At 45.4% G+C, this 44,382-nt stretch carries 45 protein-coding genes (1 of these 45 cut by a window edge); 25 read left to right on the forward strand and 20 right to left on the reverse strand.

All coding sequences use genetic code 11. The annotated features are described in order from the left end of the window. Window positions 1–908 carry the 5' portion of an NAD(P)/FAD-dependent oxidoreductase gene (locus ACXAGP_RS17395; protein WP_475262826.1) on the reverse strand. 364 nt of this gene lie to the left of the window's left edge, so 908 of the gene's 1,272 nt are visible here — the first part of the coding sequence; its start codon is at window positions 906–908; its stop codon lies off the left edge, out of view. A 194-nt stretch (window positions 909–1,102) separates the two neighbouring features. Here ACXAGP_RS17395 and ACXAGP_RS17400 point away from each other — a divergent pair, with 194 nt between their 5' ends. Both ACXAGP_RS17400 and ACXAGP_RS17405 read left to right on the forward strand, forming a co-directional pair. Beyond that, window positions 1,103–2,401 carry a sigma-54 interaction domain-containing protein gene (locus ACXAGP_RS17400; RefSeq protein ID WP_475262827.1) on the forward strand — a complete coding sequence of 433 codons (1,299 nt, stop codon included), beginning with the start codon at window positions 1,103–1,105 and terminating at the stop codon, window positions 2,399–2,401. Window positions 2,402–2,626: 225 nt separating this feature from the next. Beyond that, entirely contained in the window at window positions 2,627–2,794 is a 168-nt protein-coding gene (locus ACXAGP_RS17405; protein ID WP_475262874.1) for a carboxymuconolactone decarboxylase family protein, read from the forward strand. Between the two features lie 69 nt (window positions 2,795–2,863). Here ACXAGP_RS17405 and ACXAGP_RS17410 read toward each other — a convergent pair whose 3' ends face one another. The 5 genes from ACXAGP_RS17410 to ACXAGP_RS17430 form a co-directional block, all read right to left on the reverse strand. Further along, window positions 2,864–3,082: a YgaP family membrane protein gene (locus ACXAGP_RS17410; RefSeq protein WP_475262828.1), complete on the reverse strand. Its 219-nt coding sequence runs from the start codon at window positions 3,080–3,082 to the stop codon at window positions 2,864–2,866. Between the two features lie 9 nt (window positions 3,083–3,091). After that, on the reverse strand, window positions 3,092–4,429 hold the full coding sequence (locus tag ACXAGP_RS17415) for a DUF1302 domain-containing protein (RefSeq protein WP_475262829.1): 1,338 nt from the start codon (window positions 4,427–4,429) through the stop codon (window positions 3,092–3,094). Further along, window positions 4,417–5,229, reverse strand: a complete 813-nt coding sequence (locus tag ACXAGP_RS17420; RefSeq protein WP_475262830.1) for an outer membrane lipoprotein-sorting protein — start codon at window positions 5,227–5,229, stop codon at window positions 4,417–4,419. Before ACXAGP_RS17420 ends, ACXAGP_RS17415 begins: the two co-directional genes overlap by 13 nt. Window positions 5,230–5,245: 16 nt before the next feature. Continuing rightward, complete coding sequence (locus tag ACXAGP_RS17425) at window positions 5,246–7,777, reverse strand: efflux RND transporter permease subunit (RefSeq protein WP_475262831.1); 2,532 nt, start codon at window positions 7,775–7,777, stop codon at window positions 5,246–5,248. 230 nt (window positions 7,778–8,007) lie between these two features. After that, a complete protein-coding gene (locus tag ACXAGP_RS17430) occupies window positions 8,008–8,154 on the reverse strand; it encodes a hypothetical protein (RefSeq protein ID WP_475262832.1) in 147 nt (48 codons plus the stop codon). 532 nt (window positions 8,155–8,686) lie between these two features. On the opposite strand from ACXAGP_RS17430, the gene ACXAGP_RS17435 reads away from it, so the two are divergent. Beyond that, complete coding sequence (locus ACXAGP_RS17435) at window positions 8,687–8,902, forward strand: hypothetical protein (RefSeq protein WP_475262833.1); 216 nt, start codon at window positions 8,687–8,689, stop codon at window positions 8,900–8,902. A 33-nt stretch (window positions 8,903–8,935) separates the two neighbouring features. Here ACXAGP_RS17435 and ACXAGP_RS17440 read toward each other — a convergent pair whose 3' ends face one another. Both ACXAGP_RS17440 and ACXAGP_RS17445 read right to left on the reverse strand, forming a co-directional pair. After that, window positions 8,936–9,844 carry a GGDEF domain-containing response regulator gene (locus ACXAGP_RS17440; protein WP_475262834.1) on the reverse strand — a complete coding sequence of 303 codons (909 nt, stop codon included), beginning with the start codon at window positions 9,842–9,844 and terminating at the stop codon, window positions 8,936–8,938. A 23-nt stretch (window positions 9,845–9,867) separates the two neighbouring features. Continuing rightward, the gene (locus ACXAGP_RS17445) at window positions 9,868–11,265 is read right to left on the reverse strand and encodes a PhoH family protein (protein ID WP_475262835.1); all 1,398 of its coding nucleotides are present in this window, start codon (window positions 11,263–11,265) and stop codon (window positions 9,868–9,870) included. 563 nt (window positions 11,266–11,828) lie between these two features. On the opposite strand from ACXAGP_RS17445, the gene rapA reads away from it, so the two are divergent. The 5 genes from rapA (at window position 11,829) to ACXAGP_RS17470 (ending at window position 18,275) form a co-directional block, all read left to right on the forward strand. Next, complete coding sequence (gene rapA, locus ACXAGP_RS17450) at window positions 11,829–14,657, forward strand: RNA polymerase-associated protein RapA (protein WP_475262836.1); 2,829 nt, start codon at window positions 11,829–11,831, stop codon at window positions 14,655–14,657. A gap of 12 nt (window positions 14,658–14,669) precedes the next feature. Continuing rightward, the gene (gene rluA / locus ACXAGP_RS17455; RefSeq protein WP_475262837.1) at window positions 14,670–15,344 is read left to right on the forward strand and encodes a bifunctional tRNA pseudouridine(32) synthase/23S rRNA pseudouridine(746) synthase RluA; all 675 of its coding nucleotides are present in this window, start codon (window positions 14,670–14,672) and stop codon (window positions 15,342–15,344) included. Between the two features lie 59 nt (window positions 15,345–15,403). Beyond that, entirely contained in the window at window positions 15,404–16,327 is a 924-nt protein-coding gene (locus tag ACXAGP_RS17460; protein WP_475262838.1) for a DUF3530 family protein, read from the forward strand. Window positions 16,328–16,470: 143 nt separating this feature from the next. Further along, window positions 16,471–16,800 (forward strand): hypothetical protein, encoded by a 330-nt coding sequence (locus ACXAGP_RS17465; RefSeq protein ID WP_475262839.1) that lies wholly within the window; start codon window positions 16,471–16,473, stop codon window positions 16,798–16,800. Window positions 16,801–16,919: 119 nt separating this feature from the next. Then, complete coding sequence (locus ACXAGP_RS17470) at window positions 16,920–18,275, forward strand: AmpG family muropeptide MFS transporter (RefSeq protein ID WP_475262840.1); 1,356 nt, start codon at window positions 16,920–16,922, stop codon at window positions 18,273–18,275. Between the two features lie 8 nt (window positions 18,276–18,283). Here ACXAGP_RS17470 and ACXAGP_RS17475 read toward each other — a convergent pair whose 3' ends face one another. From ACXAGP_RS17475 to ACXAGP_RS17485, 3 genes are all read right to left on the reverse strand, one after another. Next, window positions 18,284–19,330 (reverse strand): SMP-30/gluconolactonase/LRE family protein, encoded by a 1,047-nt coding sequence (locus tag ACXAGP_RS17475; RefSeq protein WP_475262841.1) that lies wholly within the window; start codon window positions 19,328–19,330, stop codon window positions 18,284–18,286. 114 nt (window positions 19,331–19,444) lie between these two features. Continuing rightward, window positions 19,445–20,401, reverse strand: a complete 957-nt coding sequence (locus tag ACXAGP_RS17480; protein ID WP_475262842.1) for a sensor domain-containing diguanylate cyclase — start codon at window positions 20,399–20,401, stop codon at window positions 19,445–19,447. A gap of 3 nt (window positions 20,402–20,404) precedes the next feature. Beyond that, window positions 20,405–21,415: a response regulator gene (locus ACXAGP_RS17485; RefSeq protein ID WP_475262843.1), complete on the reverse strand. Its 1,011-nt coding sequence runs from the start codon at window positions 21,413–21,415 to the stop codon at window positions 20,405–20,407. A gap of 349 nt (window positions 21,416–21,764) precedes the next feature. On the opposite strand from ACXAGP_RS17485, the gene ACXAGP_RS17490 reads away from it, so the two are divergent. Next, on the forward strand, window positions 21,765–22,616 hold the full coding sequence (locus ACXAGP_RS17490; RefSeq protein WP_475262844.1) for a thymidylate synthase: 852 nt from the start codon (window positions 21,765–21,767) through the stop codon (window positions 22,614–22,616). Between the two features lie 71 nt (window positions 22,617–22,687). Here ACXAGP_RS17490 and ACXAGP_RS17495 read toward each other — a convergent pair whose 3' ends face one another. The 4 genes from ACXAGP_RS17495 to rppH all read right to left on the reverse strand — a co-directional run bounded on the left by ACXAGP_RS17495 (window position 22,688) and on the right by rppH (window position 26,853). Continuing rightward, window positions 22,688–23,143 carry an N-acetyltransferase family protein gene (locus tag ACXAGP_RS17495; RefSeq protein ID WP_475262845.1) on the reverse strand — a complete coding sequence of 152 codons (456 nt, stop codon included), beginning with the start codon at window positions 23,141–23,143 and terminating at the stop codon, window positions 22,688–22,690. Window positions 23,144–23,158: 15 nt separating this feature from the next. Beyond that, a complete protein-coding gene (gene lgt / locus ACXAGP_RS17500) occupies window positions 23,159–23,959 on the reverse strand; it encodes a prolipoprotein diacylglyceryl transferase (RefSeq protein WP_475262846.1) in 801 nt (266 codons plus the stop codon). Window positions 23,960–24,042: 83 nt separating this feature from the next. Next, window positions 24,043–26,322 (reverse strand): phosphoenolpyruvate--protein phosphotransferase, encoded by a 2,280-nt coding sequence (gene ptsP, locus ACXAGP_RS17505; RefSeq protein WP_475262847.1) that lies wholly within the window; start codon window positions 26,320–26,322, stop codon window positions 24,043–24,045. Between the two features lie 9 nt (window positions 26,323–26,331). Further along, window positions 26,332–26,853, reverse strand: coding sequence for an RNA pyrophosphohydrolase (rppH, locus tag ACXAGP_RS17510; RefSeq protein WP_475262848.1), 522 nt, complete (start codon window positions 26,851–26,853; stop codon window positions 26,332–26,334). 114 nt (window positions 26,854–26,967) lie between these two features. Between rppH and mutH the strand changes: the two genes are divergently transcribed. Next, the gene (gene mutH, locus ACXAGP_RS17515; RefSeq protein ID WP_475262849.1) at window positions 26,968–27,645 is read left to right on the forward strand and encodes a DNA mismatch repair endonuclease MutH; all 678 of its coding nucleotides are present in this window, start codon (window positions 26,968–26,970) and stop codon (window positions 27,643–27,645) included. Between the two features lie 6 nt (window positions 27,646–27,651). Here the strand turns inward: mutH and ACXAGP_RS17520 are convergent, their stop codons facing one another. From ACXAGP_RS17520 to ACXAGP_RS17530, 3 genes are all read right to left on the reverse strand, one after another. Then, window positions 27,652–28,695, reverse strand: a complete 1,044-nt coding sequence (locus ACXAGP_RS17520; protein ID WP_475262850.1) for a helix-turn-helix domain-containing protein — start codon at window positions 28,693–28,695, stop codon at window positions 27,652–27,654. Window positions 28,696–28,873: 178 nt separating this feature from the next. Then, window positions 28,874–30,376: a CYTH domain-containing protein gene (locus ACXAGP_RS17525; protein ID WP_475262851.1), complete on the reverse strand. Its 1,503-nt coding sequence runs from the start codon at window positions 30,374–30,376 to the stop codon at window positions 28,874–28,876. A 158-nt stretch (window positions 30,377–30,534) separates the two neighbouring features. Next, window positions 30,535–33,042, reverse strand: coding sequence for a M14 family metallopeptidase (locus ACXAGP_RS17530; RefSeq protein WP_475262852.1), 2,508 nt, complete (start codon window positions 33,040–33,042; stop codon window positions 30,535–30,537). A gap of 364 nt (window positions 33,043–33,406) precedes the next feature. Between ACXAGP_RS17530 and ACXAGP_RS17535 the strand changes: the two genes are divergently transcribed. From ACXAGP_RS17535 to ACXAGP_RS17550, 4 genes are all read left to right on the forward strand, one after another. Then, window positions 33,407–34,033 (forward strand): TIGR04211 family SH3 domain-containing protein, encoded by a 627-nt coding sequence (locus ACXAGP_RS17535; protein WP_475262853.1) that lies wholly within the window; start codon window positions 33,407–33,409, stop codon window positions 34,031–34,033. 288 nt (window positions 34,034–34,321) lie between these two features. Next, entirely contained in the window at window positions 34,322–34,519 is a 198-nt protein-coding gene (locus ACXAGP_RS17540) for a hypothetical protein (protein WP_475262854.1), read from the forward strand. Between the two features lie 91 nt (window positions 34,520–34,610). Continuing rightward, on the forward strand, window positions 34,611–34,988 hold the full coding sequence (locus ACXAGP_RS17545; protein WP_475262855.1) for a hypothetical protein: 378 nt from the start codon (window positions 34,611–34,613) through the stop codon (window positions 34,986–34,988). Window positions 34,989–34,998: 10 nt separating this feature from the next. After that, window positions 34,999–35,178, forward strand: coding sequence for a hypothetical protein (locus ACXAGP_RS17550; RefSeq protein ID WP_475262856.1), 180 nt, complete (start codon window positions 34,999–35,001; stop codon window positions 35,176–35,178). Window positions 35,179–35,201: 23 nt separating this feature from the next. Here the strand turns inward: ACXAGP_RS17550 and ACXAGP_RS17555 are convergent, their stop codons facing one another. Continuing rightward, complete coding sequence (locus ACXAGP_RS17555) at window positions 35,202–36,092, reverse strand: LysR family transcriptional regulator (RefSeq protein WP_475262857.1); 891 nt, start codon at window positions 36,090–36,092, stop codon at window positions 35,202–35,204. 100 nt (window positions 36,093–36,192) lie between these two features. Here ACXAGP_RS17555 and ACXAGP_RS17560 point away from each other — a divergent pair, with 100 nt between their 5' ends. Next, window positions 36,193–36,606 (forward strand): ACT domain-containing protein, encoded by a 414-nt coding sequence (locus ACXAGP_RS17560; RefSeq protein WP_475262858.1) that lies wholly within the window; start codon window positions 36,193–36,195, stop codon window positions 36,604–36,606. Continuing rightward, the gene (locus ACXAGP_RS17565; protein WP_475262859.1) at window positions 36,606–36,848 is read left to right on the forward strand and encodes a CBU_0592 family membrane protein; all 243 of its coding nucleotides are present in this window, start codon (window positions 36,606–36,608) and stop codon (window positions 36,846–36,848) included. Before ACXAGP_RS17560 ends, ACXAGP_RS17565 begins: the two co-directional genes overlap by 1 nt. 75 nt (window positions 36,849–36,923) lie before the next feature. On the opposite strand, the gene ACXAGP_RS17570 is transcribed toward ACXAGP_RS17565, so the two are convergent. Continuing rightward, window positions 36,924–38,024 (reverse strand): M28 family metallopeptidase, encoded by a 1,101-nt coding sequence (locus ACXAGP_RS17570; RefSeq protein ID WP_475262860.1) that lies wholly within the window; start codon window positions 38,022–38,024, stop codon window positions 36,924–36,926. A 127-nt stretch (window positions 38,025–38,151) separates the two neighbouring features. Between ACXAGP_RS17570 and ACXAGP_RS17575 the strand changes: the two genes are divergently transcribed. The 9 genes from ACXAGP_RS17575 (at window position 38,152) to ACXAGP_RS17615 (ending at window position 44,227) form a co-directional block, all read left to right on the forward strand. Continuing rightward, window positions 38,152–38,787: a LysE family translocator gene (locus ACXAGP_RS17575; protein WP_475262861.1), complete on the forward strand. Its 636-nt coding sequence runs from the start codon at window positions 38,152–38,154 to the stop codon at window positions 38,785–38,787. A gap of 72 nt (window positions 38,788–38,859) precedes the next feature. Further along, a complete protein-coding gene (ftsB, locus tag ACXAGP_RS17580) occupies window positions 38,860–39,138 on the forward strand; it encodes a cell division protein FtsB (RefSeq protein WP_475262862.1) in 279 nt (92 codons plus the stop codon). A 43-nt stretch (window positions 39,139–39,181) separates the two neighbouring features. Further along, window positions 39,182–39,904 carry a 2-C-methyl-D-erythritol 4-phosphate cytidylyltransferase gene (gene ispD / locus ACXAGP_RS17585; protein ID WP_475262863.1) on the forward strand — a complete coding sequence of 241 codons (723 nt, stop codon included), beginning with the start codon at window positions 39,182–39,184 and terminating at the stop codon, window positions 39,902–39,904. Beyond that, a complete protein-coding gene (ispF, locus tag ACXAGP_RS17590; RefSeq protein WP_475262864.1) occupies window positions 39,895–40,377 on the forward strand; it encodes a 2-C-methyl-D-erythritol 2,4-cyclodiphosphate synthase in 483 nt (160 codons plus the stop codon). The genes ispD and ispF overlap by 10 nt, the downstream gene beginning before the upstream one ends. Before the next feature lie 3 nt (window positions 40,378–40,380). Then, a complete protein-coding gene (truD, locus tag ACXAGP_RS17595; RefSeq protein WP_475262865.1) occupies window positions 40,381–41,421 on the forward strand; it encodes a tRNA pseudouridine(13) synthase TruD in 1,041 nt (346 codons plus the stop codon). A gap of 12 nt (window positions 41,422–41,433) precedes the next feature. Next, window positions 41,434–42,180 (forward strand): 5'/3'-nucleotidase SurE, encoded by a 747-nt coding sequence (gene surE, locus ACXAGP_RS17600; protein ID WP_475262866.1) that lies wholly within the window; start codon window positions 41,434–41,436, stop codon window positions 42,178–42,180. 2 nt (window positions 42,181–42,182) lie between these two features. Then, window positions 42,183–42,833 (forward strand): protein-L-isoaspartate(D-aspartate) O-methyltransferase, encoded by a 651-nt coding sequence (locus ACXAGP_RS17605; RefSeq protein ID WP_475262867.1) that lies wholly within the window; start codon window positions 42,183–42,185, stop codon window positions 42,831–42,833. Further along, a complete protein-coding gene (locus tag ACXAGP_RS17610) occupies window positions 42,830–43,408 on the forward strand; it encodes a YqaA family protein (RefSeq protein WP_475262868.1) in 579 nt (192 codons plus the stop codon). The genes ACXAGP_RS17605 and ACXAGP_RS17610 overlap by 4 nt, the downstream gene beginning before the upstream one ends. A 12-nt stretch (window positions 43,409–43,420) precedes the next feature. Then, complete coding sequence (locus ACXAGP_RS17615; protein ID WP_475262869.1) at window positions 43,421–44,227, forward strand: peptidoglycan DD-metalloendopeptidase family protein; 807 nt, start codon at window positions 43,421–43,423, stop codon at window positions 44,225–44,227. Window positions 44,228–44,382: the final 155 nt, after the last annotated feature.

Raw genomic sequence — 44,382 nt, forward strand, 5'->3', positions numbered from 1 at the left:
GCGACACACACACCTCCCGAAAATATGTTGGGATACTTGGGACTACGTTGGTGTTCATCGGTAATAACGAAACCTTTGGGATTGCATAATCCCTCAACATTTGCAACAGCATCAATGCCTGCAAACGGTGGGATCAGCATAGCGTGGTTAAAATCAACACTATGGTTAAACTCAACCTCACCTTTGCGGTTGAGTTCGGAAATATGCATAATTTTTTCGTCGACTTTATCGACTGTCGCGTTACATATCCACTTGATGTCTCGTGTTCTAAGCTCAGACTCCAGGAGTGCTTTCGAATCACCAACACCACCAAGACCCAGATGACCTATATAGGGTTCGCTGGTAACAAAATGAATTGGCACCTTGTGACGGATCTTGGCATCTCTTAGTGCTTTGTCCAATATAAATGCGTACTCATACGCAGGGCCGAAACAACTCGCTCCCTGAAACGCACCAACTACGACAGGCCCAGGTTTTGCCAATAGGGCTTCGAAGTCCTTATGGCACTGCACAGCGTGATCTAAGGTACAGATCGATTGAGTGTTGAATTCAGGGCCGGCACCTTCAATATTAGCAAAAACCAGTTTTGGCCCTGTAGCAATGATCAGGTAGTCATAATCAATCGATTCTCCTGCCTCAGTTTTAAGCTGGTTGTTTTCAGTATCGATTTGCGTGATGCGAGCGCAGATAAAGCCAATTTCCTTTTTGCTCAGGTACTTTTCGATCGGAATTGTAATCGCCTCAGGCTCACGCCAACCCACAGCTACCCAAGGATTAGAGGGTACGAAACGAAATTCAGGCCGTTCGTTGACGACAACAACTTCGTGTGATTTACCTAAAATTTCCTTTGTTTCATATGCCGCAGGCATGCCACCTGTTCCCGCGCCTAATACAACAACCTTTGCCATTAACCTGAGCCTTCTATTTTTATTTTTAAATCTCTTGTAAACAAATGCTGTGCCAAAATTTCAATATCGTCTATCTATCTGTTTTTTATGATGAATCTGACATTTTACTGATGGGAGTATGTTTTAGCATTTACAATTGATGACATTTTTGTCATCGTGACTGACATGTTTGGCAGCTACCAGTTGATTTTTGAATGAACATTTCAATCGTACAGTCGATGATCAATGCAATTGACAAGCCGGCTATCTTTATTAATACCAACTACCAAATCCTGGCAGTCAATGAAGCCTATAGTGATACCTATGAAACAGAGGTAAAGGTAGGGGAAAGTACCTGCTTCGAAATTTCACATGGGAACACTAGCCCTTGTGATAAGCATGGTGAAGACTGCCCGATGCAACAATGTGTAAACTCAGGCAAAACCAGTAGTGTTGTTCATATTCATAAAACCAATGTCGGTAAAACGTATTGCGATATCATTATGAAGCCGGTCAAAGATACTGATGGCATAACCATGGGCTTCTTAGAGATACTCGATAAAATCAGTTTCGCTGCATCGGAGTCTGAGGCCGATAAAATGATTGGGGCATCAGCGCCGTTTAAAGCACTTCTAACTAAAATCAACCGTGCGGCGACATCTGACATTGCCGTTCTCCTTCACGGCGAGACTGGCACCGGCAAAGAACTCGTTGCTAAAGCCCTGCATGGCTCGAGTAAGCGAGCGAACAAACCCTTTGTAGTTATTGAATGCACCGGTTTAAATGAAAATTTATTTGAATCGGAGTTGTTCGGCCATGAAAAAGGTGCCTTTACCGGAGCGACTCACGCCAAAAAAGGGCTAATTGAAATTGCCAGTGGCGGAACTGTGTTTTTTGATGAAATAGCCGATGTTCCGTTAAGTATGCAAGTGAAACTACTCCGACTGTTGGAGACCAAATGTTACAGAACTGTCGGTGGTATTAAGCAGCGTAAAGCAGATTTCAGACTTTTGTGTGCAAGCCATAAAAACCTTTTGGAGCTGGTAGAAAAAGGTGAATTCAGAAAAGATTTATACTATCGCATTGCCGGATTCCCAATTTCGCTGCCTTCCTTGTCTGAGCGTACAGAAGATATTCCGGCGCTGGCAAAACACTTTCTGAGCCACTCAGAAATGCGGCACAAAAGATTTACCGACAGCGCCCTTAATCGCCTCTGTCAATACAGTTTTCCCGGCAATATCCGTGAGTTAAAAAGCATTGTTGAACAATCCGCGTTGTTAGCGAACGAAGATATCATAGAGCCATCCGATCTACCTGATCAGGTACTAGGAGAAAGCGAAGGTAATGCGTTTATTCCAGATGCTCTTGTCTCGCTGGATGAAGTCGAGAAACGGTATCTACAAAACCTGTGCGAAACGCAAGACCTGTCCATTGATGAGTTGGCCGCCAAACTTGATGTTAGTACGCGCACGCTGTATCGAAAACTGCAGAAGCATGGTCTCAAATATGAGTAATTCAAAAAATACAATAATTTAAGTTTATTAATCGACAATAAAATAAGCGCAAGGGAAGCGCAAATGAGGAAATCACACAAAGAAATCACCGAAGGTTTATCGGGCAATGTCAAGAACTAAAGACCTAATATCGCGGATACCAATAAGGGATTTTCTGTAATGGTACAGGTAGCTACTGCTGAAGGTGCTTTAGATAAAAAGACCGAATAATTTATCGCACAGGCTATCGATGTATCAACCTGTTGTGATGGTTGTATTGGTTTCCATGCCAAAGCACTGGTCGAATTAGGTGCAACACGCAAAGAGATAGAAGAAACACGCACCATGGCTATTTGCAAGGTTATTGGCCCTTCAATGATGTATGCATTACAGGAATTTGATAAATTTAGCTGAACTAAAACATCAAAAGCATTAAGCTCATTTAAATAAAGCCAACATAGCGTATATCCCACATAACTTAGCTCAAGGTTTCCCTGTCGCCAGTTCTTTTTCGCTCTTAAAGCCAAACACTTTTTTTAGAACGATAGTAGCTGGACAAAATCCGGTGAAACTTTGTTGAAATAGATTTGCACCAATAAAGACCGTGAACCAAACAAAATTTGGATGTACCCAAACCGTTAATGCAACGGACAACAAAACCATAAAACCGGCAAAAGCGGTTAACGCTTTTTCTGCAGACATAAAAACTCCTCAATAAAACCAACGAAAACGAACGAAGACGTTGCTTGCATCCTCGAACTGATTAAAAAACGTGAATGGCTCGTCACCATAAAAAACATTAAATCCGCCTGACAATCGCCATTCATCGACCGGACTGTAGTCTGCACTCAGTTTTACGTAGCCATCACTATCGGTAGTCGAGTAAAAATTAAAGGCACTTAGCGTCAACGTTTGTTGCATAGCCCGATAAGTTAGCCTTTGTGTTAGCCAAACCCGATTTTCTTCTACTTCAAATTGGGGCGCTGGCGAGTTCTCTATCATCGCGTCATGATCTTGAGTCCTCTCAAGATAAAACTGCGCACCACCAGTCAGATTTTTTAATAGTTCCCGCTCATACCCGAGCAGCAAACGCGTTTGGCTATTAGGAATAAAAGGGTCGGTGCCAGCTTTGTCGTCTATCGAGTCGTAGTAAGCAAATTCGGCGTTGAATAACCCCTTTCCTAGTGGCGTGATTACGCTCGCGCCGTAAACGCGCAAAGCAGCAAAGGTTGGCTCAAAAGCAGTGGTAAAACTATTCGGGTTTTTGTGGAATCCATCGTATGCGTATAGTGCATATTCAACTGAATTGATGCTTTTGTATACACGTAGAGCATATTCAGGTGATTCTGGTCTCAGCGGCGGTTTTACGTCGAAACCTGGAGCAACTTGCGCACCTGCAATTGGCAAAAAGAATGAGAAATAATCGCCATTGATATAAAAATCAGGGGTAAATTCGGGTGTAGCGACAAAATCCACATTAGCTGCATCGAAGTACCCAGAAAGCTTTAACGACAGCGAAGGCGCTTTTAAATATTCGTCTTCTCTACCGGAAAAGAATGACTGAAAGTCTTTCGGAAACAGGTCATTTAGAAATACGTAATCACCCGTTCCCCATGTCAGGATCTGCTGACCAACTTTGGCATCAAACTTGTGCCCCCAATCGCCAAGAAAAGACAAATTCCCTTGCCATGCTGCTTCTCTGATTTGTAAACGGGTTTGATCTAACACACCATCGTAGTAAGCATCTGTGGTTACTGACAGTGCTGAAGTTTCAAAGGTGTAGTCATATTCAAATTGAAGGCGCACATCAGCCAATGTCTTGTCAGTTCCAACCACCGGATCATTGCTCAAGCGAGTGCCCAGTGCAGCCTCTATAAATCCGTCAATAGTATATGCTTTTGACTCCTCTTCTTCCCAATCGCCCATATCCCATTCGTCGCCCTGATTTTCAGACACTTGCGCGTGTACAATTGCGCTCCAAGGCAATAGGAACAACGCCATCACGATTGCCATGTTTTGTAAAGCGAAGTGCATGTTTAGTTTAGCCATTGTCTAGGAGGATTTCGTAAACTTCGCTCAGTAAACACATCATCATCCAAACCGATATCGTATTGAATATTCCGAAACTCCATCAATGTGTATCCACCAGAATTGAGATCTGAAACTTTAGAGCGGACTACAGTAGGGAAACCCTGTATTTCTTCAATTTTGACGGCTTCAACTCGACGATAGTTACCATCACCTCCTTTGAAAAAATCGATTAGGATTGGCAAAGAGGTTTCTTTGTCAATGGTGACGAGGTAGTACTCAAACTCTACTGAGCCAGGGTTGAATGGCTTCGCCTTCAATGTATAGCTCTGTTCGCTTTCGCTGTGCAGTGAGAAGGAGTCTTCTGAAATTGCTCTACCGGAAACGTCTTCGTAGAAGAAATGTGAGCCCACGAAGGACGTTCGTTTGTCACCCGCTGAGATACGTTTAACTAAATCAAGCGCTGGTAAGTACAACCAACGGTCATCATCAATACTGACGTCAGCTCGTTTTTCTACCCGAAACACGGTGTCTTTCACATCGGACGGACGAGAGAAAAAAACCATCATTTGTTGATCACCATTATCTTCGACATCACGTCTGAGGATCGTAAATTGGCGCATTTGTTTGCGTCCTTGTGCATCAACAATCATCATTCGGGCGTCTGTACGACCATCATTACCGCTGTAGTAAGCTACCTTTTCGGCTTGCTTAACCAAGGCGTTGATATCAAGCTCACTTTGAGCAAAGGACGAATTCCCTAATACACTCAGTATAGCTAGCGAGCAGCCGAGGATAGTTTTCAGTGTAAAACGCTGCATTTAATACTCCTTTGTTCTATTGCTGACCAAACACGAGACGTCTACCCATTGTCATCACTGCCGGTAAGATCAGTAAAGAAACGAGCGCAGAGATAGCCATAATACTGGCCAGGAAAACACCAACCGTGATGTACGGCACCAGAGGTGCAAACAGTAGCGGTGTAAATCCGAGAGCAATGACCAATGCATTACGAGAAATAGCTGTTGCCGGCTCGTCGAACATAATCGCGAATGTTTGTTTGATGTCTTGGGTTTGTTTATAGGTTTCCCTCGCACGCTCAAGAAAATGTATGGCGAAATCAACAGACAACCCCAATGTTAATGCCGACAAAACCGCAATTGGCATATCGTAGTCTTTGCCAATAATACCAATCAGTCCATAAATGAATGTTATGGTGATGGTGAGCGGTAACATGGCTAACACACCAAAGACCAAAGACCTAAACAGAATGACCATCATGATAAACACAATAACAAAGGCACTGATTAGACTGTCTAACATGCCCGCGACCATATTATCCTGCCATACTACATTGAGATAGGCTTTGCCTGCCCAACCGAGTTCAAGACCATCAGGTAATGGATTGGACTCAACAAATGAGGCAACCACATCAATCACTTGACTCATGTCCTGATTGTCACCCGATGTTAATTGCAACCATATCAGGGTCTGGCGATAGTCTGGCGTTACAAAATGCCACAAATCATCAGGTCGGTGTGATGACTGATATTGCAACAGTGTTTGGGCGACGGCCGGTGCTGATCCTGGGATCTGGTAATCTTTGTCATCACCTGAACGCAATTCCCGATTGACAACTTTGGTTACATCGGCAAGAGAATTCGACTTACCTACCAGACCTGACTCATTCAGGTGAGATTGCAAACTTGATATGTATTGCAACATCTCTGGTGACTGAAAGACTTTAGAGCCGCTGAGCGTCTGCTCTAATTGCACTAAAACCGCTGATAAATAGGCCTCTTCTCCATCGGAAATGTCCGAGAATAACTTATCTTCAACATCAATGATGAGTTGTTGATATTGTTCATTGCTAGACAAGTTTTCAAGCGCTGCGGTTCTCTCTTCTGCCCAACTTTTCAGTGAAGTGGGCTGCCGCGCTGAAAGTATTTCAGTTATTGATTTTGTCGCCTGATGTGCGCTTAGCACAATGTAGGCATCATATGTACCCGCAAAATTTTCGTTTAGTACCCTGTCGGCTACTCTTATTTCATGATCCTGCTTAAACCAGCGCACTGGGTTGTCGTTAATTTGGATTTGATTTATTCCCCAAACGGAAATACCGAAGACCACAGCAAAGCTAAGCACCAAAAGAGTTCTGAATCGAAGCGCAATCCCACCCAGTGATTTGGCAACACGAGCAATCTTGCTGCCTCCGCTTTGACTGTGCATCACCTCTTGGAGTCTTTGCAAAGAAGATTCGTTCATGCGACTGAGATAAGCTGGCATGAATGTAATGGTGATCAAAAAGGCTAATAAGATACCGGTACCAACAAAAGCACCAAAAATTTGAACAGGCGGAATGGGCGTCAACATTAGCGAATAAAAGCCTACCGATGATGTGATTGACGTATACAGCATGGGCGTAAAGAGATGCCCAACGACTTCTTCAATAGTGGCTTGAAGACTCTGTCCCGGTTTATAACGGTCACTGAATTCAGACAAAATATGCACCGAATCAACTACTGCTATCGGCATCAAAAATATTGCAATCATTGACGACATGATGTGCACAGTAAAACCGGCACCTATTAGCGCTCCCATGGTGATCATTACCGTAGCCATGGCAACTATCATGGGTGCGATAATTAGTGGAAGGTTCCGGAAAAATAAAAACAACAGAACAAAGATAGTTAACCCGGCTAGCGGTGCCGATATCCCCATTTGAATAAACATTTCAACACCGAATTGATCTTCGGCAACCGGTAATCCGGTGATATACCAACTCGCAGTGCCGTCCAAATCAGCAATATATTCTCGGACTTGTTCAGCAATTCGGTAGCTCTCATTCTTATCTGCGATAGGTACATAGATTGCTGCCGCCTTGCCATTTTGAGATGCGAGCGTTTCCTGTAACAGGGGCAGACGCGCTAGATTAGCTTGAATTTGCTCTGCTTGCTGCGAACTTGTCGGTGGGGCAGCCATCATCCATTCGAAACGAATCGTTCCTGGCGCTGATTGAGATATGTTGTCCACTGTAGAAATTGACATTAGATCGGCCGCAATGACGCCATCTATTGACATAATTGACTTTGTTATGTCAAAAATGTCAGTAAGTGAGTCAGTGGTGAATACACCTTGACTACTATCACTATCTACTACACCAACCACTATTGCATCGTGCATGGCAAAAGTGGATTTCACGTCATTGTGAAACACTCTTGCTGGATGCTCTGCATCCAGCATATTTTCTGGATCTGTATCGATCTGAATGCGAGGGATTTGCGCAGTAAAAGCAATAGCCAAAACAAGTAAAATTCCATATACCAACTTGGGTTTGGAAGTACAAAAATGAACTAATTTTTCCACCATTACACTCATTGTTTAGACAACTTTTTATTCGAATTTCAGTCTATACAACAAGATTTGTGCCAGCTTAAATTCCGGCGCACCTCGTTAAGAAAATAGGCCGTTTAGCTCACGAACATTTAACGCAATAAAAGTTTCAAAGAGTCTGAACTGTAAGGAAACTTTACACAAGAAGTTGCGCTGCTTTAGAATTGTGTTCTTTTAATGTTCACAAAGATTGTGGTTAAAACTTTCTAACTTTTCTTCAATGTTGTGAAAACATTGACTGCTACGCGCTCGCCGCTAGAAGCCGGCATTACAAGCTTATCGTCTTTCTTAGCAAGGTTGCCTGATACCATTGTCCAACAGTTGCGACCACCACGAGAGAGCAAGCCTTTCATTTGAGTTCCTCTCACATTTTGGTCTTCATCTACGATGAAAAAGTATCATCAAAAGATCTTTCACGAAAATACGCAATACTAGTGAATTCGATATTTGCACGTTCAACAATATGCTCGATAGTAGCGAAGGTATTGCGTTCATAACCATCTTCACTGTGCATTTAAATAAGCGCATCAGTAATACCTGCAAGGAATGGCATTGATTTCTCTTTAAGGTCTCCCGGTAGAGACCCGGATCTTCATCCATAAAATCTCTACTTCGGACTACCATTATTTTCTTATACTTCTTGGTTTAGAGTTCGTTATGCAACGCAGCAGCTACTAATGAAAACATTTTACTAGATCCAGTTGTACCAAGAACGATGTTAAAATCACAATGTGAGTCAGTTAACTGATACAGAGCAATCACTTGCCTTGCGCTCTTCGGGCTAATCCCCAAACCTTTTCCTACTTGCGAAGCAACAAAGGAGACTGCGACAGCAAAGCGGCGTTGACTGCGGCCCTGTTGCGCTCGTTATTACCGAATCTTCACATGACCCTGGTATACTTGCCTGATCACGCGCTGTTAGGCGCAAACTTACCTCATTTTGATGGCGAGGAAAAAGTCTCGGGCGGTGGCATTGATTATTTATTGTTGGACCCGACTGGCCCATCGCTAATGAAAGTGGGAGAAGTATCGGACGAAACGGCGAGATACATCAACAATGACATGTTCCGACTGGAAAAACTGCCGGGCAAGATAAACTGAAGCAAGATAAACGGTGGCCAGTTAAACCAAGAGTTATCCGGCAAACACCATGTTGCGCCCCGATTGTTTTGCCAGGTAGAGCCTTTCATCGGCGCTGTCTATCAGTTCTTTGCGGGACTGTTCTTGCTTAGGCACCATGCTAGACACGCCAATACTAACGGTTACAATCTCTCCAGCGGCAGAAAAGCCATGCTTGATTTGCAATGCCTCTACTGCTTCGCGGGCTTTTTCAGCCATATTTTCAGCAGGCCCAATCTCACAGTTGGGCAAGATAAAAGCAAATTCTTCACCACCATAACGGGCGACAAAATCCCCCGCTCTGTTGGCAACGCCAGAAAGTACTCTGGCTACGGCAGCAAGGCAATCATCACCCGCTGTATGACCATAGTTATCATTGAATTGCTTAAAACAATCGATGTCGATCATAGCAAGGGCTACGGGATATTCACTGCGCAATGCCCGACGCCATTCCTGTTCGAACATTTCATCAAAAGAACGACGATTTGGGACTTCCGTTAGACCATCGACACTGGCTAATTGCTCTAGCAAATCGGTTTTTTGTTTCAACAAAACCTGGTTTCTTACTCTCGCCCTTACTAAGGCCATGTTAAAAGGTTTGGTGATGTAGTCAGAGGCACCCATTGTCAGGCCTAAGACTTCATCTTCATCACTGCATTTGCTGGTCGAAAAGATAATCGGCACTTTTTGAGTGCGACGTGAGGTTTTTAATTTACGGCAGACTTCATAGCCATCCATGTCTGGCATAACAATATCCAGAAGCACGGTATCAGGCACTTCGGATTCTGCTAACTCCAACGCTTCGATGCCTGAGCTGGCTTGCAAAATGCGATAATCATTCTGCAAGCCATGCGCTAATATTTCTTTATTAATGAAATCATCATCAACAATCAAAACCGTGGGTTTGCGTATCTCTGCTGTCACAAAAGTGCCTTGGTTACAACGTATTAAAGGTGCTCTTCAGCAAACTCAGCAAGTCGACTGCGCACCACGCCATCTAAATTCACTGTAGCACTGCCAGAGAAATTTTTAAATTTTTCCACCAGATAAGTTAAACCAGATGTTACCGGGGTAAGATAATTACTATCTATTTGAGCCAGGTTACCACCACAAATCAGTTTGGTGCCCTCGCCACATCGGGTAATAATGGTTTTTAACTGTGATGCCGTTAAGTTTTGCGACTCATCCAGTATCACAATCGCATTTTGAATACTGCGGCCCCGCATAAAATTCACTGATTTAAACTGGATATTGGCTTTTTCCATGATGTAATTCATGGAGCCTTTGGTGTTCTCATCATTTTTATGCAGTACTTCCAGACTATCAGTAATGGCCGCCAGCCATGGCGTCATTTTTTCTTCTTCAGTACCTGGTAAGAAGCCAATGGACTCAGCAATTTCGGGGGTGCTTCGGGTCACGATGATCTTGTCATACATGTTTTTCTCCACCACCATTTCCAGCGCAGCAGCCAGTGCCAGTAATGTCTTACCCGAACCCGCCGGTCCGGTCAAAATCACCAAATCAATGTGCGGATCTAACAAGGCGTGCATGGCCATTGCCTGGCCAATATTTTTTGGCGCGATGCCCCAGGCGTTTTTCCCCATCAAGCGCTCGTAGCCCATGTCCAGGACATCCATAGTTTCACCATTTACCGATTCCACAATCCCGGCAAAATGATCGGTATCGTCCAACAGAAACTCATTAACATAAGCTTCTGGCAATACCTCTTGGCTAATAGTATGAATGGTATCACGCCCTTCTGTGCGGCTCTCCACAGAAGTCACCTTGTCCCAAAAGTCCCCTTCGAAGCGATGATAACCTCGACTGAGATATTTGATATCGCTAACCAATTGATCGGTGCGATAATCTTCTACTTTAGCAAGACCAGCACCTTTCGCTTTTAGGCGCATATTGATGTCTTTGGTGACCAATACTACGACCCGGTCTGGCATGTCTTTTTGCAAAAATAGCGCGGCATTGATAATACGATTATCGTTTTCTTTGCTGGTGAAGCGTTCTTCGCCAGTGGGTAATTGATGGTCGGCAAAAATCGACATTTTCCCGGTGGGAGCAGCGTCCCCCGCGGTCAACCCGGCTAAGGACACACCTTTAGTCATGTCTTCAGGTGTGGCTTCGTGCAGGATGTCTTCCATCGCGCGAATGCTCACCCGCGCATCACGGGCCACATCTTTTTTGCTGTCTTTAATGTAATCCAGCTCTTCCAACACCGTCATGGGAATAACCACGTCGTGTTCTTTAAAAGAGAGGAAAGCAAGGGGTTCGTGCAGCAGGATATTCGTATCTAAAACGTAGAGTTTGGAGGCAGAGGTTGTTTTTTCAGGCATTCGCCACTCCGTATATGTAACCATGGGGTTTAACTCACTGCATTTTTTATCATTTCCGTTTGCAGTCAGTCTGGTCAGTGAATGGCTTCACAATGGCGATGCCATTCATCTCCACAATAGATCACTTTTCCGGGACATTCACCTGTTTTTAACAATAAAAAACCATGAAGTTATTGTGACGCTCAAAGAATAAACAATTTCAACAAATGATAATTGGAGCAGCGGACTAACTTCCTGTAGAATCCCGCGCCCGCTTTGCTATATATACCCAAACTACCTCAAGATACTCGACTTCAGCGGGAGAATAAAAGGATTTAGGCAAGGTAAATTGGAGATGGCATGGTTGTTCTCACGTCGATACAATTTAACGCCGCATAAATGCTTTTAGGCCCCGCCCTTCGGGAGCTTCACAGCGCTTCCATTACTGTGTTGCACTTGATTGAAAGGTAGCCGACATTCCTGCTCAAGTGCGCCTTGTATTGAAAGCGCTGTGATAGCTCTGAAGCTGGCATCTTGAGGTGGTTTGGGTATAGTTATAACAGATAAACGAGATAGAGATTCAAATGGCAATTCAAGAGCTTCCCGCATTAGGTCAACGTTGGTTAAGCAACGCAGAAGTAGAACTGGGTCTGGGCACCATAGTTGCGCTGGACGAGAGAACTATCTCATTACTCTTCCCTGCATCTGGTGAGAGTCGCAATTACGCACGTAAGAATGCCCCAATTACCCGAGTCAGATTTTCTGAAGGTGATACCGCCACGCACCATGAGGGCTGGCAATTTAAAATCAATCAAGTTGTTGAAGCTAATGAGACGCTTGAATATATCGCCACCCGTCAGGACACCGGTGAAACCGTTAATGTAAAAGAAACCTTTTTATCCCATGATTTTGTGTTAACTGAGCCACAAGATCGTTTATTCAATGGCCATTACGACGGTCCCAGATGGTTTGATATGCGCAAACAATCTATCGTGCATCGCCACAACCATTTGACCTCTCCCCTTTTGGGCTTCCTGGGAGCACGAGTTTCTTTAATACCTCATCAGTTGCACATTGCCAAAGAGGTGGGACAACGCATGGCCCCACGCGTCTTGTTAGCCGACGAAGTGGGCTTGGGCAAGACCATCGAAGCCGCCATGATCATTCATCAGCAATTGCTCACTGAACGAGCCCACAGAGTCTTGATTGTAGTACCAGACTCTCTGGTAAACCAATGGCTTGTGGAAATGCTGCGCAAATTCAATTTGAGTTTTGCCATCTTCGACGAAGAGCGCTGCGAGTCTCTTACTGAGGAAGGGGGTAATCCCTTCGACAGTGAACAGCTGGTGTTGTGTAGCTTGAACTTCCTGACCCACAATACCCGTTATTTTCAGCAAGCATCGGAATCTCAGTGGGATCTGTTAATCGTGGATGAGGCTCACCACCTGAAATGGTCTCCCGGTAACCCTTCTCAGGAATACCAGGTCATTGATGAATTAGCCCAAAAAACCAAAGGCGTATTGTTACTCACCGCCACACCAGACCAGTTGGGTCATGAGAGTCATTTTGCACGTTTGAGGTTGCTGGATGCCAATCGCTTTCACGATTACGGCGCTTTCCTAAAAGAAGAACAAGAATACGCACAACTGGCAGAGACGGTAAGTGCTCTGTTGGGTTCAGCCTTGCTAACCGAGGCACACTACAGTCAATTAAAAGAGAAACTCACAGACCTCAGTCATGACCTTGACGAACTCAACAGTAACCACAGTTTACGTGAGCAGTTGGTTACCGATTTATTGGATCGCCATGGCACTGGCCGAGTACTATTTAGAAACTCCCGCAAAACCATTAGCGGCTTTCCCGGACGTTATCTCAATGCCGCGCGTTTGGATGAGCCAGTTGAATATGCTGAGAACAGTGATATTCCCAAAATTAATGCTCACCTGACGCCAGAGATTTATTACGCCGGAACCGACCTCTGGACGGATATCGACACCAGAGTAAATTGGTTCCTGGACACCCTGCAGAATTTAAAAGGTGAAAAGGTACTGACCATCTGTGCCAACGCCATTACGGCATTGGATCTGGCGGAAACATTGCGGGTTAAAACCGGCATGCGCGCCACCGTGTTTCACGAGGGCATGAGCATAGTAGAACGAGACAAAGCCGCCAATTATTTTGCTCAAAGCGAAGACGGTGCGCAGGTGTTGATCACCAGTGAAATAGGCAGTGAAGGACGTAACTTCCAGTTCGCTCATCACCTGGTACTGTTTGACTTACCTCTCAATCCGGATTTGCTGGAGCAGCGTATTGGTCGCCTGGACCGTATCGGGCAAAAACACGACATTCAGATCCACGTACCGGTATTTAGCAGTTCCGCACAAGACGTGTTGCTGCGCTGGTTTGATGAAGGCCTTGATGCCTTTAGTCACACTTGCCCTATCGGCTCCACCGTTTACGATGAGCAAAGTGAGCAATTAGAGAACTGCTTGTTTGAACCTGAGCAAAGTGAGCAATTGGAGCAGCTGTTAGGGCAAACGAAACAAATTCGCCAAGAGTTGTTGGCCAAGTTGGAACAAGGGCGTGATAAATTACTGGAACTCAACTCCTCGGGCATTGGCAAAGTTGAAGCTTTTGTAGAGCAGTTGGAGGACTCCGATCAATCCCCCACACTCGAACGCTTCATGACGCAATTGTTCGATACCTTAGGGATATTGCAGGAAGAAAAAGACGATCATTGTTATCTGTTGACACCGACAGAGTCTATGGTGAGCCACCTGCCGGGTTTGCAGGATGAGGGCATGACCATTACCTATGAACGTGATACCGCAACACATCTGGAACACGTACATTTTATCAGTTGGGATCACCCTCTGGTACACAACGCAATTGACATGTTACTGGCCGATGTACACGGTAAATCCTCTATGGCCTTCACCGCCAATAAAGCCTTACCAGCCGGATATTATTGGCTGGAATGCCTTTATGTTTTATCGGCAAAAGGTGATAAACGTCTGCAGTTGAATCAGTACTTCCCTGACACCCCCATCAGTTTTTCCGTGAGCGCTAAAGCCCAAGAAGAAGACACCTTCTTCCCGTTACTGGATAAAGTGCCACGTAAGATTGGAAGCCAGCTGATTAACGCCCTGACAGGCCAGTTCCAGAAAACCCTGGCAATGGCGGAAAAAATTGGTAGCGAAAAAGCAAAAGCAGTTAAACAAGACAAAGTCAGCCAGATTGAGCAAAAGCTCAGCGCAGACATTGCTCGTCTGAAAGCCTTACAAGCGGTTAATCCCTCGGTGCGAGAGGAAGAAATTCAGATACTGACACAACAGCTAGAAGGATTGCTAAAGGCGGCACACAATGCCCAGTTGCGCCTGGAAGCAGTTCGCGTTGTGGTTAACAATCCCTAAAAAGATACGACTTTGGCGATAATTAACTACAATCCTCCCGTCAGTCCATGGCTTAAATTCCTCTACCGGGATGAAGATATCCTGGTATTGGAAAAGCCCAGCGGACTACTTTCGGTGCCAGGCAAACAAGCTGAGCACAAAGATAGTTTGCAATTGCGGGTGCAACGAGTATTTCCCACCGCTACCGTAGTGCATCGTTTGGATATGGCGACTTCCGGTATCATGTTGTTTGCGCTAAACAAAGCCGCACACAAACACATTGGATTGCAGTTTGAAAAAAGATTGACAAAGAAACGCTACTTCGCTCGTGTGTACGGCAACCCTGAGCGGGAACAAGGTAGTGTAGACCTGCCACTTATCTGTGACTGGCCCAATCGACCGAAACAAAAAGTGGATGCGGAAAATGGTAAAAAAGCGCTGACTCACTATCAAGTTGTGCACAATGCCGAAAACTGGAGCTTGGTAGAATTGACTCCCGTCACAGGACGCTCTCATCAATTACGCGTGCACATGTTGAGTCTGGGCCATCCAATCTTGGGGGATAGACTATATGCTCATAAGGAAGCCTTAAGCATGGCACCTCGCCTGCAGTTACATGCAGCAGAATTGGGTATTGAGCATCCGGTGAGTGGTGAAATGTTACAATTTGACTCGCCGCATCCGTTTGTCGACGACATAAAAAGTTAAGTCTTTGCGTATTTTGCGGATAACCTAATCAAAGAAAAACATTAACGTAATACAATTTCGTGCGCCTGATTACCCTTCTGACAACCTGGTTCTGTTTCTTAAGCCTTGCAACACCGGCTCCTGCCCAACATCGCATCGACGATCTGGATGCCTTGAAGCATGATATGCAAAGAAGCCTGCGCCCTGAGCAATACCGCACCTTGATGATGGGTGAACAAGAGACCGTCGTCGTTATCAGAGAGTCTAATCAGGCAATATCTAAAGGCGCCGCCATTTTAGTGGGTGAAACCGGTAAAAACGGAGCGAGCCACTTGGGTCTGGCAGCGCTTTCCCCCTATCTAAATGATTTTGGTTGGACCACCATTCTGGTTACGGCTCCCACGCTGGATTTTGAAGTTCCGGAAGAAAACGGGGCTGACAACAGTGCGCCTCAATCTCCTGATGCTGCTGCCGACACAACGGCAGCAGATCCAAACAGCGATCCCAATGATTTACCACCACCGAATCAAATGATCCCGTCTTATTCAACGACACAAATCATCAGCGAAGCGCTCTTTAAACAGCAAGAGCAAGATTTCCTGTTGCTGATGAACGCCGTCGAGCAAGAGCGCATGAATTATCCGGGCTTCGCCTTGATTATCGCTCAAGGCACCTCGGCTGCCTGGCTGGCAAAACTGTATGGCGATGGTGAACTTTACGAGCCCGATGCGATAGTCACCATGGGTATCAACTGGCCCCAACACGACCTCAATATTTTAGTTCCGGAACTGCTAGCACGTACCCCCGTACCCGTATTGGACATCTATAACCAGTTCGACAGCGAATGGACTTTGGCTACGGCTAAAGACAGAAAAGTGGAAGCAATAAAATCATTGAAGCTGCATTATCGTCAGCGAGAATTGATAGGTCCCCGTGTTGATCGACAACAATACCCTCTGCTAGCTCGAGAGATCCATGGCTGGTTAACCTATATGGGTTGGTAGTCTAAAACGAGTGAATAGCGTGTCACAACCAAAATAAATAAAACGTTTTTTCAAGAACATAACCTGTTGGTCAGGCACCGTTCAGGCAAAATTTTTAAGTTCAGCTATACTCAGGTGGAAATTAAAAGAGATGTACTTAAGCAGTGACCACCAATGTAGACAACTTCATCAATGCCAAGGCCCCACAATTGGCTTATTACGTAAGGGCATTTTGGGAACGTCGTATTCCTTACTCTGAAGTTGATCTTTACTTTTGGGACACCATGGAAGAGTGGACTCAGATCGAAGCAGCCAGTCATGAGCCGAGTAGCCAAAGAGAGCGTGTATTCTGGCACCTTTTACATCAGTTGCACTTTTGGGCAGAAGATAAGTTGCTTGATGATCCTTACCTTCATTCCGAGTTAAAAGTCTGTGTCGATTATCTCGAAGGAGCCGGACACTTTCCACTGGATTGTGTCGGTGTCAGGCCTTAATACGGCAACTGTAATCTAAGCCCCAAGTAACTACCGTTAACACCTTTTTACTCATCTGCCATTGATTCATTAGGCAATGCGTGATCCAATAGCCAAAAACAACAATAAGAAATAACGCCTTGCCTAAGTTTGCAGAACAATTTAAAGCTTATTACGACAGACGCATTTTAACGGTATTTCTGTTCGGTATCGCCAGTGGTTATCCTTGGGTTATGATCAGCTCAGCCATGACAGCCTGGCTCAAAGAAGAAGGCCTTTCTCGGACTTCAATTGGCTTGTTCAGTGTTATTTTTGTCGCCTACTCTATCAATTTTTTGTGGTCTCCTTTAATGGACAGATTACGCCTGCCCTTCTTAGGGTTGCGGCGCGGCTGGATCATTAGTATGCAGGCCCTGATTGCCATCGCTTGTTGTTTTATGGGGCAGTTGGATGCCAATACTCAACTGTATTTCATGGCCCTTGCAGGCCTTATCATCGCCACCTGCTCTGCTACTCAGGACATTGCCATTGATGCCTATCGCATCGACATTATCGGCCAAGGTGAAAAAGACAAACTGTCTGCAGCCTCCGCTATGGCCACAGCTGGTTGGTGGACCGGTTATGGTGGTTTGGGCGCGATCCCATTTTTTATTTCCGACTGGCCCGGTTGGAGTTGGGCGGAGGTTTATTTCGTTTTAGCGGGGATTATGGCGCTACTTTCGTTGGCCGTATTATGGGCCAAAGAGCCACAAATCAATCGCACTGTGGCGCAACAACAGGCCGTTGCCTATTACGAAAAACAATTACAAGGTAAACAACTACAAAGCCTGCAAAAGCTTGGTATCTGGATCCTTGTCACTATTGTGGAACCCTTCAGAGAATTCTTTGCTCGCAATGGGTTTCGCTTTGCGCTTTCCATCCTGGCATTTATTTTTCTGTTCAAAATGGGGGAAGCCTTCCTGGGCAGAATGTCGGTGGTGTTTTATAAAGAAATTGGCTTTAGTAATACCGATATTGGTACATACTCCAAGCTACTTAATTGGTGGGTAACCATATTTTTTGCCGTATTAGGTGGATTAGTGAATATTCGCTATGGTATCTATCGCGGGCTTATGATCAGCGGTATTACTATGGCAGCCAGTAACCTGATGTTCTCATTGATTGCCGTAGTCGGGCCCGATAAAACCCTGTTTGTGGCGGCGATATTCGTAGATGGGTTTACCTCGGCCTGGTCCTCCGTCGCCATGGTGGCCTTTATCTCCCTTATGTGTAATCAAACCTTCTCTGCAACGCAATATGCGCTTATGGCGTCACTGGGCGTGCTTGGCAGGACATTTCTCGCCTCGTCAAGTGGTTTTATTGTGGACACCATGGATGGTAACTGGGCGCTATTTTTTGTGCTCACCGCAGTAATGGTGCTGCCAAGCTTGCTATTTTTGTGGAGTATTCGAAATAAAATTCATCAGCTAGAAGGCCGACATGTCAGTCAGCCTTAACTTTCTAGTTAATCCTTTTTACGCAATGGTAGGCGTAATAAACGATGCGGAGCAGTGATATAAAGATTTTCAAACGTTGAATCAAACGCCAGATTGCAAACCTGCCCCAAGGCTAGTCTGGCCAACAATGAACCGTCACTATCCAGGATGCCAATACCACCGGGTAAGGCAGTAAAAATCAAGCCTGAGGGATGAAATTTCAACCCGTCAACGCTACCTTCGCCGTTGAGTCCACTATTTCGGGCATCAAATAATAGGCCTTTGTCCACCAGATCCAGCCCCTGAGTGAGATAATATTTATAAATTTTATTTTCTGATGCGTCGGAATCCGATACTAATAAGGTACGGGTTTCAGCTTGCCAGGCGATTCCATTGGGCTTTTTGTGTCGATCTGATAACAGCCTGAATTCACCCGTTGTCAACAATGCAAATACACCGAAAAAAGGTAATTCAATATCCGGACTGTGCTCAAAGCCATTTAAACCATAAGGTGGATCCGTAAATAAGATAGTGCCATCAGAAAGCACGACTAAATCATTGGGTGAGTTTAGCTTCTTGTCTTGATAGTGGGCAGCAAGAATGCGGAAGCGAGGCAACGGCTTATCAAGCGAACTCGCCATTACAGATAAGGTCCGTCCTCCTTGTTGCGCCAATAGCAGGTCACCATTGGCGGTTATTGCGAGCCCATTGGCGCCGCGCCACTCATAGGCATTGCCATCGGGTTCATGTCCCGACGGTGAAATAAAAACACTCAATCCAGACCGCGCCTGCCATTTAAGTATCTGATTATTTTTAATGTCTGAGAACAACAATGCATTTTGCTTTTTTAGCCACAGTGGCCCTTCTCCCCACCCAATGTCACTAGCCAAAAGTTGCACTTTTACCTCATCAGGTAAAACAGCATTAGCTGCCGGAGCTAATATCGACAATGTGATATCAACTTCAGAAAATTGACCTTGTTGTTGCTCAGAGGCAAAAACATGAAAATGCCAGAGTGCGAAAATGCAGCAATAAACGCGGGCTGTAAACCAGTGATGAGATACAATAGAAAACACAATTTGCAGTATTATTGAGAGAAACTGCTGACATTTAATCACAAATGCGCAACGTATCCACATTACGGTTTGTAGTGCTAGCCTAACTAAATTTTACTTACCAGAACCGTCTCATTATTGGCTGACAATAACCCGGTTTCGTCCGGACTCTTTGGCTTCATATAAGCCCTGATCGGCTTTTTCAATCCACGCCATGTACTCACCAAATGAGCTGTGGAATTCAGCCAGGCCAATACTCACTGTAAACTCGATGGTTTGACCTTCATATTCCACTGGTAAATGCTCGGCTAATTTACGGATGCGCTCGGCGACAATTTTTGCGCTGGCTACCTCAGTATCAGGCAAGATAATGGTGAACTCTTCACCACCGTAACGACCGGCAATATCCGTTTCCCGAATGGCTTTAGCAATAATTTTAGCCAGCATTTTAATGGTTTTATCACCAGCGGGATGACCATAAGTATCATTGACTTTTTTAAAGTGATCGATATCCAGAATCATCATAGTGCCCAGACGTCCGGTACGCATGGCGCGTTTAAATTCCGCGTCGCACATCTCTTCCCAGTAACGTCGATTAAAAAGCCCGGTTAGCCCATCAATACGACTTATCTTTTCCAGTTGTTTATTGGCTGCTTCAAAACGCTGTTTACTGATAGCTTCGTCGGTGACATCGTACACCACGATACAGATTTGATTCACTTCGCCGTTCAGGGAAGTCAAAGGGAAAATCGTGATGTTTTGATACATCAACTCGGTGGCTGAAGTAATGGGACGATAAGCTTCGAATTTAAACAGGTGTGGCCGCTGCTCCCAGATAATAAATGCGGGGCTTTTAAGCTTGAATACCGGATCGGTTTTGCGTCGGAACCATTCCGCATCAATCTCGGGGAACATTTCAAATAGGGGTTTGCCGCGCACACGAGCCGGAGACATACCACTGTGGCTTTCCATAAATTGATTCCAAATTTCAATATTGAAATCCCTGTCCACAACAGCGATCCCCACTTCAATGGAACCCAATAAGTCGTGCTTCAAATGCAGATCTTCTAACTCTGCCATTACATTAGACATGACTTACAACTCCACCAAATTAACCAGTTTCTTAAAAATAATTTCCATCGCCTTGTCTGGAAACAACAACATCAAATCAAAATGGATATCCTGATTCTCAATCGAATAGGCGATCTCTATGGCCACTACCTTGTTCCAGCGACTGACACTGTTATTGAGCAGCCCTTCTAAATCACAATGCCGTCCCAGTATCATAGGGTGGTTTTGACCAAATTTTACGTGTAACTGCTCTGATAAGGCATGTAAACAAGCGCCAATGAGAATATTTGAAATATCCATCAACGCTTCCAGTTCTATCTGCTCCGTGACTTTCGCTTGGTCGTATTTCAGTAACCGCACCATGTTGGCAAAATTGGAATCATTGAATAAAAGTAACGCCTCACCATTGATCCCGGCTGAAATAAAGCCCTGCGAAATGGCAGATATTGAATCGCTTTGCTGGATTTCGGCGATGGCCATGTGCAATTCGGTCGATTCAATGATATTGACATTGGGGATCGGTAATTCAATAAACACATCCAATAGTTGCGCCAGCTTTTCGCCTGCTTGCCCCATCGCTACGTTGGCCATTTCGCGATAGGCATCCAGCTTATCGATGGCATTTTCAGGAGTGGTGATGGCTTCGGGCTTTGAAGGTGAGGCACTGCCGGAATAAATCCCACACCCGGATAAAATTTCATACAGCTTGACGTTATCAATGGGCTTGCGAATAAACTCCAAAGCTCCCATTGCCATCATTCTCTTACGCGCTTCCGGTTGCACATCACCAGAAACCACAATAACTTTTACCGGCAATTGTTGCTGCTGAATTCGCAGCATAGTTTGATAGCCATCAAGCACTGGCATATTGAGATCTAAAAACATCAACTCCACATGGCCAGTCTGAATCGCATCGAGCGCTTCCTGGCCATTACTGGCATAACTGATACTGACATCCCATTGCTCCGGGATAGAGCGTGCCATTTGTTTTCTGGCAAAACCTGAGTCGTCACAAATTAAAATGGGTGTCGTCATTATTTAATTAAATTACCTTGATATTTAATTCGAGCAGTAAATCTCTTGCTTATTCGGTACAAGTTTTATCGTTCTTTCTGGTGTCGCAATTTGCCGTTGCTGTCACCCATTTTGAAAACATGTGCACAATATACCTCAGCATAGTGAAGGCTGACCAATATCTCAATATAAACTTAAGTCTAACAAGCACAATAAACTTTACATATTTGTTCATTTTTCAATCATTTAGTGCATTAAATGAGTTGTTATTTAGCAGTATCGCAGGGGACTTTAAAAAATTATCTGTTTCCAGGATTGGGATTTTGAGCGGGACTGTTAAAATACCCCAAACTAGATAGCAGAGTGGCTTATGGATCAGTATCTTAAATTGTGTCAGCGCATCATTGATGAAGGTGTTTGGGTGAATAACGAACGTACCGGTAAACGTTGTTTAACCGTGATCAACCATGATCTTAGCTATGACGTCGGCGCTGGCGAGTTTCCACTAGTTACGACGCGAAAAAGTTTCTGGAAAGCGGCGATTGCCGAAATCATAGGATATTTGCGCGGTTACGATAACGCAGCAGACTTTCGTTCTATCGGCACGAAAACCTGGGATGCCAATGCCAATCAGAATGAGGCTTGGTTGAATAATCCACACCGCAAAGGCGAAGACGATTGCGGCTTTATTTACGGCAAAGTGGCCAGAAATTTCCCCAAGCCTGACGGCGGTTCGTTGGATTTGTTAAAACAAATTGTCGATGACCTTTCTCAAGGCAAAGATAATCGCGGTGAAATCTTGACTTTTTATCACCCTGGCGCGTTTCATTTGGGCTGTTTAAGACCTTGCATGTACAGCCATCACTTTTCCATATTGGGAGACACCTTGTATCTCAACAGTACTCAGCGCTCCTGTGACGTGCCATTGGGACTGAATTTCAATATGGTGCAAGTCTATGTATTGCTGGCTCTGATGGCGCAAATTACCGGGCTTAAGCCGGGTAAGGCCTATCACAAACTAGTGAATTGCCACATTTACGAAGACCAACTAGCACCGATGCGAGATATCCAGTTAAAACGCGAGCCCTTCCCTTCGCCAACATTAAAGATCAATCCCGATATTAAAACGCTGAAGGATATCGAAACCTGGGTCACCATGGATGATTTTGAATTAGAAGGCTATCAGTATCATCCGGCTATTCAGTATCCGTTTTCGGTGTAATTTTTGCCTCGGTGTAATTTTTGCTGATTTTCAGTTGATTCGATGTTCAGGTGATTCGATGTACAGGTGATTTAACGCACCTGTAATTTCATTTCCAGTAGCGAAGGCTCAAAGCCCAATTTTTCATACGCATTAATAGCTGCCTGGTTCTGGGTATACACATCCAGATAAAAATCATGGACACCGTGCTCTTTGGCCCAATCTATAAGATGGCTAATGAGTTTTTGATTTAAACCTTGCCCGCGATAATCTGGTGATACGTACATAAACCCCAGATAGCCATCTCGGGCATGGTTTAAAGATGACTTTGAGTCACGCAGTTTAACGTAACCTGTAGCCACAATCTCATTATTGACTTCAGCCACCAGCAAATAACTATGTGCTTGCTCAATGAGTGCTGGCAGATCGTAGTATTTAGGACGACCTGACTTTATCTGGCTATTGAAGGAGCGTTCAGCCTCTACAACGGCCTGCTCTAACTCCAGCAGTTCAGGAATATCATCTGACGTCGCGACTCTGAATTTCATAACCCAAACCTGTGCTTATTTTGCTGGCTGTGCTGCAGCCTTTTTGTAAGCTCGCAACATGATAACGGCGCCAACAATCACCATGGGTAGCGACAGGACTTGCCCTTGAGAAATAAGACCGCCGTATAAGCCAAGATGGGCATCGGGTTCACGGAAGTACTCAACGATAAAGCGAAACGCGCCATAGCCCACCAGGAACAAACCGCCAACAGCCCCCACCGGACGTTCTTTTTTAGAGTAGAACCACAAAATTAAGAACAGCACTAAGCCTTCCAGAAAAAACTCATACAGCTGTGATGGGTGACGTGGCAACGCACCAGCATTGGGGAAAACCACGCCCCAAGGTACATCAGTGGTTCGGCCCCACAACTCGGCATTGATAAAGTTGCCAATCCGGCCAGCACCTAAACCAATGGGAACCAAGGGAGCGACAAAATCGCCGACATAGAACAAACTGGTTTGCTTTTTCCTGGCAAACCAAAATAACGCGGCAACAACGCCTAATAAGCCACCGTGGAAAGACATTCCACCGGTCCAGATCTTAAACAGATACAGCGGATCCGAGAGAAATAAATCAAACTGATAAAACAACACATAGCCAACACGGCCCCCTACTATCACCCCAAGGAAGCCGTAGAAAAGCATGTCACTCAATTCATCCTTACTCCAGGGAGTGCGATGTAAACGTCGATTGGCCAACATGAATGCAGCGACAAAACCAATCAGGTACATCATGCCATACCATCTAAGGCTTACGGGCCCAATACTGAAAATAACAGGATCAATCGCGGGGAAAGTAATAAAATTGTCGGACATAAGTTCTATCGTTTAAGAATTCAAATTTGCAGGCGGCATGTTAGCAGGATGGTAGCCTATTTGTAAGACAGCTTGATGAATCATTATTTACCCGCTCTGACAAGGCCACCCAATCCTAAGTATTCTAATTCCATATTAAGAAAATCCCGTATTTCAGATGCTTCCATCAGAGCTAGTGCCTTTTGCAATACGTCTTGCATCTTTGCCTCGGTTTGACGTCGGATAACCCACTTCACTCGCGCAATGGCATGGCCGTTGATGCTTAATTTGCTATAGCCCATTGCCAGCAACAACATCACACCAGCTGGCTCTGCAGCCAATTCGCCACAAACAGTAACAGGTATGTCGTGTCGATTTGACACTTGTGCAATTTGATAAAGCGCTCGCAATACCGCTGGATGATAACTTTGATACAGGTCTGATACTCTGGGATTGTTGCGGTCTACTGCTAACAGGTATTGAGTTAAATCGTTACTGCCTACTGAGAAAAAGTCCACCAGCTCAGCTAACTCCTGCAGTTGCCAAAGCACCGAAGGTACTTCCAACATCACGCCAATTTTGGGCTTTCGAATTTCCAGCCCTTCGCGATTTGCCTCTTCACGCACCTCATAAAACGCTTGCCTGATGAGCCGCTTGGCTTCTTTCACTTCTTCCACAGAGGTGATCATGGGCAACATAATTTGCAGATTGTGTAATCCGATACTGGCTTTGATCATGGCCCTGACCTGCACCAAAAAGATCTCTGGATGGTCCAGAGTCATGCGGATGCCACGCCAGCCCAAAAACGGATTTTCTTCCTGAAAAGGAAAATAAGGTAGCGGCTTATCACCGCCCACATCAAGAGTTCGCATAGTTACCGGACGGGGCGCGTACTTATCCAATAAGGAGCGATATAATAAGCGCTGCTCCTCTTCTCCAGGAAAACGGTCCCTCGCCATAAATGGCATTTCGCTGCGATACAGTCCAACGCCATCAGCCAAGGCACAAGATTGGTTTTCCAGCTCTTGGGATAATCCCACATTGAGATATAAACCAATGGCCTGGCCATCTTGTGTAATGGCCTCGGCTTCTTCTTCCGCCGAGACAATTTTATTAAGCTCTTTTTCTTCTTTAACCAGCACTTCAAAGCTCAGGCGTTTCTGTGTCTCTGGAGCAACGGTAATCTCACCAGAGTAACCATCTAACAACACTTCTTTGCCAGCCAGGTGACTAACATGCAATTCGGTGACGCCGAGGACGGCCGGAATCCCCATTGCTCTAGCCAATATTGCAGCATGCGAATTGACTGAGCCCCGCATGGCGATGATGCCCTGCAATTTTTTAAGCGGGATTTCCGCTAACATGGTGGCGGTAATTTCCTCCGCTACCAAAATGGCTTTGTCTGGGATTGGCGCCGCTTTGCGCTTGTCGTCTACCAGCCGTCCTAACACCCGGTCACCTAAATCAATGACATCGACAGCGCGCTCCTGCATGTAAATATCTTGCATCTGAGAGAACTGCCTGGCGTAGCTATCCACCACTTGTTTCAAAGAGGTGGCGGCATCCCAACCATCGCGAATTTTCGCTTCAACTTCCTTGCCTAAACTGGCTGCGTCCAGAAGGAAATCATAAGTCTGGAAAATATTGGCAACATCTTGAGGAACGTTTTGACTTACTTGCAGGGTTAGCTTTCGAATATCGGCTTTGGTGCGTTTAACTGCTCTGCGATAGCGGGCGATTTCCTGTTCGAACTTCTCGCAACGAGTGGCGAGATAGTCTGACAAGCGAGCCTTTTTATTGGGCTGGTACCCAACCCCAAGCGCAAGTCCTGAAGAGCCAGGGCGCCCGTACAAGGCTTTTTGCCAAAGCTGAATGCCATCTACCCCCGATAGTTTTACGGCACCTCGCGCCTCGGCATTGGCCACTTCTAAAGCCATTTGTGCCGCAAGGGTAATCAATAAAGACTCTTCCTCTTCGGCAAAGCGGCGTCGGGACTTTTGCTGTAGAGAAATAACACCTAAAACTTTACGTTGGTGAATGATAGGCGCCCCTAAGAACGCGTGATAACTTTCTTCTTTTACATCTGGGTAGTGTTTAAAGCGAGGATGAGACTGGGCATCAGCGATATTAATGGGTTCTTCACGTTGCCCAATCCAGCCGATAATCCCCTCGGAGAATCCAATTCGGGTTTCACCTATAGCTTCTTTAGCCAGTCCTTCGGTGGCCACCAGCACAAAACATTGGTTATCAGTATCAGCCAGATAAATAGCACAACAATCCACTTGCATGGCCTGTTGCAACAGATAACTGACACGTTGCAGGGCCTCTTCCAGCACCGGAATATGCCCAATCTCTTCAACTATCTGTCTCAGCGTGCTCAGCATAGGGTACCGTTATCTTCGTCGTCGCTTTTTGCGTTTTTGTTCAGAGGGATTTTTGTTCAGATTCATGGCCACTGAAACAAATTCCTTCATCACTCTTCGATAAACATCTCGTTTAAACGAAACCACGTTTCTTATCGGATACCAATAACTGACCCATCGCCAGTCATCAAACTCAGGATGGCCCGAGTGCAACAAGTTCACATCTTCATCGGCACAGGTCAACTGTAACAAAAACCACTTTTGTTTTTGTCCAATGCACACTGGATTCGAATCTTGTCGAATCAATCGCTTCGGTAAACGATAGCGGATCCAGTTTTTAGTCACCCGTAATATTTTAACCTGATGTGATTTTAGTCCTACCTCCTCGTGTAGTTCTCTGAACATGGCTTCTTCAGCCGACTCGCCTTCATCGATACCGCCTTGTGGAAACTGCCAGGAATGCTGTCCAAATCTTCTGGCCCAAAATACCTGACCGTTGCGATTACAAATCACTATGCCCACATTTGCGCGGAATCCTTCTGTGTCAATCACTTAGACTCCCGGGCACAAATATTGTTATGTTCCCCATTCTTCCACAAAGTGTCATAATTGCCTAGTTCCTTTTAGTCACAAAAACATAACAATTATTTTTAGATAAGGGAGAGCATGACACCGCCATCCACCCCACCCGATACCATTGAGGAATTACAACACCGGGTTAACGCTATTGCAGGGTTAAACTTGGGTGACCTGGCCCACAGCGCCAACATTAAAGTGCCAGCAAATTTTAAAAAGGAAAAAGGTTGGACAGGACAACTGATAGAGTTGTGGCTCGGCGCCAGTGCGGGCTCAAAACCGGAACAAGACTTTGTCAATCTGGGTATTGAACTAAAAACCTTACCTATCACCACAACAGGTAAAGTATTAGAAACCACCTACGTATGTTATGCCCACCTCACCGGCAATACCGGGATCAACTGGCAAAACTGTAATGTCCGCAACAAACTGCAGCATGTCTTGTGGTTACCGGTTATTGGGGAACGCAATATTTCTCCTGCACTACGTCAAATTGGTACGGGTATTTTCTGGCGTCCCAATGCGCTTCAGGAACAACGATTGCAACATGACTGGGAAGAACACATGGACAACATAGCATTGGGCAATATTGAGTCATTAAGCGCTAAGGCCGGCGATGTGCTGCAACTGCGGCCCAAAGCAGCAGACGGTTCTGTGGTAACGGATGCAACAGGGACAGACGGGCAAAAGATTAAAACTCGCCCAAGAGGCTTTTATTTACGCAAAGCCTTTACTCAGGAAATTATTGATAGCGCGTTTGACTGCTAAAGCAAACTAATTCTTGCGATGCACCAGGCGGTCGTGCTCTTCTTGCGACAAGGCATCATCAGATGCCATGTTCTGCACGTATTTAACAAACATTTCGCTCAATACCTTTTCCGAGGTAAAACCAAGGCGTTTAGCAATAGCTGAAATCTTGATGTCGGAACGAAGAATAATCTTTTTCGCGTACTCAAGGCGATAGTGGTACATATAAGCACGAAAGTTGCGATTTAAAATACTACGAGTAGCTACCGCTAAATCCTTGGGTTCTATCTCCGCTAAATCTGCCAAAGTGCGCAACCTTAAGCCCAATGCCTTGTATAACTTATTGCGAATAATAGCCCGCTCCGCTTTGGCCAATGTTAGACGCATTTCTTCTTCTGAATAGGTTCTGTCACTGAGATCTTCAGCGTCAATTGGGCAAGGTGAATAACGGCGGCGCTGTAATAGCAACAATATAATCACATAGAAAATGCCAAAATGAAGTAATGAGATAATGCCTTGCCAATAACTAAACTGGATTAAATTCAGGGCCGTTACGATCACCAGTAAAATAGCACCAAACGAGATACTGACCAGGCCAGTGAACAGCTTCATGGTTTCAGGCAACTCGTACTGTGTGATATCCACCACCTGGTCGGACAGATGGAAATCGTACTCTTTCACCATATCATCAATTTTTAAAGCATAAATTAATATGGCGAAATTAATGAACATATAAAAAACATAAAAAGGCCAGTTATCAGCAATACCACCAATCGGCGGATTGCTAAATAAAGCGACTTTAGCTTCATCAGAGAACAATAAAAATGGCACTTGCGCCACGAAGAAAAATACAGCGACGGCTTTGTGCACCCACTTATTGTGCACTGGCTTCTCGATCAACATACTGTGCATAGCCAGATAGACCTGAGCAGCCAACAATACAGGAATAAACTGGAATACACCTATCAGAAACGGGAATTCCGGCAATAACCCGGAAAAACGCAGAATTTCATCCAACATAACAAGGGGTAAAAGCAAAATAGCGAACAGCACATTGGATGCATGAGGCATATTGTCATATCTGACCCAGATAAGGACCAGAGGAATGAGCCAAAGTATAAATCCTAAGCTTAGCATGGTGCTGTTATATCACTCTTGTTATGGTTTGAGGCAATGTACACCACAAATGACCGCAGATAATGTGTAACTTATCGGAAACTAACAAAATTCCTTGAATACTGAGCCAATCTTAAAGCGATTCAGTTTGTGCCAGCAATGCGGCTTCGCGGCTCAACTCCATCACTTCCAACAAACACTCTTGTTTCGCCACACACCAGTGGACCAAACTGTCTTCCCCCTCAGAAAATAACTTTCTCAAGTTCTTTTCCAAAGTGTGCAGCACTTTAAGCTCTTCAGCACCATCTAACAAGTCTGTCCAGGTCTTTAAGCTTTGCCCCGTGCGATTACCCACCGCTCCAGCAAGGAGTTTTTGTATCTCCACCACTTTGTTCAAAGCAGGCAGATTTTTGAGATAGGCTTTTACTGATTCTTTGGTTTCGAAGTGGAACAAACTATAGATGATTTTGAGCTCATCTCTTATCGCTTTTTTGGCGAGGCGATTGATGGACTCTTCTTGCCATAATGGTGCGCTGGTCCAGGGCTTGTGAGTCAGCATTTCGAGAATATTGAGCTGCAATCTAGCATAGCCCGATTGATGCAGTAGTTGTAAAGGTTGATGCTCCTCCAACAGTTCAGTCTGACGCGCCTGTAAGTGACGCATAACGACTTCCTGCTTTTGCAGCTTTTTGCGATAAAAGCCCTTCTTGGATAACAGCTCTTTTATGTCAGCAAGCTCGTCAACCCAGTCCCAATGCGTGAGCTGTGCTTTTAATTGCAGCGACAACTCAGAAAACTCAGCGCAGGACAGATGTTTTTCAAATAGTTTGAGGTTGCGTTTCATCAACCGCATGATAGCCACCAGCTCGACGATATCACGTACCTTGCCCAACTCAACAAAGCGCTGTTCGTAGTATTGCCAATACTGCACCAACTCAGACATCAATATAATAAAGGCGTCTTGTAAGCTATCGTCTTTGCCCAACTTGAACTCAGGCCGCTTGTGGGCCATCTGGGCTTCTTCTCCGAGAAACAACTCATAACCGCGTTGCGCTTTACTTTTGTATCCCAACCTAAAGGGAATAATATCGAGCAGTTGCCGTGCCAGTTGAAACAGCACATCTGATGGGCCTTTTTTCAACTCCAACTCCACCTCACAAACGGGTGTATGATACTTATCTGTTTCAATTTCGCCGGAGTCGAATACCATTTCCACATGACTGCTATCCGGCAATCGAATTTGATATTGCTCACGCCTGAAGTGGGTGCTGAACAAAGTGGTGAGTTGTTGTTTTAACTCTTCGACATTGAGGGATTCGGGCCAGATATCATCGGGAAAAAGAGCGATATCCAATTGATTAGAGGGAATGTCTACATTGTGTTCAGCGCGTTTATGCAACCCTCCCACAGAACCGTCTTTGCTCTTAATGGTTTGCTCGTAATCGCCATTGTTACCGCGCACTCGCAGCCCCATACCATGCTGCCTTAAAGCATGTTCTGGCGTATCGTAATAGGAGTTGTACAACTGCACCGATTCATGCTCGATGCTGGCCTTGAGTTGTGGTAGAAATTGCTCTCGAATCTTGCTTTCGGCATCCGTAGTAACAAGTAACTTAAGCTCTATTTCGCTATCCATGGAGGAGAAAAAACACCCTTTATTAGATGAAAAAACGAACCGGGTCAGTCAGACCGGGCTCGTTGCTACTGAGTTTAATATAACCGATCCCGGGCAAAATTACTCAAAAAAATTTCACCCGGACTCACTGTTGGTAACAAGATACAAATACGGTTTTATTAGCGACCATTGCGTATATTGGCTTTGGTGTGGGCCACACCACGCCAAATAGCGTTTATCCAGAGCATGTGTAAACCTGGTTGCTGACCACGGAATGTCGGGCTTTCGGGAAAACTCAAGATCATGCCCTCTCCCATATCCTCAACGGTAAGAAAAGGTTTAAACGCCAGTTGCTTTTGATAATCCTGCCATAAATAACCACTTGCAAGGACTTCATCTGCGCCAGCAAAGTGAGCAACATTAACCCCTTGTCCACGATGCAAAGGTTGATAAGTGCCGTTACCTGAAGCAAAACTGTATATGGGCCTGTCAATACCTACTGTCATCCAGTGTTCCTGATTAGGCATTACCTTTAAGATATTACCGGGAAATGATTCCATGCCCCGCTGAGGATCCACCTGTATAGCTTCATATTGCTGAGCATCGCCGATTAAGTTCTCGTCTGTCGCCGCCATCGCCTTTTGTGAATCAATTTGATTGCTTTCCCGCTGCAATGCGCTGAGTTGTTGTTTCACCAAAAAGTCGACACTGCTGCTAAGCGCCACCAAAACGCCGCCTTGACGCACCCAGGTGTTGAGTTTTTCGGTACCGCTGCTGCTTAACAAATCAGAGTAATCCCCACCGGGCATAATTAATACATCAAAATCAAACAGGTCCAGATTATTGATGTAGCGTGCCGCAATGGTATTAACAGAATGTCCTAATTGACGCTCAAACACATAACGAGTGGCTCCGGCGAGGTAGGAAGATGTGGGTCTGTCCCAGAGTAACGCGATATTGGGTGATTTCATTTTCACCACGTGTTGGCTACCAAAATTAACGCCATCTTCAACCCAACTGGTATCGGTATTGATCAGCTCCACTTGATACTTCTGTGCCAATGCCTGTACCACTTGCGCAGCATCTTCAAGCGCTTGCTTTTTATAGATGATCAATGACCCTTTCGCCAATTTTCGTCCTTTCTGGGTAAAGCTTTTATCGCTACTATAGATAACCAGCCCAGCTCGCAAGGCATCAATTAAAAACATCGCACTTCCCGTGTGTTGCCAATCCACTAACCAAGCCAACTCCCCCTCGCCAGACTGTTGCAACGGAGGTGATACTTCTGTATCCAATGGCTTGCGAGCGACATTGGCTTGCTTACTACAATACGCCACATCAACATTGTGGGTCAGGCGTTTTGACCAGGCAGTGACGTCATATAAAACATGACTTTTGTGCTGGCGGCGCAGGTTTTCCTGCAGAGCAATAAAATCCGGCTCCATCGGGATATGTGTATCGAGGTAATTGCGGATCATGCGATAATTCGGCTGCGCCATATCGATGACATAATCACCTTTTTGGTACTGCACTGAACAGGCTGTAAAAGCCTTATCAGCCACGTCAATTTCAATGCCCTGGCGAGCCAGTAAACGCGCTAACCTGTCAGTATTAAAAGGATCACTGGAACGGGCCAAAACCACTTGCCGCACGTCTCCCGATTTACCGAGTTTAATGGCGTTGTCGCGATATTCCCAAAAGCGCTCCAAAAACAGCGCTTTGTGTTTTGCAGCCGTTTCAAGGGTCGCAATGGAAGCAACAAAGTGATGTTGCACGGCATCAGCATAAGTAAATGTCTCACCTAACTTGTTGGTGGCCTTTAACCCTCTTGGGGAGGCTTGTTCATAGGTCATGCCCAGGGCGCCATAAAACACCGGCCAACCAGCACCATAACCCGGGAAAAACGCATCGTAGATTTCGCGAGTAAAATAGCGCCAGCCATGCTGATCAAAATACTTTGCATTGTTTTTCCCTATGATTTCAAGACCTTGCTTTTGGGTGTCGGTGATGTAGGGATTAAATGGGTCTGCTTCTGGGGTAAAATAGTAGGTGTAATCCGTGCCAAACTCATGTAAATCCACTGCAATCAAGGGTAACCATTCACTGAGTAAATCCACTCTTCCTTGGGTTTCTGGTTGGGTCATAGCGGCCCAATCTCGGTTTAAATCGAAAATGTAATGATTGGTGCGGCCGTTGTTCCAGCCCTCGCGCCTTTCTGTCGCGAAAGGATAACCGTTGGGTGTTGGGCCAGTATTATTATTAAAGTGATGAATGAACTTTTCCCGACCGTCTGGATTCTGCACCGGATCCAACAACAAAATTACATTATCCAGGATCGCAGATACCATTGCGTCATCTTTAGCGGCCAGTAAATGATAAGCCACCTGCAATGACGCATCCGGTGAAGATACCTCGTTTCCGTGTACGCCATAACCCAGCCACACTATCGCCGGAAGCTCAGCTAGTTTGGCTTGCATGGTGCGTTGATTAGTGCGCCTGGGATCCGAAAACTGAATATACGCCTCACGAATAGACTGCAAGTTGGCCAGGTTTTCCGGTGAGCTGATCACGGCATAGTTGAGATTGCGCCCCTGCCAGGACTTGCCGTAAGTCAATAATTGTAACTTGTCAGGATGCGCATTTTGCAAGGCCTTTAAATAGCCTTCTATCTGCGAAGTATCGCTCATCGCCTCACCACTATGATAACTGTAAAGGGATTTAAGGGTGGGCGTTTTCTGATCATAAATGGTATCGGGCCATGGCCCCTCAGCTATTACCGAAAAAGCGCAAAGAAAGAGCAGAAGAGTCGACAAAGTGAATGTGTGACGCATTGTTTATTATGTTTGTTTTTCATCAGATTAAGGCCAGTATGGCACTGAGGTGGCTTTTTTCCAATGCCCGCCCTGGCCAGACAATTACAGTAAAATGCATGATTTTCATCCCATCATGAACATTGAGCGCCCAGCCAGAGCGAGATACAGCATATTAACGGTTGCAATATTATTTCAAGAACCTAATATTTCTGTATCACACAGGAAGCAGTGTAAAAACATGATAAAAAGACTAATTTTCCTTTTGGCACTCACAATGCATTTCTCACTTCAGGCGCAAGAAGTGAGCGAAACTGACAGCTCTGATGACGCTGCTTCGGACACTATTAGTGCCTATATCTCTGATGACCTTTTCGTTTACATGCACTCTGGTCCAGGTACCAATTACCGGATTTTGGGCTCAGTAACGGCGGGTAGCGCTATTTCCGTATTGAACACTGACGATGACGCTGGTTTTACAGAGATTAGTGATGAACGCGACCGCACTGGATGGGTAAAATCTGAATTCGTCTCTGACAACTCTATCCGTTATGAACTCAAAGAGTTACAAGACCAACTAGATGCAGCCCAATCTTCCACCCAGGACCAATCTGATACAATCCTGCGACTGGAAAGTCAGTTGCGCGCCGCGGAGCAAGAAAACATTGAATTGGGACAGCAACTGGAAGAACAAGTACAAAGAGCAGCACAGTTTGAGCAGCAAATGTCACTGCAAACCACAGATGCAGAAAAAGAAATGTTTTACCGCGGTGCGATTGTAGCCGGCAGCGGGTTATTGCTAGGCATATTATTAACCTTACTGCTACGCAGAAAGAAACGCTCTGACGCCTTGTACGACAGATATTAAGCCCATTTGAGAACTACAGAAGCCAGCACCAGTTGCTGGCTTTTTTTATTACATCAAAAAAATGATTCTGAATGCCCTGAGGTTCCAATATTCTCAGAAGCCCCCCCTTCCATCTCAAAACTTAAAAACACACTTTTTAGAACTGCCACGACATACTGGAGACCCGCTGGTAAATTTACTTTCGGTTTGATAACTTACACTGGGTAATAAAACAACCAAACCTTAAGCAGTTTCGCAAGCGGTTGGCGCGCTAAGACAAGCTGTTATGCCAAATTCAACGGAGTGAAAATGGGAATTTCATTAGTGAGTTTATTGATCCTGCTGACCCTCTGGCTGTTGCCAATCTTAGTCATCAGCACTTCTAAAAAAACCAATGGTGGTGAAAAAATAGCATGGCTTTTGGCGGTGATATTTATTTCCTGGTTTGCCTGGGTTTTTTATATGTTGTTAGCTCCCCTCAAGCCTAGCCTTGAAACCAAGCGTTGAATAAACAGTTGGAGTAAACTAGAGATAGTTAATTAGACTGATGAAGAGACATACACCTGGGCGACTTTTCAAAACAAGACGGAAAATAACAGTGAATAAATTGATATTGATTGCTATTGCCATATTCACTGCCTTTGCAGTTGCCAGGATAGGTAGTTACCTGGCGGGTTATACTGCGGCGATTACCATGCCCCGGTCTTTCGCACATCCACTCATAATGTTTGGATGGGACATTTTGGTGGTGCAATGCATGAGTTTTGGGGCGGCAGCTATACTTTTTAGTTTTGTCTTTTCACTCTTTTTTACTGCTGTATTCTGGATAAGCGTTGGCCTCACTTTCGTAGCTTACTTACTCATACTCTATTACCCATTTGAGTACTCACTTTATTGGAGCAATGCTGGTGTTGTTTTTGTTGCTGTACTCACCGGCCACCTTGCTGCTAAAAAGACAAAGCATATAATTTCATAGAACGAGCCTGATGAATAAAAACAAACAAGAAGAAGCCAGAGACAATGCACTAATAATGACGGGGCTATTAACTGAATTTGCGTTCTGGCAGTCTTTAAAAAAGTCCAAAACGCTGCAGGTGATGACAACCATCGCTGTGCTGCTGTTTTTCGGGTTAGGTTGGTTGTTATACAAAATGGCTGGTGCATAAACAGCATTACATCGTGTCCCTGCCTAAGTCTCTTTGAGCAGTTGCAAGAATCGACGAACGATATCAGGCTGTGTTTTCTCTTTGCGGTGCACAGCATAAATATCAGAGCGGAGTTCATCAAACTCCAGAACCGCCAATTCCAAAGAAGCCAAATTGTATTGCGTCAACACGTGAATTGGTACCAGGCCTACTCGATTCGATACCAGAACCTGCCACAGTATTTCTTCAACGCTGTCACAACAGACCTGGTCCGGGATGCGCTTGATTAGTTCAGTGGTTGCGTTCTGGCTATGTAACTGATGAGTGCTTTTAAAACTGCTCAAACCATGTTGATGAGCAACCTCTAACCAGACCTTGGTGTGCGTAGTTTTTTCCAGTAAATCTATTGAAGCCACAAGGCAAAGGCGTTCCTGATACATCACTTCAGAGTACAATGGCAACTTGTTTTCAGGTCGAAAGCTCACGCCTACATCCAGTTGTTGATTTAAGACACCGTCTGCGATCTTGTCGGGTGTCATAAGCCGAATGGATACTTGCACATCGGCAAACTCACGTTTCAGGCGATTAAGAGCGGAGGGAAGTGGATTAGCGATGTCAGACAGCGTGGCATCCACAGTGGCCACTCGCAACTTAGGTGCTCTGGTAACCGACAAAGTGCCAACATCTCGTTTAAACGCCTGCCAGGTGTCTTGTAAATTTAACGAGGCTCGATAGAAGTGCTCACCCGCTTCAGTGAGTTGAAAGCCAGAGCGACCTCTTGAGCAGAGGTCTAAGTGAGTACGGGCTTCTAAATCCGATAAGTGTTTGCTTATCGCGGGGCAGCCCATTCCCAAACGCGCCTGTGCCGCCGTTAAGCCACCACTTTGAACAACGGCGATAAACACCTGTATTTGTTTTAACTCAATGTCACCCATACTTTCCAAATACGAAAATTAACTTAACTTATTTCATATTTATTAAAGTAACAGTCCTGGACATAATAACAAGACATCCATCAGAAATAGACAACTCAACATGCAAACCATCTCCGACCTACAGCAATTAATATCTGAAATGAATCCAATACTGCACCCTGAATTATGGGTGTACTGCACAATCGAAGCATCAGATATTACGCTAGAACTCATCACTCAAAGCTTCGCCCTTATCCAAGAGTCCGAATCCATCACCTTGATCACCACTGTGGAGCAAGCTACAAAACTGGGTTTTGTTGATGTAGAGCCATTTCAGCGTATTGAGCTGCAGGTGTATTCCAGTTTAGAAGCGGTTGGTTTAACTGCGGCGGTGAGCCAATGTCTGAAAGAACACAACATCAGTGCCAATGTGGTTGCGGCCTATCACCACGATCATATTCTGCTGCCACAAAGAGACGCTCAAAAAGCCCTGTCTGCGTTGCTCAATCTCACACAACAAAAGAAGGTTTTTTAATGCTCATGGAAATATTGGGGCTGCTTGGCGTTGGGTTGATTCTATCCGCCTATTTTGCAGTGCAAAGCGAATATCTGCACAGCCTATCAATGAGTTATTCTTTGCTCAATCTGGTGGGTGCGGGATTGGTGTTGCTATCGCTTGTAGGCTCTAACAATTATGCCGCTATCACCCTTGAAGGTGCATGGTTGCTTATCAGTGGCTATGGGTTGATGCGAGCATGGCGACGTTGCCACATTTAAAGCGTTCATGTAGCCCGACTCTGCGCAGCAGACGATAGCTGACACAGCAGAAATCGGGCTATTGAGGCGTGAAAACTAATCTACTTTCAAATATTTATCAGCCTGACTAAAAAAGGCATTTAATACTTTCACGTTGGCATTGAGCTGAGACTCAATACGTCCCGGAAAAACAGATTCAAGATGCTTGAGTTGGTCATTACCGGAGTGCCAGATACGTCCCCATTGAGTTTCTTTTTCACGGTCGCAGGCAGTGACATTTTCCGCATCAAAACAATCCCATAATCCCGGGTTGACTGACTGTGAATAGCCATCGTAACCGTCCTTGCCATTAATTTGAAAATTCGTGGTTTCAATGTAAGCAATGGGGATACCATTACAGGCAAACGATTCATGATCGGACCAATCTCCCGTAACCCCTTCAGGATAACCGGGAAACTCCGGGTGAATCTTGTGAGCGTCATTGCCAAGCTGCTCTTTTGAAGCCATTAATACCGCTTTGCGCATCTGTGTATCTGAGGAGTAATTTTCGTTATTACCACCGCACTTGTAGGGGGTGGTGTGTGCGCTATGCACGTACAGAAAGTCTCCGCCAGCTACAGTATCGAGATTCACCATACCCACTATCTTAGCGAGCTCTTCAGGTTTCTCTTCTTGCAACATTTCCACGTAGGCGCGCGATCCTACCTTACCGATCTCTTCAGCACCAAAGGCAATAAAACGAATGGAATAAGGCAAGCTCTTTTCCTGACTCATCTTTTTGGCAACCGTCAACATTACGGATAAACCTGCGCCATTATCCATAGCTCCTTGAGAGCCCTTTTTAGATCCCGTCGAGTCAAAATGCGCACCCAGCACCAGCATTTTATCCGACTGCCCTTTCACATCAGCAATGATATTACTGGAATCCAGAAAAACCCCTTTCTTGTTGAGCACAGGATGTCGAAATTCGTGTACTTGAGGCGCATAACCCATGGCTTTGAACTGCTGCACCACATAATCAGCAGTGCTTTGCTCCTTCTCAGTACCAGCCTCTCTGGCACCTATGCCGTTTTCGGGTAAGGTTACGGCCTCTAGAAACTGCATCACGTATGTTTTATCCTCGGCGGCTACACCACTGGAAAGCCCCACTGACAAAGCCAAAAGCGACCATTTAAAGCACTGGAGGGATTTTTTCATAAAGGTTAATTCTTATTTGTTGTTTCCATTAAGCTTAACCTGATGCGGCCAAAAGTAAATGTGTCTGCGCTTTTAAAAAACCGACATTAAGGATAGACTGTGCCTTTGAAATTATCGGATGCCCCTTATGCTACCTGTAGAAACATTTCTGGCCTTTAGTCTCGCGGCCTTCTTGCTGAGCATATCTCCGGGCCCATCTAATCTTTACATAATGGCTCGCAGCATTCATCAAGGCTTCATAGGTGGCGCTGCGGCGGCCAGTGGCATGGCGATGGGTTCTTTTATCTACGTATTGGCTTCAGCTTTGGGACTGGCAGCGGTATTTACCTATGCTCCGTTGGCTTATACCCTGTTAAAAATAGCAGGAGCGCTATACCTCATTTATTTGGGCATTAGTTACCTCAGAGCTAAACCAACCACCCCAAGTGAAACCAAGGTGGTGGACAAACGCAGTCTGTGGAGCATATTTAATCAGAGTATCATCGTTGAGTTAACCAACCCTAAAACGGCCCTGTTTTTCCTCGCTTTTTTGCCGCAATTTGTCAATCCAGAATACGGCAACGTTACGCTGCAATTTATTTTACTGGGAAGTACTTACGCGTTTATCGCCTTGTGTTGCGATTTGTTTGTCGCAGCCTTGTCCGGCAAATTAGGGCACGCCATGAAACAACATCCGAAACTGCTTCATTACCAGGATAAACTATCTGGTTCAATGTTATTGGGCTTGGGCACCTGGTTGGGTGCGCAAGAAGCACTGAAATAGGACCGCTAAACCCTTTGCTAAGCGGATCCAGGTTAGCTATCATCTGCTTAATATAGAACGACAATCAGAATCATGGGAAAAATCGTAACAGGCCTGTTGTTTATTCTGCTACTGGCACTGCAGTATCGACTGTGGTTCGGTAAGCACAGTATTCCTGATTACCTCAACATGGAACAGGAACTGGCAGCGCAGTTACAGCACAACCAGAATCTGCGGCAGCGCAACAGCTTGCTGATTGCCGATATCCAGGATTTGAAAATGGGGTTGGAATCAATCGAAGAGCGCGCCAGAAATGAACTTGGCTTAATTAAACCCGGCGAAACCTTTTACCGCATCTTGCCAACAGATTAATATTGCTGCACAAATCCGGACTTACTTAGTTTCTGCACCATCTATGAATAATGAACAATTTACTGCCATAGTTCCCGCCGCTGGAGTGGGAAGTCGTATGGCAGCAGACAAACCCAAACAGTATCTGGAACTGGCCGGGCGCACGGTTTTAGAACGCACACTCAATCGACTGATCAGCCACCCCAATATCAATAAAATTGTGCTGGTGATAAGCCGCGAAGATGATTACCTGCAAGAGCTGCCAATATCTCAAGCCTCTTGGTTACAGGTTGTAATGGGTGGCAAGGAGCGCTCAGATTCAGTCCTAAATGGCTTGCAGGCTTGTGATGATAATTGGGTTTTAGTGCACGATGCCGCCAGGCCCTGTGTCAGGCATGAAGATATCAGCGCACTATTGAAACTTGCCGGGACAGGCTCAGGTGGAATTCTGGCAAAACAAGCTACCGACACCATCAAATTAGCCCAAAAGAGTGGTTGCAACTCAAATAGCATGGTGGAGCGCAGTATACCCAGAACCCAAATCTGGCAAGCCTTAACCCCACAATTTTTTCCACGCAAAGAGCTCATCGCGGGGCTACAGTGGTGTGTGCAACAGGGTATCGCAGTGACTGACGAAGCATCGGCAATAGAACAATCCGGTGGCTCCGTTCAACTAGTGGCTGGTGCCCATGACAATATCAAGATCACGCATCCAGAAGATCTGGCTCTGGTACAGTATTTTCTGGAACAGCAAGAACGCAACAATACAGGTGAAATATGCGAATAGGTCACGGCTTTGACGTACACAAATTTGGCGGTGCAGGCCCCATCACGCTTGGCGGTGAAAAAATTCCGTTTGAGCAAGGCTTAGTAGCTCACTCAGATGGCGATGTTCTGCTGCATGCAGTTTGTGACGCTATCCTGGGCGCATTAGGACTGGGTGATATAGGTCATCACTTTCCTGATACAGACGCCCAATACGCAGGCGCAGATAGCCGGGGGTTGCTCAAGTCAGTGTTTAATCAAGCCACTGAACTGGGATACCAAATTGCCAATCTGGACAGCACAATTATTGCCCAAGCCCCTAAAATGGCGCCACATATAAACGCCATGAAAGCCAACCTGGCAGAAGATCTTGATTGCGCTCTTGGGCAAATTAATGTCAAAGCCACCACCACCGAAAAACTGGGATACACTGGCCGTAAAGAAGGCATTGCTTGTCATGCTGTAGTGTTACTGCAACCTGCCACGGCAGTCTGAACTATGACCTTGTTCCCTGGTACTGAACACTGGCACTACCTGCATGGCAAACCTAAAAGCACAGCCACTCTGAAAGCCATTCCTGAACATTTCAGGGTCAATGAAGTCTTGCCTTTCGAGCCAAGTGGCGAGGGTGAACACTTATTCCTTCAGATTCAAAAAACCGGCTTAAATACAGGCTTCGTAGCACAACATCTGGCCCGCTTTTACGGTGTAAAAGAGCGAGACGTAGGCTATGCCGGACGCAAAGACAAACACGCCGTAACCACTCAGTGGTTCAGTGTCTGGTTACCGGGAGCCAATGCTTTACCAGTGAAGCAATTCCTTCATGAAGGTTGTGATGTCTTGCAGCAAAGCTGGCACAACAAGAAGATTCGCACCGGCAATTTGTCTCATAATGAATTTCAAATTACCTTAACTGACCTTGAAAAAGACACGGATCTCGAAGAGCGAATTGCCAAGATAAAGTACGCTGGCGTACCAAACTATTTTGGTCCACAGCGCTTTGGCAATATTAACTCTGATGGCGTTGCTGGTAACCTGGCCATGGCCCGGCTACTTATCGATGGCGAAGTCATCAAAAAGCGTGAGAAACGCAATATGGCGGTTTCAGCTCTGCGCTCCTGGCTTTTTAATCAGGCAGTTAGTGAACGTTTGACAAAACTCGGCACAACGCCTGAAAACGGCGACGTTTTTAGCCTTGCTGGCAGTAACAGCTTTTTTGTGGCTAAAACTATCGACTCAGAAATTTTGACCCGACTGGAAAGCGCAGATATCCATCTTTCAGGGCCGCTATGGGGAACGGGAAAGCTAGCTTCACAAGGAATACCCGGGGAGCTTGAAAATTCGCTGACAGAGCGTTTCCCGGAGATTTGTCGCACCCTGGCAGCGCTCGGATTAAAGCAGGAAAGGCGAAAGCTTCTACTGTATCCCAAGGATTTCAGTCATCAATTACATGAACAACAACTGTTGTTAAATTTTTCCTTACCTTCGGGTTGTTTTGCTACGTCAGTCATAAGAGAATTGCTACGCCTAAACCCATAACATGGAGCTGCTATGAGAATCCTGCTGAGTAACGACGACAGTGTATTTGCCAAAGGACTGAGAGTGTTGTACGAACACCTTTCTCAGCAACACGAATGTGTCGTGGTTGCACCGGATCGAAATTGCAGTGGTGCCAGCAATGCTCTGTCCTTGTTGCAACCTTTGCGTATTCAGGAAATGGACAACGGCTTTTTCATGGTAAATGGCACGCCTTCTGATTGTGTACACCTTGCGGTAAATCGATTTTTAGAGGAAGATCCGCAATTGGTGGTTTCGGGCATCAATCACGGCGCAAATCTCGGTGATGACGTTATTTATTCAGGTACAGTAGCCGCTGCAACTGAAGGGCGTTATATGGGGTTACCTGCGATTGCTGTTTCTTTGGCTAACAAAGATGGTAAGCACTTTGAAACCGCAGCACTTGTGGTATTGCAAATCATCAACCACCTGGCGGAGCATCCATTACCCGCCGATCAAATTCTAAATATTAATGTACCAGATGTGCCCTATGCAGAATTAAAAGGGCTGCAAGTCACCCGACAAGGAAGGCGTCATCGCTCCGAGTCCATGGTGAAATCAGAAGATGCATTTGGTCGTGAAATTTATTGGTATGGTGCAGTAGGGCAAGAACAAGACGCGGGTGAAGGTACTGACTTTCACGCCGTTGCCAATAACTACTGTTCCGTCACACCAATTAGTGTAGACATGACGGCTTACCAGAGCCTCGACAATATGAAAGACTGGATAGAAAAACTATAACAATGATACAGGCAACCAAAACCATCAACCGCCGAGGTGAGAACCTCGCACAATTGCTCTATCAAGAAGGCATTCGCGAGCAAAAAGTATTGCAGGCCATTGCCAATACGCCGAGAGAATTATTTTTACCTGAAGCGTTACAACACAAAGCTTATCAGAACACCGCCTTGCCTATCGGTCAGGGTCAGACTATTTCGCAGCCCTATATTGTGGCCAAAATGACAGAAATTTTGCTGACTGGCGCCAATCCTGCTCACAAAGTGCTGGAAATCGGTACCGGCTCAGGCTACCAATGCGCTATTTTGGCACAATTGTTCCCTGAGGTTTATTCGGTTGAGCGCATCAAGTCTTTGCAATTTCAGGCTAAGCGCCGCATGCAAAAACTGGATTTGCACAATATCAAAATGAAGCACGGCGATGGCTGGGAAGGCTGGTCCAGCAAAGGACCCTACGATGCCATTATCGTCACCGCTGCTGCCAGTTCACTACCCCAAGCGTTACTATCACAAATCGCTCCAGGCGGACAGTTGGTGATCCCGGTGGGCACCGAACAGCAAACCTTGAAGGTTTATCGTCGTGAAGAAGCAGGCATTACCGAACAGCTCATAGAACAAGTGCGTTTCGTGCCTCTGGTTCCCGGAGATTTACTGTGAAAATCTTTGAATGGTGTTACGACACTACCATGCACTGGGCGAAACATCGTCACGCCCAATGGTATTTGGGCGGAATGAGTTTTGCGGAATCAGTATTCTTCCCAATTCCACCGGATGTTATGCTGGCCCCCATGGCCTTATCTAAACCTCAGAAAGCTTGGTACTACGCTTTCATCACCACTGCGGGCTCAGTTCTCGGTGGTATTTTGGGTTTTATTCTGGGCTGGTTTGCCTTTGAGGGATTGATTCAGCCGCTGGTAGAACAGTGGGGCTATCAAGCTAAGCTAGATCACGCTATGCAATGGTTCTCAGATTATGGTATTTGGGTGGTATTCTTGGCGGGTTTCACACCTATTCCCTACAAAGTGTTTACCATCAGCGCAGGTGCGTTACACATGGCGTTTATTCCGTTTGTGATAGCATCAGCCATCGGTCGAGGAGCGCGTTTCTTTCTAGTGGCAGCTTTAATGTATTGGGGCGGTGCCCCCTTTGAGCAAAAACTCAGACAACATGTAGACACCATTGGCTGGACTGTCATTGTGCTGGCTGTTATCGCCTATTTTATTTTCCGATAATGGTGGTGCAGAGTGTCTCGTTTTAACCTGATCCTCTGCATTTTCATCTGCTCTGTCATCCTGACAGCGTGCAGCTCCAACCATGTTCCTGCCCCTGTTGTTCAACTCAACACACAGAAAGATTATAGCGATATAAACAGAGGAACTCTTAAAGCAAAAAATTATATAGTCAAAAAAGGGGACACCTTATATTCCATTGCTTTCCAGGCGGGAAAAGATTTTCGCGAACTCGCTCACCTCAATAATATCCCCTCCCCTTATAACATATACCCTGGACAGCAATTAACCCTGGCAGCGTCAAAAAATCGACAAGCCAAAAAATCTTCCGAAACAACTGGTCAGACCTCAAAAAACCCTGCAAATCAATCAGTTGACCCTCAAAAAAAGGAGGCGTATGGTGGACATTATGTTAAGGAGAAGTTAACACCTGATTCCTTTCCAAAGACGGTAAAGAAATGGGTGTGGCCAACTTACGGTCGATTAGTTGGCAAATTTTCACTTAGCGAAGTTGGAAACAAAGGCATCGACATCAGCAACAAGCGCGGGGCCATTATTAAGGCAGCGGCAGACGGTAAAGTGGTATATACCGGCAAGGCGTTGAGAGGATACGGTAATTTGATCATCATCAAACATACCGATGCTTACCTCAGTGCGTACGCTCACAATGATGCATTGTTAGTTAAGGAACAACAATGGGTATCAGCAGGACAGCAGATAGCCAGAATGGGAAGTGACGACACCGGCCAGGTAATCTTACACTTTGAGATAAGATACAGAGGTAAATCGGTGGACCCACTACGTTACTTACCCAAAAGATAATACAGAATAACAATAAAAATAAATGACGTGGGAAAGGTATAACTGATAATCCATGACAGGAGACTTCACTCATGGCCAATAATAGTACCTCAGTCATTGAACTTGCTGCCTCAGAAAATCTGGATGAAGAAGCTTCAGATATGGAAGTCGAGGAA

It is taken from the genome of Planctobacterium sp. AWM4_229, assembly GCF_056160305.1.

Bases quoted from the DNA above. Each gene is read 5' to 3' on its own strand.
- ACXAGP_RS17420 (WP_475262830.1), bottom strand. From the start codon at position 5,229: ATGCAGCGTTTTACACTGAAAACTATCCTCGGCTGCTCGCTAGCTATA.
- ACXAGP_RS17555 (WP_475262857.1), bottom strand. From the start codon at position 36,092: ATGGGTGACATTGAGTTAAAACAAATACAGGTGTTTATCGCCGTTGTT.
- ACXAGP_RS17425 (WP_475262831.1), bottom strand. From the start codon at position 7,777: ATGGTGGAAAAATTAGTTCATTTTTGTACTTCCAAACCCAAGTTGGTA.
- ACXAGP_RS17480 (WP_475262842.1), bottom strand. From the start codon at position 20,401: ATGTCTAATGTAATGGCAGAGTTAGAAGATCTGCATTTGAAGCACGAC.
- ACXAGP_RS17410 (WP_475262828.1), bottom strand. From the start codon at position 3,082: ATGTCTGCAGAAAAAGCGTTAACCGCTTTTGCCGGTTTTATGGTTTTG.
- ACXAGP_RS17485 (WP_475262843.1), bottom strand. From the start codon at position 21,415: ATGACGACACCCATTTTAATTTGTGACGACTCAGGTTTTGCCAGAAAA.
- ACXAGP_RS17540 (WP_475262854.1), top strand. From the start codon at position 34,322: ATGGGAATTTCATTAGTGAGTTTATTGATCCTGCTGACCCTCTGGCTG.
- ACXAGP_RS17435 (WP_475262833.1), top strand. From the start codon at position 8,687: ATGACCCTGGTATACTTGCCTGATCACGCGCTGTTAGGCGCAAACTTA.
- ACXAGP_RS17530 (WP_475262852.1), bottom strand. From the start codon at position 33,042: ATGAGCGATACTTCGCAGATAGAAGGCTATTTAAAGGCCTTGCAAAAT.
- ACXAGP_RS17495 (WP_475262845.1), bottom strand. From the start codon at position 23,143: ATGAAATTCAGAGTCGCGACGTCAGATGATATTCCTGAACTGCTGGAG.
- ACXAGP_RS17605 (WP_475262867.1), top strand. From the start codon at position 42,183: ATGATACAGGCAACCAAAACCATCAACCGCCGAGGTGAGAACCTCGCA.
- ACXAGP_RS17490 (WP_475262844.1), top strand. From the start codon at position 21,765: ATGGATCAGTATCTTAAATTGTGTCAGCGCATCATTGATGAAGGTGTT.
- lgt (WP_475262846.1), bottom strand. From the start codon at position 23,959: ATGTCCGACAATTTTATTACTTTCCCCGCGATTGATCCTGTTATTTTC.
- ACXAGP_RS17400 (WP_475262827.1), top strand. From the start codon at position 1,103: ATGAACATTTCAATCGTACAGTCGATGATCAATGCAATTGACAAGCCG.
- ACXAGP_RS17520 (WP_475262850.1), bottom strand. From the start codon at position 28,695: ATGCCTCATGCATCCAATGTGCTGTTCGCTATTTTGCTTTTACCCCTT.
- ispF (WP_475262864.1), top strand. From the start codon at position 39,895: ATGCGAATAGGTCACGGCTTTGACGTACACAAATTTGGCGGTGCAGGC.
- ACXAGP_RS17570 (WP_475262860.1), bottom strand. From the start codon at position 38,024: ATGAAAAAATCCCTCCAGTGCTTTAAATGGTCGCTTTTGGCTTTGTCA.
- ACXAGP_RS17430 (WP_475262832.1), bottom strand. From the start codon at position 8,154: ATGAAAGGCTTGCTCTCTCGTGGTGGTCGCAACTGTTGGACAATGGTA.
- ptsP (WP_475262847.1), bottom strand. From the start codon at position 26,322: ATGCTGAGCACGCTGAGACAGATAGTTGAAGAGATTGGGCATATTCCG.
- ispD (WP_475262863.1), top strand. From the start codon at position 39,182: ATGAATAATGAACAATTTACTGCCATAGTTCCCGCCGCTGGAGTGGGA.
- ACXAGP_RS17550 (WP_475262856.1), top strand. From the start codon at position 34,999: ATGAATAAAAACAAACAAGAAGAAGCCAGAGACAATGCACTAATAATG.
- ACXAGP_RS17535 (WP_475262853.1), top strand. From the start codon at position 33,407: ATGATAAAAAGACTAATTTTCCTTTTGGCACTCACAATGCATTTCTCA.
- ACXAGP_RS17415 (WP_475262829.1), bottom strand. From the start codon at position 4,429: ATGGCTAAACTAAACATGCACTTCGCTTTACAAAACATGGCAATCGTG.
- rapA (WP_475262836.1), top strand. From the start codon at position 11,829: ATGGCAATTCAAGAGCTTCCCGCATTAGGTCAACGTTGGTTAAGCAAC.
- ACXAGP_RS17575 (WP_475262861.1), top strand. From the start codon at position 38,152: ATGCTACCTGTAGAAACATTTCTGGCCTTTAGTCTCGCGGCCTTCTTG.
- surE (WP_475262866.1), top strand. From the start codon at position 41,434: ATGAGAATCCTGCTGAGTAACGACGACAGTGTATTTGCCAAAGGACTG.
- ACXAGP_RS17565 (WP_475262859.1), top strand. From the start codon at position 36,606: ATGCTCATGGAAATATTGGGGCTGCTTGGCGTTGGGTTGATTCTATCC.
- mutH (WP_475262849.1), top strand. From the start codon at position 26,968: ATGACACCGCCATCCACCCCACCCGATACCATTGAGGAATTACAACAC.
- truD (WP_475262865.1), top strand. From the start codon at position 40,381: ATGACCTTGTTCCCTGGTACTGAACACTGGCACTACCTGCATGGCAAA.
- ACXAGP_RS17525 (WP_475262851.1), bottom strand. From the start codon at position 30,376: ATGGATAGCGAAATAGAGCTTAAGTTACTTGTTACTACGGATGCCGAA.
- ACXAGP_RS17445 (WP_475262835.1), bottom strand. From the start codon at position 11,265: ATGCCTGAAAAAACAACCTCTGCCTCCAAACTCTACGTTTTAGATACG.
- ACXAGP_RS17560 (WP_475262858.1), top strand. From the start codon at position 36,193: ATGCAAACCATCTCCGACCTACAGCAATTAATATCTGAAATGAATCCA.
- ftsB (WP_475262862.1), top strand. From the start codon at position 38,860: ATGGGAAAAATCGTAACAGGCCTGTTGTTTATTCTGCTACTGGCACTG.